At 48.4% G+C, this 57671-nt stretch carries 60 protein-coding genes (1 of these 60 running past the window's edge); 35 read left to right on the forward strand and 25 right to left on the reverse strand.

What is annotated here, in order from left to right:
* Positions 1–179: 179 nt before the first annotated feature.
* The 7 genes from ADN01_RS01775 to ADN01_RS01805 all read left to right on the forward strand — a co-directional run bounded on the left by ADN01_RS01775 (position 180) and on the right by ADN01_RS01805 (position 6567).
* A complete protein-coding gene (locus ADN01_RS01775; RefSeq protein ID WP_062419230.1) occupies positions 180–947 on the forward strand; it encodes a hypothetical protein in 768 nt (255 codons plus the stop codon).
* 99 nt (positions 948–1046) lie between these two features.
* Positions 1047–1730: a response regulator transcription factor gene (locus ADN01_RS01780; protein WP_062419231.1), complete on the forward strand. Its 684-nt coding sequence runs from the start codon at positions 1047–1049 to the stop codon at positions 1728–1730.
* An 8-nt stretch (positions 1731–1738) separates the two neighbouring features.
* Positions 1739–2884 (forward strand): sensor histidine kinase, encoded by a 1146-nt coding sequence (locus ADN01_RS01785; protein WP_062419232.1) that lies wholly within the window; start codon positions 1739–1741, stop codon positions 2882–2884.
* Positions 2885–3020: 136 nt separating this feature from the next.
* Positions 3021–3275, forward strand: coding sequence for an SHOCT domain-containing protein (locus ADN01_RS01790; RefSeq protein ID WP_062419233.1), 255 nt, complete (start codon positions 3021–3023; stop codon positions 3273–3275).
* Between the two features lie 7 nt (positions 3276–3282).
* The gene (locus ADN01_RS01795) at positions 3283–3492 is read left to right on the forward strand and encodes an SHOCT domain-containing protein (RefSeq protein WP_075070874.1); all 210 of its coding nucleotides are present in this window, start codon (positions 3283–3285) and stop codon (positions 3490–3492) included.
* Between the two features lie 95 nt (positions 3493–3587).
* Positions 3588–4157: a CueP family metal-binding protein gene (locus tag ADN01_RS01800; protein WP_062419235.1), complete on the forward strand. Its 570-nt coding sequence runs from the start codon at positions 3588–3590 to the stop codon at positions 4155–4157.
* Between the two features lie 193 nt (positions 4158–4350).
* The gene (locus ADN01_RS01805) at positions 4351–6567 is read left to right on the forward strand and encodes a copper-translocating P-type ATPase (protein ID WP_082142902.1); all 2217 of its coding nucleotides are present in this window, start codon (positions 4351–4353) and stop codon (positions 6565–6567) included.
* Positions 6568–6858: 291 nt separating this feature from the next.
* Here the strand turns inward: ADN01_RS01805 and ADN01_RS01810 are convergent, their stop codons facing one another.
* Positions 6859–7317 carry a hypothetical protein gene (locus ADN01_RS01810; RefSeq protein ID WP_062419236.1) on the reverse strand — a complete coding sequence of 153 codons (459 nt, stop codon included), beginning with the start codon at positions 7315–7317 and terminating at the stop codon, positions 6859–6861.
* A complete protein-coding gene (locus tag ADN01_RS19540; RefSeq protein ID WP_160318356.1) occupies positions 7292–7546 on the reverse strand; it encodes a hypothetical protein in 255 nt (84 codons plus the stop codon). Before ADN01_RS19540 ends, ADN01_RS01810 begins: the two co-directional genes overlap by 26 nt.
* Before the next feature lie 318 nt (positions 7547–7864).
* On the opposite strand from ADN01_RS19540, the gene ADN01_RS01815 reads away from it, so the two are divergent.
* The 6 genes from ADN01_RS01815 to cpaB all read left to right on the forward strand — a co-directional run bounded on the left by ADN01_RS01815 (position 7865) and on the right by cpaB (position 15566).
* On the forward strand, positions 7865–8425 hold the full coding sequence (locus ADN01_RS01815) for a hypothetical protein (protein ID WP_062419237.1): 561 nt from the start codon (positions 7865–7867) through the stop codon (positions 8423–8425).
* Positions 8425–9717 (forward strand): hypothetical protein, encoded by a 1293-nt coding sequence (locus ADN01_RS19005; RefSeq protein ID WP_147239103.1) that lies wholly within the window; start codon positions 8425–8427, stop codon positions 9715–9717. Before ADN01_RS01815 ends, ADN01_RS19005 begins: the two co-directional genes overlap by 1 nt.
* 142 nt (positions 9718–9859) lie before the next feature.
* Positions 9860–10543, forward strand: a complete 684-nt coding sequence (locus ADN01_RS01820) for a hypothetical protein (RefSeq protein WP_062419238.1) — start codon at positions 9860–9862, stop codon at positions 10541–10543.
* 133 nt (positions 10544–10676) lie between these two features.
* A complete protein-coding gene (locus tag ADN01_RS01825) occupies positions 10677–11009 on the forward strand; it encodes a hypothetical protein (RefSeq protein WP_062419239.1) in 333 nt (110 codons plus the stop codon).
* A gap of 38 nt (positions 11010–11047) precedes the next feature.
* Positions 11048–14611, forward strand: a complete 3564-nt coding sequence (locus tag ADN01_RS19010) for a serine-rich protein (protein WP_147239104.1) — start codon at positions 11048–11050, stop codon at positions 14609–14611.
* 58 nt (positions 14612–14669) lie between these two features.
* Entirely contained in the window at positions 14670–15566 is an 897-nt protein-coding gene (cpaB, locus tag ADN01_RS01840) for a Flp pilus assembly protein CpaB (protein WP_062419242.1), read from the forward strand.
* Here the strand turns inward: cpaB and ADN01_RS01845 are convergent, their stop codons facing one another.
* Entirely contained in the window at positions 15567–16673 is a 1107-nt protein-coding gene (locus ADN01_RS01845) for an RNA-guided endonuclease InsQ/TnpB family protein (RefSeq protein WP_075070875.1), read from the reverse strand.
* 109 nt (positions 16674–16782) lie between these two features.
* Between ADN01_RS01845 and ADN01_RS01850 the strand changes: the two genes are divergently transcribed.
* The 4 genes from ADN01_RS01850 to ADN01_RS01865 are packed head-to-tail and all read left to right on the forward strand — an operon-like array spanning position 16783 to position 20914.
* Complete coding sequence (locus tag ADN01_RS01850) at positions 16783–18096, forward strand: AAA family ATPase (RefSeq protein WP_062419244.1); 1314 nt, start codon at positions 16783–16785, stop codon at positions 18094–18096.
* 53 nt (positions 18097–18149) lie between these two features.
* On the forward strand, positions 18150–19433 hold the full coding sequence (locus tag ADN01_RS01855; protein WP_062419245.1) for an ATPase, T2SS/T4P/T4SS family: 1284 nt from the start codon (positions 18150–18152) through the stop codon (positions 19431–19433).
* A gap of 45 nt (positions 19434–19478) precedes the next feature.
* Positions 19479–20090 (forward strand): type IV toxin-antitoxin system AbiEi family antitoxin domain-containing protein, encoded by a 612-nt coding sequence (locus ADN01_RS01860; RefSeq protein ID WP_075070894.1) that lies wholly within the window; start codon positions 19479–19481, stop codon positions 20088–20090.
* Positions 20087–20914, forward strand: a complete 828-nt coding sequence (locus ADN01_RS01865; protein WP_062419247.1) for a nucleotidyl transferase AbiEii/AbiGii toxin family protein — start codon at positions 20087–20089, stop codon at positions 20912–20914. The genes ADN01_RS01860 and ADN01_RS01865 overlap by 4 nt, the downstream gene beginning before the upstream one ends.
* A gap of 63 nt (positions 20915–20977) precedes the next feature.
* On the opposite strand, the gene ADN01_RS19015 is transcribed toward ADN01_RS01865, so the two are convergent.
* Genes ADN01_RS19015 through ADN01_RS19020 form a run of 4 tightly spaced genes read right to left on the reverse strand, consistent with a single transcriptional unit; the run spans position 20978 to position 23878 of the window.
* Positions 20978–22003 carry a competence protein CoiA family protein gene (locus ADN01_RS19015; protein WP_147239105.1) on the reverse strand — a complete coding sequence of 342 codons (1026 nt, stop codon included), beginning with the start codon at positions 22001–22003 and terminating at the stop codon, positions 20978–20980.
* 19 nt (positions 22004–22022) lie between these two features.
* Positions 22023–22664 (reverse strand): hypothetical protein, encoded by a 642-nt coding sequence (locus ADN01_RS01870; RefSeq protein ID WP_075070876.1) that lies wholly within the window; start codon positions 22662–22664, stop codon positions 22023–22025.
* On the reverse strand, positions 22661–23074 hold the full coding sequence (locus ADN01_RS01875; RefSeq protein ID WP_062419248.1) for a DUF6884 domain-containing protein: 414 nt from the start codon (positions 23072–23074) through the stop codon (positions 22661–22663). Before ADN01_RS01875 ends, ADN01_RS01870 begins: the two co-directional genes overlap by 4 nt.
* 30 nt (positions 23075–23104) lie before the next feature.
* Entirely contained in the window at positions 23105–23878 is a 774-nt protein-coding gene (locus ADN01_RS19020) for a hypothetical protein (protein WP_147239106.1), read from the reverse strand.
* Between the two features lie 248 nt (positions 23879–24126).
* Here ADN01_RS19020 and ADN01_RS01880 point away from each other — a divergent pair, with 248 nt between their 5' ends.
* Both ADN01_RS01880 and ADN01_RS19025 read left to right on the forward strand, forming a co-directional pair.
* The gene (locus ADN01_RS01880) at positions 24127–25008 is read left to right on the forward strand and encodes a type II secretion system F family protein (protein ID WP_062419250.1); all 882 of its coding nucleotides are present in this window, start codon (positions 24127–24129) and stop codon (positions 25006–25008) included.
* The gene (locus tag ADN01_RS19025) at positions 25009–25869 is read left to right on the forward strand and encodes a hypothetical protein (protein WP_147239107.1); all 861 of its coding nucleotides are present in this window, start codon (positions 25009–25011) and stop codon (positions 25867–25869) included.
* Positions 25870–25902: 33 nt separating this feature from the next.
* Here ADN01_RS19025 and ADN01_RS20290 read toward each other — a convergent pair whose 3' ends face one another.
* Together ADN01_RS20290 and tnpA are read right to left on the reverse strand one after the other, a co-directional pair.
* Positions 25903–27072, reverse strand: a complete 1170-nt coding sequence (locus ADN01_RS20290; RefSeq protein WP_075070877.1) for an RNA-guided endonuclease InsQ/TnpB family protein — start codon at positions 27070–27072, stop codon at positions 25903–25905.
* A 3-nt stretch (positions 27073–27075) separates the two neighbouring features.
* Positions 27076–27516, reverse strand: coding sequence for an IS200/IS605 family transposase (gene tnpA / locus ADN01_RS20295; protein ID WP_082142903.1), 441 nt, complete (start codon positions 27514–27516; stop codon positions 27076–27078).
* A gap of 291 nt (positions 27517–27807) precedes the next feature.
* Here tnpA and ADN01_RS20300 point away from each other — a divergent pair, with 291 nt between their 5' ends.
* From ADN01_RS20300 to ADN01_RS19050, 16 genes are all read left to right on the forward strand, one after another.
* Positions 27808–28185 carry a methyltransferase family protein gene (locus tag ADN01_RS20300; protein ID WP_369425848.1) on the forward strand — a complete coding sequence of 126 codons (378 nt, stop codon included), beginning with the start codon at positions 27808–27810 and terminating at the stop codon, positions 28183–28185.
* Positions 28186–28190: 5 nt separating this feature from the next.
* Entirely contained in the window at positions 28191–28532 is a 342-nt protein-coding gene (locus ADN01_RS01905) for a hypothetical protein (RefSeq protein ID WP_062419253.1), read from the forward strand.
* On the forward strand, positions 28510–29499 hold the full coding sequence (locus ADN01_RS19030) for a hypothetical protein (RefSeq protein WP_147239109.1): 990 nt from the start codon (positions 28510–28512) through the stop codon (positions 29497–29499). The genes ADN01_RS01905 and ADN01_RS19030 overlap by 23 nt, the downstream gene beginning before the upstream one ends.
* On the forward strand, positions 29499–30209 hold the full coding sequence (locus ADN01_RS01915) for an RcpC/CpaB family pilus assembly protein (RefSeq protein WP_062419255.1): 711 nt from the start codon (positions 29499–29501) through the stop codon (positions 30207–30209). Before ADN01_RS19030 ends, ADN01_RS01915 begins: the two co-directional genes overlap by 1 nt.
* Positions 30185–31540 carry an ATPase, T2SS/T4P/T4SS family gene (locus ADN01_RS01920; protein WP_075070879.1) on the forward strand — a complete coding sequence of 452 codons (1356 nt, stop codon included), beginning with the start codon at positions 30185–30187 and terminating at the stop codon, positions 31538–31540. The genes ADN01_RS01915 and ADN01_RS01920 overlap by 25 nt, the downstream gene beginning before the upstream one ends.
* Entirely contained in the window at positions 31537–32199 is a 663-nt protein-coding gene (locus tag ADN01_RS01925; RefSeq protein ID WP_062419258.1) for a hypothetical protein, read from the forward strand. Before ADN01_RS01920 ends, ADN01_RS01925 begins: the two co-directional genes overlap by 4 nt.
* A 3-nt stretch (positions 32200–32202) precedes the next feature.
* The gene (locus ADN01_RS19855; protein ID WP_201778612.1) at positions 32203–32766 is read left to right on the forward strand and encodes a hypothetical protein; all 564 of its coding nucleotides are present in this window, start codon (positions 32203–32205) and stop codon (positions 32764–32766) included.
* Positions 32763–33647 (forward strand): hypothetical protein, encoded by an 885-nt coding sequence (locus tag ADN01_RS01935; RefSeq protein WP_062419259.1) that lies wholly within the window; start codon positions 32763–32765, stop codon positions 33645–33647. The genes ADN01_RS19855 and ADN01_RS01935 overlap by 4 nt, the downstream gene beginning before the upstream one ends.
* Before the next feature lie 2 nt (positions 33648–33649).
* Complete coding sequence (locus tag ADN01_RS01940) at positions 33650–34486, forward strand: hypothetical protein (protein ID WP_062419260.1); 837 nt, start codon at positions 33650–33652, stop codon at positions 34484–34486.
* Positions 34487–34567: 81 nt separating this feature from the next.
* Positions 34568–34738, forward strand: a complete 171-nt coding sequence (locus ADN01_RS19545; protein WP_160318358.1) for a hypothetical protein — start codon at positions 34568–34570, stop codon at positions 34736–34738.
* Positions 34739–34850: 112 nt separating this feature from the next.
* The gene (locus ADN01_RS19550) at positions 34851–34997 is read left to right on the forward strand and encodes a hypothetical protein (RefSeq protein WP_160318359.1); all 147 of its coding nucleotides are present in this window, start codon (positions 34851–34853) and stop codon (positions 34995–34997) included.
* Entirely contained in the window at positions 34969–35415 is a 447-nt protein-coding gene (locus ADN01_RS01945) for a TadE/TadG family type IV pilus assembly protein (protein WP_082142905.1), read from the forward strand. The genes ADN01_RS19550 and ADN01_RS01945 overlap by 29 nt, the downstream gene beginning before the upstream one ends.
* The gene (locus ADN01_RS19035) at positions 35412–35951 is read left to right on the forward strand and encodes a pilus assembly protein TadG-related protein (protein WP_147239110.1); all 540 of its coding nucleotides are present in this window, start codon (positions 35412–35414) and stop codon (positions 35949–35951) included. The genes ADN01_RS01945 and ADN01_RS19035 overlap by 4 nt, the downstream gene beginning before the upstream one ends.
* The gene (locus tag ADN01_RS19040) at positions 35876–37762 is read left to right on the forward strand and encodes a hypothetical protein (protein ID WP_147239111.1); all 1887 of its coding nucleotides are present in this window, start codon (positions 35876–35878) and stop codon (positions 37760–37762) included. Before ADN01_RS19035 ends, ADN01_RS19040 begins: the two co-directional genes overlap by 76 nt.
* Entirely contained in the window at positions 37735–38703 is a 969-nt protein-coding gene (locus ADN01_RS19045) for a hypothetical protein (protein WP_147239112.1), read from the forward strand. Before ADN01_RS19040 ends, ADN01_RS19045 begins: the two co-directional genes overlap by 28 nt.
* Positions 38704–38715: 12 nt before the next feature.
* Complete coding sequence (locus ADN01_RS19050) at positions 38716–39291, forward strand: hypothetical protein (RefSeq protein WP_147239113.1); 576 nt, start codon at positions 38716–38718, stop codon at positions 39289–39291.
* A 9-nt stretch (positions 39292–39300) separates the two neighbouring features.
* On the opposite strand, the gene ADN01_RS01955 is transcribed toward ADN01_RS19050, so the two are convergent.
* The 16 genes from ADN01_RS01955 to ADN01_RS02030 all read right to left on the reverse strand — a co-directional run.
* Positions 39301–39954: a VanZ family protein gene (locus ADN01_RS01955; protein ID WP_082142906.1), complete on the reverse strand. Its 654-nt coding sequence runs from the start codon at positions 39952–39954 to the stop codon at positions 39301–39303.
* A gap of 619 nt (positions 39955–40573) precedes the next feature.
* Entirely contained in the window at positions 40574–41266 is a 693-nt protein-coding gene (locus tag ADN01_RS19055) for a hypothetical protein (RefSeq protein ID WP_147239114.1), read from the reverse strand.
* Positions 41253–42206 (reverse strand): ABC transporter ATP-binding protein, encoded by a 954-nt coding sequence (locus tag ADN01_RS01965; RefSeq protein ID WP_062419263.1) that lies wholly within the window; start codon positions 42204–42206, stop codon positions 41253–41255. The genes ADN01_RS19055 and ADN01_RS01965 overlap by 14 nt, the downstream gene beginning before the upstream one ends.
* Positions 42207–42596: 390 nt before the next feature.
* A complete protein-coding gene (locus ADN01_RS01970) occupies positions 42597–44951 on the reverse strand; it encodes a WD40 repeat domain-containing protein (protein ID WP_062419264.1) in 2355 nt (784 codons plus the stop codon).
* 51 nt (positions 44952–45002) lie between these two features.
* Positions 45003–45677 (reverse strand): ABC transporter ATP-binding protein, encoded by a 675-nt coding sequence (locus ADN01_RS01975; RefSeq protein ID WP_062419265.1) that lies wholly within the window; start codon positions 45675–45677, stop codon positions 45003–45005.
* Positions 45668–46516 (reverse strand): hypothetical protein, encoded by an 849-nt coding sequence (locus tag ADN01_RS01980; RefSeq protein ID WP_062419266.1) that lies wholly within the window; start codon positions 46514–46516, stop codon positions 45668–45670. Before ADN01_RS01980 ends, ADN01_RS01975 begins: the two co-directional genes overlap by 10 nt.
* The gene (locus tag ADN01_RS01985; RefSeq protein WP_062419267.1) at positions 46509–47069 is read right to left on the reverse strand and encodes an RNA polymerase sigma factor; all 561 of its coding nucleotides are present in this window, start codon (positions 47067–47069) and stop codon (positions 46509–46511) included. Before ADN01_RS01985 ends, ADN01_RS01980 begins: the two co-directional genes overlap by 8 nt.
* A complete protein-coding gene (locus ADN01_RS01990; RefSeq protein WP_062419268.1) occupies positions 47056–47742 on the reverse strand; it encodes a hypothetical protein in 687 nt (228 codons plus the stop codon). The genes ADN01_RS01985 and ADN01_RS01990 overlap by 14 nt, the downstream gene beginning before the upstream one ends.
* Positions 47739–49757, reverse strand: coding sequence for a hypothetical protein (locus ADN01_RS01995; protein ID WP_062419269.1), 2019 nt, complete (start codon positions 49755–49757; stop codon positions 47739–47741). The genes ADN01_RS01990 and ADN01_RS01995 overlap by 4 nt, the downstream gene beginning before the upstream one ends.
* The gene (locus ADN01_RS02000; RefSeq protein WP_062419270.1) at positions 49750–50652 is read right to left on the reverse strand and encodes an ABC transporter ATP-binding protein; all 903 of its coding nucleotides are present in this window, start codon (positions 50650–50652) and stop codon (positions 49750–49752) included. Before ADN01_RS02000 ends, ADN01_RS01995 begins: the two co-directional genes overlap by 8 nt.
* 267 nt (positions 50653–50919) lie before the next feature.
* Entirely contained in the window at positions 50920–52455 is a 1536-nt protein-coding gene (locus ADN01_RS02005; protein WP_062419271.1) for a DUF4179 domain-containing protein, read from the reverse strand.
* A 1-nt stretch (position 52456) separates the two neighbouring features.
* Entirely contained in the window at positions 52457–53020 is a 564-nt protein-coding gene (locus tag ADN01_RS02010; RefSeq protein WP_062419272.1) for an RNA polymerase sigma factor, read from the reverse strand.
* A gap of 519 nt (positions 53021–53539) precedes the next feature.
* Complete coding sequence (locus ADN01_RS02015) at positions 53540–55648, reverse strand: DUF4179 domain-containing protein (RefSeq protein ID WP_062419273.1); 2109 nt, start codon at positions 55646–55648, stop codon at positions 53540–53542.
* The gene (locus ADN01_RS02020) at positions 55641–56180 is read right to left on the reverse strand and encodes an RNA polymerase sigma factor (RefSeq protein ID WP_082142908.1); all 540 of its coding nucleotides are present in this window, start codon (positions 56178–56180) and stop codon (positions 55641–55643) included. The genes ADN01_RS02015 and ADN01_RS02020 overlap by 8 nt, the downstream gene beginning before the upstream one ends.
* A 434-nt stretch (positions 56181–56614) precedes the next feature.
* Positions 56615–56842, reverse strand: coding sequence for a helix-turn-helix domain-containing protein (locus ADN01_RS20305; RefSeq protein ID WP_082142909.1), 228 nt, complete (start codon positions 56840–56842; stop codon positions 56615–56617).
* A 132-nt stretch (positions 56843–56974) separates the two neighbouring features.
* On the reverse strand, positions 56975–57671 hold the 3' portion of the coding sequence (locus tag ADN01_RS02030) for a hypothetical protein (protein WP_147239115.1). 113 nt of this gene lie beyond the right edge of the window; the window shows 697 of its 810 coding nt (coding positions 114–810); its start codon lies off the right edge, out of view — the gene reads right to left on this strand; the stop codon is at positions 56975–56977.

Consider the following 57671-nt stretch of genomic DNA (forward strand, 5'->3'; position numbering starts at 1 on the left):
CCAAGGTATAATCATTTTGGTGAGTCATTTTTAGTCTCCTTCTTCGGTTGTGGTGACCTTAAGGATACTTCTGACTCACCGCTTTTGTTAAGGTTCAGCATTTTACAGAAAATATGTTACACCAACCTCCGATACACTAAAACAGTAAAGTAACGTAGATAGTGAATAGGAGAAAGTATATGAATAAAACTTTGGGCATAACATTAGCGGTAATAGCCGGCGTAGTCATAGCAGCTTTGCTTTTTGGAGCAGGATTCTTCATTGGGCATTCCAATATATTTGCGAACAATCCCGCCACTAGTTGCTTGAACGGGAAAACCACCAATAATACTGGCTACTCGATGATGGGCGGCTACAACATGATGGGTGGATACAACCCGACAGGCACCTTCCCAAATAACAACAACACAAACGTCAAACCCCTGACTGTCGATAAGGCAAAACAGGCTGTCGAAGATTATTTACAAAACCTGAACAATTCCGACCTTGAGCTCAAAGAGATCATGATCTTCAATAACAACGCTTATGCCCGCATTGTCGAGAAAAGTACAGGCATCGGCGCCATGGAGTTGCTGGTTGACCCCACTACCTTGTCGGTCTTCCCCGAATATGGTCCAAACATGATGTGGAATCAGAAATATGGACACATGGGCGGATATGGCATGATGGGCGGCGCAGGTATGATGGGTGGTTATTATTACAACTCATCCGCCTCCTCTTCTCAGATGACGGTCACCTCAGAGCAAGCCTTACAACTTGCACAACAATACCTGGATCAGCAATATCCCGGGTACAAAACCGCGACCGATGCAGATCCCTTCTATGGTTATTACACCATCGATATTATGAAAGACAACCAACCAGCCGGAATGCTGAGCGTCAATGGCTATAGTGGACAGATCTTCCTGCACACCTGGCACGGCACGTTTATTGAAATGTGGGAATGATTTGATCCACACTCCTCCTTATCAGGGATTGGCAGTTCTGCCGATCCCTGTTTGTATGTAAAATAAATAAACAACTAGATCAACTGCGAGGAAATGAAAATGGCAGCTGCAAAGATACTCATAATCGACGACGAAACGTCCATTCACAATGTTCTTAGCGCTTATTTGAAGGCGGAAGGGTATGAATTCCAATCAGCTTTTGATGGGCCAACAGGGTTGGCTGCCGCCCGCTCTTTCAAACCGGACATTATTGTTTTGGACGTTATGTTGCCTGGTATGGATGGAATAGAACTGCTTGCCAACCTGAGGCGTGAATCGAACGTTTATGTGATCATGCTTACTGCGCGGTCAGAGGAAACAGACAAGATCGTGGGACTTTCCGTCGGTGCGGATGACTATCTGACCAAACCTTTCAGTCCGCGTGAATTGGTTGCCCGGATCAAAGCAGCTCTCAGGCGCTTGCAGAACCCTGCTGGGAATACCGGGGAGGCTGCCATTCTCAATTTTGCACATCTTCGCATTGATGTTGCCGCCCGACGCGTCTGGGTGGAGGACAATTTGATCGACCTGACTTCGGTTGAGTTTGATCTACTGCTGGCCCTCGCCCAGCACCAAAGTATGGTGCTCAGCCGCGAACAACTGCTTGAGAAGATTTGGGGATATGACTATTTCGGTGACACACGAGTGGTGGATGTCCACATTGGTCATGTCCGCCAAAAATTGGGGAATGAAGCCATGATCGAAACGATCCGCGGGGTCGGTTACCGCTTCGAGGACAAGTAGGTGGTTTTATGATGAAATTTATACGCACGCATCTTGCCTGGAAGGTGTTCCTCTCATACCTACTGGTTGTATTTATCGGCATAGTGGTGCTGATCACTGCCGCCAGTCTATCCGTTCCAGCGGCATTTGAACGCCACATGGCGGGCATGAACGCGATTATGTCCAACGCGAACCCAATGGGCAACAACCAGCAAATGCAATCTGAGTTATTTTCACAGTACACGACGGCAGTGTATGAAGCAGTCACTTATGCAACACTCGCAGCCCTTATTTCAGCGATTCTGGCCAGCTTTTTCATCAGCCGCCAGGTAGTCACCCCCATGTTGCGCATGATGAGTCTCAGCCACCGCATCGCAGAGGGGGAATACGAAGAAAGGTTGTCTCTCCCTGGTGGTCAGCAAGCAGACCAGACCGATGAACTTGGCCAACTCGCGCTCAGTTTCAACCAGATGGCAGATAAATTGGAGAAGACAGAGACCATGCGCAGGCAACTGATTGGGGACGTTACCCACGAATTACGTACCCCTCTGACAGCGGTCAAAGGATACCTGGAAGGGTTGATGGATGGTGTTTTACCCCCCGACCCGGAGACTTACCAGCAAATCCACTCTGAAATTGACCGGCTGCAGCGGCTTGTTAACGATCTGCAGGAATTGAGCCGGGTGGAGGCTGGCGCCATTCAGTTGCAGCTTGCGCCCGTCTCGCCTGCCAGCCTGATCGAGAGAATTCAAAGCGCTCTTGGCCGTCAATTCGAAGAAAAGAACATTCAGTTGGTGACAGATGTGGAACCCGGTTTGCCCGACGTTCTTGTGGATAAAGATCGAATTATCCAGGTGCTAACAAATCTTGTGGGAAATGCCCTGCAATATACACCTAATGGTGGGAAAGTGACCATGACAACGCGACGGGAGAGGTCTGAGATACTTTTCTCGGTCAAGGATACTGGTATCGGTATTTCCGCAGAACAACTCACCCATGTATTCAATCGTTTTTATCGTACCGATAAGTCGCGCAACCGCGCCAGCGGTGGCAGCGGTATTGGACTAACCATTGCCAAGGCACTCGTACAGGCTCACCAGGGGAAGATCTGGGCTGAGAGCAGCGGCGAAGGAAAAGGCAGTACATTTTCGTTTCTGATCCCCCTTCCCAAATAAAGGGGGATTATTTCCCAGTTTTCTTTAACGAAACTTTACAAACCCTTGATTAAAGCTTCATCCTCAATGGTTAAGATAAGTCTGTAAGTAAAAAACAGACTGCTCTTGATTGAGCTACAGGAAAGGATGAAACAGTATGATGATGGGTTATTGGTTGGGCGGTCTAGGCTGGGTCGGCATGATCATCAATATGATCATTTCGATCGCTATGATCATTGGAGTTGTTTTCCTGGTCGTTTGGATCGTGAAGCGATTAGGCAATAACGAATCCGGACAACAAATCAACAATAGTACGCCGTCCGTTATCGAGATCGTAAAACAACGTTACGCCAAAGGCGAGATCACTCGCGAAGAGTTTCAAAAATTTATGGTTGATCTGGGAACAAGGTAGGTGAAAGATGATGGGCTTTGGAATGATGGGTGGCATGTTGGTCTTTTGGATCATTATCATCGTTCTGGCTGTTTTGCTGGTAAAGGGACTGTTCGGTACCAACGGCACTCACGTAAAGAATAACACTACAACCGCCAAACAGATCCTGGACGAAAGGTATGCCAGGGGTGAGATCACTCAGGAACAATATCAGACAATGGTGAAAGACATTCATTAGCAACATCCATGATGGGAGAGCAGGATCGTCTCATAAGATTTGCTCTCCCATTTCGATCATACATCAACAAATTTTATCAAAAGGAAACCAATTAGATGAAAAAGACTCAAGGCTTGATAATCGCCGTAATTATCGCAGTTGTTGTGATCGCAGTCGGTGCCTTTCTGGTGTTGAAACCAGCAAGTCAAACAAACACCACCTTTCTCGAGAAATATGGATTGAGCGGACTTTCTGTCGAGGAGATCGTGCAAAAGCTCGATAGCTCCACTTCGGATCCTTCAGGGCTCCGGGCCAGTATCACCAGTGATTATCTGATCCTCTCAGATGATAAAGATGAAGTCCGCATTGCACTTCCCAAGGATAAGTTTTATCTCTCCTTTGCGCCTTATATTTTCCAAACACATCCTTGTGGCACACACAGCTTAACCTCATGCCAGGGTGAGCTGGTAGGCAAGGTAATTCATACGGTCATTACCGATAAAGCTGGAAAAGAGGTCGTCAATTCCGACCTGACCACCATGGCAAACGGCTTCATTGGGGTGTGGCTGCCTCGTAATTTCGATGGGAATGTGAACGTCAGCTACGACGGGAAAGTCGCCCAGGCACCAATCTCGACCTATGCTGGAAGCAATACCTGCCTGACCACTGCCCTTCAACTTAACTGATCACCCATTTTGGCAAGGCAAGGTCAAATCACTTGATAGGATAATTTCAGAATCAGTGCAAGCCAGTTAAAATGTTTATGTCCTCGCCGACGCCGTCATCCAGCCAAAATGAATGCGTCGGCGGTTTTTATTGGTGTAGAAATGATATGATGAGTACTACTGCCTTGTTTTTTGTTGCTGTATGAGGTGAAAAATGACTGAAGAACCAAAAAAAGACGATGAAATGACACAAAAAATATATCATTCCTCCATGCATCATGCAAACATGGAACACGAACATCATATGCATGAAATGACCGGGATGGACCATGACCACAGTAAGATGCCTGCCAGTCATGACGCTCATGCCGGTCATGAAATGAATATGCACGAGATGGACATGGGAGGGCATGGAGATCATAACATGCCCATGGAACATGGTGGACATGAAGACCACAGCGCCCACGTGGATCATTCCGGGCATGAGCAGATGTTCCGACGAAAATTTTGGGTTTCGCTGATACTTTCTCTGCCGGTTCTGCTCTTCAGCCAGGGTTTCCAGGCCTTGTTAGGATTTTCAATGCCTGTGTTCCCTGGTTCGCGCTGGATAACGCCCATCTTTGCAGTGATCATCTTTGTTTATGGTGGGTTGCCCTTCATTAAGATGGCAGTCCCTGAATTACGCAACCGCCAGCCGGGCATGATGACCTTGATTTCCCTGGCCATCATCGTCGCATTTGTTTATAGTGTGGCCAGCCTGTTCCTGGCGAACCAAATGGATTTCTTTTGGGAGCTTGCGACACTGATCGTCATAATGCTTCTGGGACATTGGATCGAGATGCGTTCCATCCGCCAGGCATCCGGCGCACTGAACGCCCTGGCCAAGCTGATGCCAGACTCTGCCGAGCGCATTGATGCGAATGGTCAAACAACGAAAGTGGTCGTGTCTGATCTAAAATCCGGAGACCGGTTGCTTGTTCGTCCGGGATCCAGTATTCCGGCAGATGGCGTAGTGGAGGATGGCGAGTCAGCAGTCAACGAATCCATGATCACTGGCGAATCGAAACCGGTTCACAAGCACCCAGGTGAAAAGGTTGTGGGAGGTTCGATCAATGGAGACGGAAGTTTGCGTATACGTGTGACGGCAACCGGTGACCAGACGGCGCTTGCCGGAATCATGCGCCTGGTACAGCAGGCTCAGATGTCAAAAAGCCGCACTCAACTGTTGGCTGACCGAGCTGCCGGGTGGCTGTTCTACATTGCACTGGGCACCGCCGTGATCACTGCCATCGCCTGGACGATTGGGGTCGGCTTCAACGTAACGGTGATCGAACGTGTGGCTACCGTGCTGGTGATCGCCTGCCCGCATGCGCTGGGTCTTGCCATCCCGCTGGTGGTAGCCATCACCACAGCAATGGGTGCCAACAATGGCATCCTGGTGCGCAATAGATTGGCGCTTGAAGCGGCGCGTGAGATCAACACCGTTATCTTTGACAAAACCGGAACACTGACAGAAGGTCGTTTTGGGGTGGTGGGGATCGAAACACTGGATGGGATCAAACCGGAGGATGCTCTGGCGTTGACAGCAGCCGTGGAAGGTGATTCTGAGCATACCATCGCCCAGGGCATCCGCCGCTCTGCGCAGCAGAAGGGTCTTCAACTGCCTGTAGTACAGGATTTTGAAGCGATCAAAGGCCGTGGTATCCACGCCAAAATGAGTGGGCATGATGTCTACGTCGGCGGACCGCGACTACTGGAAATGCTGACCATCACGCTGCCCGAATCCCTATCCATTTTTGACCAGGCCGCAAGCGCCAAAGGGCAGAGTGTGGTCCATCTTGTACAGGATGGCAAGCCGCTGGCGTCCCTGGCATTGGCTGACGTGGTCCGTCCGGAGAGCCATGAAGCCATCCGTCGGCTGCATGAAATGGGCGTGCAAGTGGCCATACTGACCGGTGACAGCCAGGCAGTGGCCAAGGCGGTGGCTGGTGAACTGGGTATCGATACCTATTTTGCTGAGGTGCTGCCGGAAAACAAAGACCAGAAGGTGATCGAACTGCAGAAGCAGGGACGGCGAGTGGCGATGGTGGGCGACGGTGTGAATGATGCTCCAGCTTTGACGCGTGCGGATGTGGGCATTGCCATCGGCAGCGGCACGGATGTGGCCGTGGAGAGCGCCGGGATCATCCTGGTGAAATCCAACCCGTTGGATGTGGTCAAGGTGATCGAACTGAGCCGGGCCAGCTACCGCAAGATGCGCCAGAATCTGATCTGGGCGGCAGGTTACAACGTGGTCGCCATTCCACTGGCAGCCGGAGTGCTAGCCCCCTGGGGTATCTTACTTTCACCCGCTGTTGGCGCCATCTTGATGTCACTGAGCACGGTCATCGTGGCCATCAATGCCCAGTTGCTGCGCACTAAGCATTTATGATTAGCGTAAAGATGGCGTTTTGGGAATTAACCCCATAAATCCGCTGATGTACCTATGCCCTTGATAATTTCCGTAAGGTAGTTATCAAGGGCATAAAATAAATCGCATGTCGGTATTAAACAGCCTAAAATCTTTCTGAAGGTTGGGATTAAGTGATTGGATAAATAAATAAATTCTTCACTAATTTTGGGTATCGACGCTATTTATGATGGTCGCGCACTCTGATACTTGATTCAAAGTACAATGATTAAAAAAGTTACCAGGCTTTTGGACAAGTATCAGTTGTCATCATCATAAACCATCTACTTTCCTAAACTTACATCCGAAGGCTGCCTGTTTCCCCACCATGGTCCAGGATAATCTTTCAACGGTATTCCACCAGATTCCAGGCACTTCATACCACTTAGCATGTGCCACATCCTTTGGAATATCTGGATCTGGTGCGGTACCTCGCGCAAGAGCTCCATCCGGATGAATGCCAACTTCAGTGTAAACAATTGAATAAATTGGGCCTAAAGTGGCTAAAGACAACATCATCCCCCACCCGCACCGGGAAGGTTCTACTGTTTTTGCGGCATCTATCCGGTCAGCAACGAATTCGAAGTAGGTCATCCCTTTCGGAGCTTCAGGAACCTGCATTGGCTGGTTTCCCTTGTAGGCAACGAACAAAATACTGGAGCAAATAGCCAGGATGACTGCAGCTTTGACTACCCATCCCATCAACTTAAGAATCACTACGATGAATTTCATTTTCTCCTTCATTCTTTTTATCTATCTGATACAGATCTTCTGACCGGGCACCTTCACGTAGGACCCGGTTATAACGAATCTCCTCCCGATACATTCGATCTAGCGCAACCTCAATCACATCACTTTCACTCCGTCCCATAACGCTTGCCATCGCTCTTAATTGACTCACGCCTTCTGGACTTATTCGAAAAGATCGTACTGGTTTACTCGCAGAATTTGTTTTCGGCATGCTCGTTTTCCTTATCGGTTAGGTTATTTATAATGTAATACTCTAGTATTGCTTTGTCAAGTTAAAATCCGCGTTTTCACCAATTCCGTCAAATTTGTCCCCCTAGGATAAGTGCTTTCTTCTTGCTATGATTAGAGTCACAACCAAATTTCTGTTCGGTCGCTGATAATCTTCAGCTGGTCCAAATAATCCTTGGAGCGACCATCAGCTTCTTTCCTGTTTACATAACTTGAGCGCATGTAAATGGGCGTTGAGATCTGAATGGTCGCTTTTGTTTTAACTAACTTTCAAACCCGTTAACCGGAAAAGGAGAAAAAATTGAAAGAAATTCCAGTCTCAAAACGCAATCTGATCATTGCCGTCATCCTGGCAGTCTTCATTGCTATTGGTATCCTGGTGATCGAAAACTGGCCCCTTCGTATGGAACAAGATTCAGCAGCATCAACCAACGAAGATAGTCTGGTTTCTACTGCAGCGGTCAATGCCATCGAAAAAGTCTTCCAGGTGAACTATCAGGAAGGAAAAGAAGCCTGGCTTGAGCGCATCTGCGAGCTCAGCACGCCTGCTGGATGTGAGATGTTTACGGCCGGCGCTGACCGTATGTGGGAAAAATACGTGGATGCCAAATCTGTGGTCACAGCTTCCTCTCAGGCAGTAGAAAAAGTCGCAGACAATGGTTCCGAGCAAGTCTGGCAGATGACCATCACATTATCTTCCCCATTACCGGGCAGCAATAAAACCCAGGATACAGCATATGTTGTTCTCGCAAAAACCGAAAGTGGTTGGAAGTTTGATCGTTTCCTGATGGAAGAAGAAATCAATGCCATTCTCGCTCGGGGAAAAACTCCCACCACAACTGTAGAAGAAGGAAAGAAGTAGTGAAAAGATTTTTCCTGATCATTGTCGTCTTGACCTTGCTCATACCATCTGCTGTTTATGCTCAGGGCACTGATCCCTGGTCAGAAGTTTTTCAGCCGGATGGAAATCTGAATCCTGATTTGATTGATCTGGGAGTTACCACCGATCACCCCGATTGGATGTCAATTGAACTGCCCTTTGGTCAGTCCATTGATCTTGATGCAAATTATCACCGCTATCAAACGCCCAGCGGGAATATCGTTGTCTTACCCTCTGCTTCAACATTGTTTTTTATGGCCATGAACCCCCAAGAAAGTGGTTTGACCGGCTCTTATGGATCGCTGGGAAATGGTTACGGCAGTCTCATTTCTTTTCTTGGGCTTGTTGCCGGTGATAATCTGGATTGGAGCAAGGTACAGGCGGAACATCCAGAGTACACCAGCCCGGATCAATTCTGGGGAGCGGTTCTCAATGGTCAGCAAGATGTGTGGACCTATTTCTCCGGGTGGGGATTCATCACAACCCTGCTTCAAATGACGTGGAATGATGGTGCACTCCGCTCTTTGTATCTGTTGTATTTGAATGGATCACAAAATTGTGCCGCCATTCCAGGAGGATGCTCAGGGATCGTTACCCCACCTCCTCCCCCAAGGGAGTGTCCTGATCCAACCGTTTCTATACAACAACCTGTCCTCGTCATTCAGAAAATCGCACCGAACAATCCCCTGGTTGTGGGACAAGATACTGAAAATCGCCGTGGTGCAGATATCCAGGTTAGGGTGACAGTTCCTCCAGTGATCTTCACCTGGTATGAGCCGATTTATGAAGAGAGAGATGTTTGCCGCTCAGCCAATTCCGGAGAAACCCCCAATTGCAATACCGGATCTGGATCAACTGTCAACGATGGCGTCTCAGATACAGAAATGGTGTTCAAGGAATGCCGGACACATGTAGAACATTTACCGGACGCTGTAGCATCACTGCAAGCTACTGCTACGCTTGATGCTGCTAGCCAGGATTGGATTACAGGTAGATTAGGTCAAACCCATTATGAAGCCTTCGTCCACCAATCAAACTTCGCCCTGATTCCCGGAATTGGTTCATGGACAGGCGGATGTGATGGCGGCGGCACCTGTACTGCTACTGGCCAGGCACTCCGTGTTCCATTTGCAGATCCAGGAACCTTCAACTTGCGAATGGACGTAGTCACTACGGGCACTCGCTTCCGCGGAGTTCCAATCACCCAACCGAGGCGAGTAGGGATTGATGGAACGATGCAAGTTTATGTGGCTCTTCCGGCGTTGGTGCCGTAAAGGTCAAAGTGCAGGTTTTATCGATTGCGGTCGGTGTGCTGCTGACAGTCGTCCTGGGATTAATGGCCGTAATCTATTCCCTACTGGTAATTGGGTTGTGGTGTCCACGAAACGATTATGACAAGTAAGGAGGCATTGGTTCATGACAGATTATTTTGTCGTTTTTGGGGATTTTCTCGCTGCTCTGCCTACTTACCTGTTGAACGGTGTTCTCGCAACCGTTTACTGGCTTAGCGAATCTGGAGCTGCTCTGGTAAGTATTCTTTGCGCAGGGTTGATCATCCGTTTCGTGGACCAACGTGTGCAATCCAGAGCAGCTTTCCGACCAGGACGAAGTGGGCGGGAGGCTGCTACTCCGGATTTATACACAGCTCAAATCACAACGGCGATTATTCTGGTGCTGTGGGTAATCAGCCAATGGGGGATGGGAGCACCGGTTCCCTGGCTGGGTGCAGCAATGTGGATCGCTGGCACAATCATCCTTTTACTGGTGCACATGCAGGAACATACCCTTTTGTGGAATATGAAATCGGGAATTGCGATTTATTCCCTGGCCGTCATCGGAAGCCGGCTCTACCTGGCATACACCGCTCAATTATCAGCAGATCAATGGGCTGCACTGATTGGGACATCTGAAAGCGCATCAGCAGTGATTGCGAATACACGCGGAAATGTAACCACGATTATTCTTTGGGCTTTATGGTTGGTGATCCCGTTAGGTTATTTTGCCATGTTGCTGCAGCAAGTTCTGATCAACCCGATGTCACTGGTCAATCCATTGGCCGGCGCAAGCGAGTTGATCAATCGTTATCGAACCAGAAGATAGGGTGATAGATGAAACCAGCACACAAAATCGTGGGCTTGCTTGATTTATTACTCTACCTTTTTAGGTGAGAGTCTTATGAACGTTGGGAATTCTTGATTAACGCCAGATTCTATTTCAACGATTGGAGGTCAATATGTCACAACTGATGGATTTGCTGCGCGGACCTGCTTTAGGCGTGATCGTCATGATCATCCTGATGGCAGGCGTCCTCATCATCACTGCATTTGCGGCGCTGATTGCCCAGATGAGTCTCTTGTTCCGGCTTCGACCTTGGAATACTTCCGAAAAGAGAAGTGAAAAAGGGAATGAAGGTTACCCACAAGAAACATTTGAGCAACGTTCCGCAACTCGTGAAGACCAGCGAGCATCATCTCCCCATCGCCAGCGTTCACCACAGGTGGTGGTTGTCGAACCAAATACGAATGAGGTGGTTGATGCAATCTGGTGGGAAACAGTGAAGCAATAGCAATCCAGGGCTTCTTTTGCGCAAGCAAAAGCAGCCTCATGAATTTACCAGCTGATCTGGTTGGCGAATTGATGAGGCAGAACGCCAAGTACGGAGAAAAGAGAACGATGATTATTGGAAAACTGACCGAAAAAATACCCTGGCTGAGAACAGATGACCCTCTCTCCATTCCCAATGATCTGGAAGTGGAAGGCACAGAGCTACATTTCAACGATCGAAATGAGCTTGACTATCTGGTCTTTCGTGTCACAGAGCGGGAAGGTGCGCGGGAATATCAGGGATACCGGGCGGTCCGGCTGCTGCAATTACGCTACATCTCTCTGGAAGCTCGCCGGGATGCTGGGCTGCTACAGAAGATGCGTACGGTCTTGCGTGGTTTGTATGGTGCTCAAGTGGATCTGGTTTATCTGGCTGCCGGCGTTTTTAAGAACCCCAATGTAGGAATTGTTCAATGCTATGGAGTCGCTGCGTTTTCGCCAAAGAAAGAAGAAGCTATCCAACGTTCTTTACGTGATCTATCTGCCTTACGAGCCGGATTGGTGGGTGCTTACCGTCAAATCCGCCTTGAACCACTTTCAACTGAGGTAGCCCAATGGTTAGCGCGTGCTCTTGAGCAGATGCCTTATGCCATTGTGGCTGTCGGGCATCCAGATCCACGTGAAAACGCTCGCGGTGGTGACTCTTCGATGCGCGATCCATTAGTGTCTGGAAGTCAGGGTGCACAGCAATATTCCATTCAACAGAATGAACTGCTATTTCGTGGGATGAGCAGCCTGGAAGAAGAATTCTTGTTGATGCTGCTCACCAATCATGTTCGTCTTGAAGATATTACCCGCATGTTGGCCGGTATGTTGGAAGATACCTCCGTTTACGCTTCCCGTCAGTTGGGAACCCGGGCTGCTTCGTTTGGAATCAGCCTGCCGGCCATTTTGACTGGGGGACTCGCTGAAAACGCATCCAGGTCTTATGGCACAAACCATTCGAGCGGCGTCACCCAGGGTGAAGCTGCCACAGATGGCGTTGCAAATTCAGAAGGCCAGGCACACACGGACGGTCATGCCAGTACTCGCGGTTGGGCGCACACGGTTGGAATCTCCGAAACCGATACGATTGGTTCATCTTCCACGGTTGGAACTGCAGTCAGTCAAGGGACAGCTCATACGGAAGGAACAGCAGTAACCGATGGAACATCCCACTCCGATTCGTCCGGTGTAGCGAACTCCCATACGGATAGCTCTTCCTATGGCGTGAATGGTGGAGTGGGTGGGAGCATTGCTCCGGCCGGCGTAGGTTTATCGGCTAACGTAGGTGGCAATGCTAACTGGGGTTCAGCAGATGGTGTGGTCGTCAGTAGCGGATCATCTGACTCAAGCATGAATTCGGTCACACACAGCCAGGCAGACACCGTTTCGCAAAGTACTACTCAGAGTCAATCGAATACAACCTCCCAAAGTCACTCAACGACGCAATCGGAAGCTTGGACAACCTCTGGAGCTGAGACGGATTCAGTGGCCGACACGACCAGCACATCCACCACCCAGAGCCATGCAGATACAAAAAGCACAGCTCGATCTGAGACAGATGGGGTTGGCTTGGGGCAAAGTATTGGGCGTGGGATTAGCGCCGGGATGAGTGTCGGAGTTGCTCCTTCCTTCTCGCTTTCAAATGCCTATCAATGGCAGGATGATCCTTATATCCTCCTCACGGATATCATGCGCACTCAACGCAAGTTGTTGGATATAGCCAGTCGGGAAGGTGCTTTTTATACAGATTTGTATGCTTTGGCCACCAGCGAACAGGGCATTCAGGCAATGATGGGACTCATCCCTGAAGCGTTTCATGGCACCGAGGATGTCGTTTCAGGTGTGCAAACCCGCGCGTTAACTGATCCGGAACAGGCTTATATCGGTTTACATGCGCGTGCGTTCACCCCATCGACCCGCATCGAAACAATCCCAGAAGCCATGAGTGGGTACGCTGATTCAACCTTACTCACTATGCTTCAGGTGGCAGCTTATACCGCGCCAGGTATGTTCGAGCAGGGATCAGCGCTTACTACCCAGGAAGAAACCCCAGCATTTGCTTTTTATCCGGATATGCCTGGGAATATCACCCTCGCCCGGCAGTGGTCGAGCGAAACAGGTTTATTAACAGATACTTTTCTGAAGTTATCTCCAGACCGCCATTTTCATACTGCATTTGTCGGAGATACTGGTTTTGGAAAATCGATTGCAGCTGAACGCCTGGCTTATGAGACGACTCGTTTCTGGCATTACCGCACCATTGTGTTGGATTTCGGCCAGGGTTGGCGTAAAGCGTTGAACTGGCCGGGGGTGGGTCCGAAAGGTTCAGAAGATAGTCTTGGACATGTGGATATCCGTCAGCTCTATCCCGGTTCCCCACGCCCTCTCCGATGGAATATCCTGCAAGTACCGAAAAGGATAGAACCCGGCCGCTACCGCAGCATGGTGGCTGAGCTATTTGCGAATGCTGGCAGGATGGGAGCCAGACAGTTGGGTTTCATGCGCCGCGCGCTAACCGAATTGTATTATGAGGCCGGTGTTCTGACCGGCGATCCCAAGCTGCAGAATGGTCCCTTAGGACATCTTCAGGATGAACATGAAGTGGAGTTAATCCGCAATGAACGTCAGAGTCTTGGTGAGGATCTGAATGATCTTCATCCTGGAACTCTATTAGAAAGTCTCTCGCCGTCCGAACTACAGGCTCTAGCGGTCTATCGTAGCCGGAAGTTGGATGTGTCCAAATGGGTTGATCGTCTGCGGACCTACAAAGAGAAGCTTGAACGTGATCAGGTAAGTCGTACCAGTCTGGAGGGTGTTCTCCTTCGATTGGAGCAGTTCTCCGAAGGACATATGGCAAAGCAATACGGATCTTCAGCCAGTGGAACCGGCGTGGAAGATTTGGGATTGATGGGCAACACTGATAATCCCTGGGGAGTCATTGTCATCGAAGGTGGCGCTGAAATGGATGAATACTCCAAAGCAGCATTGCTCTCATTATTGGCCAGCATATTGTATTCGGATGCGGTTACCCGCCGGCGTGAAGCCTTGTCCGGTAAACATTTCCCGCCCATGCAAATCTTCTTTGAAGAAGCGAATAAAGTCCTGACTGGCGTCTCAGGTGGAGCCGCTTCTGATCAGGGATCAGGAGAGTCGGGTAACCCGGTCAGCCATCTTTTTCAAACGATGTGGCGTGATGGAAGAAAATACAACGTTTTTCTGCATCTGATGGCTCAAACCGTAAGCGAGTTACCCTCAGGCATCCTATCCTCCTGTGCGAATGTATTTGTGTTCCAAACCAAAGATCCCAAAGATCGGGATTTGATCTTGCCCCATTTAGGCCGCTCCGAAAAAGGGCTGGTCAATACCGAATACAAACGCTACTTAGCGCGCATTCCGCGTACGTATGCGATAGCCAAGTTGGGTTATAGCGATGATGTATTCTGGTTGGAACCAGTTTTAGTCCGCCCAATGATCATCCGCTGTAATGAACCCTCTGATCTCGAGATTACCCAGGAATTGGGAGCTGTTTCCCTGGAACGGACAGCGTCTGACATCCTGGCCGCTAATCGATCCCAATGACGCTCCGTGTCGGGGCATATTGAATCCAATGATTAGGAAAAAGGAGAAAAAATAATTCATGCAAACAAAAAAACGTTCCCCCATTGCCGCTATTGTACTTGCCGTCGTGATCGGTTTGCTTGTGATCGCCCTTTTGAACGGGGTGATCCGTCCAACTCAGGTCGTGGTCGCCAAAGTCGCTATCGCCCCAGGAACTGTTCTGACTGACCAATTGGTCGAGTTGCGAACCATCCCGATGGGCGCTAAACCTGCGGATGCCACTTCAAAAATTGAAGATGTGACCGGGAAGATCCTGGCTGTTGGACGAACTCCGGGGGATCTGATCGTTACCTCCGTTTTGGGAGAGATAGCCAGTGCAGGCATTCCGGCTGAACTTCCTGAAGGGCATGTTGCTCTGGCGATCCATGTGGATCTGGCCAGCGGCGTGGCTGGTCTACTTCGTCCAGGACAAACCGTTACGGTGATTGGCATGATTTCTCCAGATATTCTCAAGACGAGTACCACCTCAGTGTTCACTGCGCCGATTGCAGAATTTACTTCACCTATTGTTTCACTCACTCCTGATGTAACCGCAACACCTACCCCTACGCCTACCCCCGCTCCGCCAGCTTCTCCTCTCGCTCGCCTGGCAATCACAGGTGTGCGAGTCCTGTTGGTACCTCAATCCTTTCGTTATGAAGAGGTTCCAGCCGGTGCCAGTGAAGAAGAATTGTTTTCCTCTGCTCGAACAAGCATGTCAGCTCAGGAAGGTAGTGTGATCGTTCTGGATGTTCCCACGGGATTGATCGAGGTTACTCCAGGATTCAAGGTTGATCCGGCAACCTTGCTGGCTGCTCTAGACCAATATGGGATTATTCACCTTGCTCTGGAACCAACCTCAGGGTTGGCGTTGGATGTTGCGGACGTGATTACCCTCAATCTGGGTGAGTTGTATACCGAGATCAACGGCCATTAACTAGTGAAAATGGCTTGTCCCTGAACCTAAATGGTTCGAGACCATAGGCTGGTTGATAACAGCCCTGGCAGCGATGTTTACTGCCGCGTTTGTATCTGCAGGCGCAGAGTGACCACAAGATACACAGGAAAAAATAGATTGAGTAACTCGATTACGCTTATCGACACAACCACATTTAGGGCAGGTTCGGCTGGTGTTGCGCGGGTCAACGAAAATTACTGGGACCCCAGCAAGTTCTGCCTTATAGGAGATATACTGCCGAAGTTGGTAAAACGACCAGTTAGCGTTCCGTGCCCTCTGCTTGCGCCCTCTAACCGTTACCCGGTCACGAATACCGCCGAGATCTTCCATGGCAATAGCGCGTCCGGTGTCTTGCGCTTTCTGCACGAGCCGTTTGCTGATCAGGTGACTGGTGTCCTTCTGGAAGCGAGCCTGCTTGCCAGAAATTTTCTTGAGTTTACGCTTTGCTGCCTTCGTCTTTTTCCTTTGAAGGTTACGGCGACGGTGAGAATAAATCCTACGCTTAGTCTCTACGGAGTCCCCACTGTAAACAATTCCGTCACTGTCTGTAGCGATATTGACAATTCCCAGGTCCACACCCATTGCTTCGGTAACCAGTTTGGGGTCTGGAACTTTCACTTCACAGGAGGTGGAAAGATAAAAGCGGCCTTCACGAATGGACAGATCACTCTCGCCCCGTATTCCAACCAACAATTCCCGTTGGCGTTCCCCGCAAACAAATGGGATATGCATCCGCCCAGTAATGGTCCAGATCGAGACCTCAGATCTGTCCATTTTCCAGGACAGAATACGGTTGTCATAGGCGATTGCACCATGCGGTCTAAAAACACGCATTACCTTCTGATCAACCTTATACGCATCAGCCACTTTGGAGATGCAGCGCACAACAACCTGAGCGGCCAGGGGGAAAATTTCACGAATTGCCTGGTATGTCAGGTGGTGAAGCGGAAACTGACGAAAACAGTGGTCGTTCCAGGCTTTTTGGCTGATGATATTGCAGGCATCGTTAGCAATTTCCAGCGTTTTCAGAAGAGCAAAAGCCTGGTCGGGATTTGGGAGAAGTTTGACTTGTGCCGTCAATTTCATATTTGAATTATAAAACAAATGTTCTGTTATTTCAATCTACAAAAACTAAAAAGGAGCTGCGCTTTCAACCCAATGCCTCAAAGGCGGGGATCATCCGCGCTAATGTCAAATGAATGACTTCGCTTACCAAACCAATAAAATCACCATCATGCTGGCAGGAGCCGGTCATGATGTTGTTTACTACCAGATGCAGCAGCCGATCCTGGCAGACCAACGCTTTATGATCTCAGGTCATGCCGCCCAATGGTCCATGTTCGAGACCAATTTGAACAACCTGCGGCCAGATCTGGTAATCGTACAGACCGATATCGCTCCTGATCCGGATACGCTGATTCGTTCTCTTCAGAAAATTTCAGCCTGGCGTGGAATTGCGATTGTTGTATTGCCTTTGGCTCAAAAGGATTTTCAGGGAGCCTTTACCAAGGTGGATACTGTGCGCGGAGTTTTCGTCGCACCGGTCAACTGGACTGAGATCATCCAGGCAGCTTATGGTGCTGCTATGACGGCACGGGCAAGCCTGACTCAAGCTGCACCCATGCAGCAAGGGGTATCCAGCTATTCCAACAGCGGAGCATCTGCGTACATCACCGGCACGAAAAGGATCGCTGTCCTATCGCACGCGGGTGGATCTGGTTGCTCAACCATTGCTGAAAACCTGGCTTATGAATTGTCTGTCCGGCTTAGCGTGAAAACGTTGCTGGTGTCCATGGGGTTGCCACCAGCTGCTGCGCCACATTTAGGGTTACGATATGTCCCCAATTTAACCGAATACTTTGATCGTCCGGGCAAGGCGGCTTTTCAGGCCGCAATCCAACGCAAGGAAAATTTAGAGATCTTGCTTGCGCCAGAATCCTCCCTGGAATACATGCATATTCTGGAAAGCTCAAGTAAAGGAACCGGAGAAGGCAGCATTAATGGGATGTTGATTGACTCGGAAGATGGTCGTTATGCCGCTATTGTCATGGATGTGCCAACCACAGAAGATTTGTGGATGATGCATTCGATCATTTTTGCCAATTATGCCTTGATCGTTGCCCGACCTACTCTGGCTGATTTAACTGCGATTCGCCATACCCTCACCTTATTGTTGACCGGCTTGAAAAGTGAGAAACGCCTGGCCCGAGATTCAATCTACCTGGTTCTAAACCAAACATCTGATCGCAGCAGCTTTACACCCCGGTTATTTCAGGAAGAGCTTTCCAAATCCTTGGGTTGGGCTCCCCCCATCGCAGCCATTGTACCTTTTGACCCAGGTGTTCCTCAGGCACAAGATGATGGTTTGATGCCGGTGACGCGAGGGGATGAGTTTGCCAAAGGGATTCGCGCCATCATCAACACTTTATTTCCCTTGGTGGAAAACAATCTGGCTCGAGCGGATGGGAAAAAGGGTATTTTGCGACTACCTAAAATACGATTTACGTAGGAATATATTTATTCTCTTGAGTTGGAAAAGGTTCTTAATATTGGAGGTTTTCTATGCCAGGAATATTAGGTTTGTACGACACTGCTACGAATGGGAATAACCTGGACGAATCTATCCGGTCTGAGGTTTTCAACGAGGTAATCGATCAGGTCAACCATGATTTCCCGACTTCTGTTCTTCAGAGTCCGAATGAGAACGACCGGCAGCGCATCCGGGAGCGGGTCGAAGCCCAGATCGCTGCTGCGTTAAGAAAACGCAACTGCCGTCCAGGCGCTCTTCAGGAAGCTACCATCGCTGAGGAACTCACTCGGCGGATATTGGGATTGGGATTCTTAGATTTACTCTTACCGCCGGCTCGCACAGACATCTCTGAAATCACCATTTACTCCAGTGGCCTTCTGCAAATCATGCGTAAAGGATCAGTTCGTTGGGAGACCATTGAGCTGCGGCCTGAAGCGGGTGAAATCTGGCGTGTATTGGACCGCTTGATTGGTCCGCAAAACAAAACTTTGAATGAGACCAACCCAAGCATCAATGCAAAATTGCCGGCAACGCCACATAATCCAGGTGGTGGACGGATCAAGGCGCTTCATCCAGTCATTGCGCCACCAGGTCGTAATCCTTCTATCAATATCCGTCTTTATGAACAAAAGCCGGTCAAACCAGAGTGGTTATTGGAGCGCGGAATGATGAGCTCCGAAATGATGGAGGTTCTTCGTCAGGCCATGGAGAAAGGATCCCGTATCCTGATTTCCGGGGGAACACGAACCGGAAAGACCACTCTGCTTAGTGCCTTATGCAATTTTTTGCCTACGATCTGGCGCATCGTGAAGATCGAAGACCCAGAGGAAATCTGGGTAGATCGCCCGACCGTCCAGACGGTGGAAGCCCGCCCGCAGGCGATTGGCACGGATGTCCGACCATATACCCTGGCAGACGGAGTCGATGATGCCATGCGAATGTCACCTGATTACCTGGTCATTGGAGAGGTACGTGATGGCGTGGCAGCCATGAGTTTGTTTCGGGCTTTGATGACAGGGCACAGCGGAGCCTGTACTTTCCATGCGGACAGTCCGCGTGAAGCAGCTCGCCGTCTAGCAACAGTCATGGGTGCGGATGCTGGAGTTAAGCCACATGAGGCGAATCAAATGATCTCTGATGCAGTTGATTTGTTAGTGCAGATCGGAATCCGTCACGAGATTCGCCGAGTGATCGCCATATCCAATGTGTTCAAGGATTTGAAGAACGGTGATGTATATTTTGAACCAATCTATCGATATAAAGAGGAATCCTCAGCGGTAGAACCTTACTGGGAAAAATTAGGGGAATTGAAATAATCAAGACTATTTTACAACCATGCTGATTTGACGTATAATATAAGCATGGTTGTAAAAAACAAAGCAAATCCAATTGATAAAATCCTGGAAATTTTGAAGAACCAGAATGGCATCCTATTAACTTCTGATCTTGCGAAACTCGGAATTCCGAGAACCTATCTTTCTATTCTAATAAAGAAAGGCGAGATCCAACGGATTTCAAGAGGTGTTTATTCGGCTGCCAATTATATGGTCGATGAGATGGCCAGTATGCAAGCAAGGTACAAAGGAGCGATCTTTTCGCATGAAACAGCCCTTTACCTTTTAGGGCTGACAGATCGGACTCCGCTCTTTTATTCTATGACAGTGCCGGCGGTATATAACGCAACACCATTAAAAGCGAGTGGAGCAAAAGTATATTTTGTAAACCGCAATTTATTCCTATTAGGAGTAATCACGCTTAAATCGTCTCACGGGAATGATATCAAGACTTTTAACCTCGAAAGAACTATCTGTGATGTATTAAGAAACAGAAACCAAGTAGATGTTCAACTTGTGAATGAAGCCTTGAAAAAATATGTACTCCATAAAGACAGGAATATCGACCAGCTTTATAACTTTGCCAAGCAATTTAGAATCCAAAAGATCGTCAGGGAATATATTGAGGTTCTTTTATGAGTAAAGCGATGCAGCTAAAAGCCAAAATTAAAAACTTGGCTTTGAAAAACCATGTACCTGCTCAAGCAGTATTACAAAATTTTATGCTGGAACGTTTACTGGAAAGAATTTCGCTCTCAAAATATAAAGACATGGTCATTCTTAAAGGGGGAATGCTGATCGCTTCAATGGTTGGGATCAGCAGTAGAACAACCATGGACATGGACGCTACTTTGAGAGGATATCCTCTTACTGAAAAAGCAATCCAAGAAGCTCTTTCGGAAATATGTGCCATTCCACTTGGGGATGAGGTCAGCCTGAAATTGGATCACATCGCACCTATCCGAGAGGATGACGAATATGGTGGTTTTCGAGTGGCAATTATTGCCAAGTACGAATCGATTAATACTCCTTTGAAAATTGATATCACCACTGGAGACATCATCACCCCTGAAGCGATCAGATATGCCTTTCAATCGAATTTCGAAGATAAAAAGATTGAGGTTTGGGCTTATAACATCGAAACAATCCTGGCAGAAAAGGTAGAAACTATTTTGCGAAGGAGTGTACTCAATACTCGGCCAAGAGATTTTTATGATGTTTACATTATCATGAAGACCCAACGTCGTGCCATTAATAAGAATATTTTTAGGATTGCTTTGAACGCGACTGCCCAAAAAAGGACGTCTCTTGCAGCGTTGAGGGATCAAGACAAAATTCTACAAACAATTCAGACCGATACAATTATGAGGCAACGATGGGAACGATACTGTAAAGAGAATTACTATGCAAACGGTATCGAGTTTGATGATGCGATTGGAGTTTTAAAGGAATTAGTAAATTAATTTAGGCCTTCCAAGGGGATCGGCTTATTCATAACGATTAATTATTCGGGAAAAACCTTAAATCTATAACCAATGGATATCAAGGTTTTGTGAGGGGAACGCTTTTGGATCAGCCCGGTAATACTCACATGATACTGCCCTGGTGGAAACGTATTTCTGTTTTAAAAACTTACAATAAATTGGACCTTCGTCATCATCACGAAAAATATTTTCTCCGTGATACCGGCAAAGAAAACAATTTCGTATCTTCTTCTTGGCATGATATGCATTTTCCAGTTCATCAATATAGATTTGAGGGCCTCCATGCGGTAGGACTTTTGAGAATTCGATATCGCCTTTCTCTAGACGCAATTTATATTTCTTGGGGGTGTCATTTAACACATAAGCCCCACCATCGGTTTTTAATAGAAAAAAGAAGAGTTTATTATTGCATGAAGGAAAACTACATCGTGTTTTTACGATTTTTTTGAAATTCAGAAATTCAGCCTTGAAGTAAGTTTGAGTGATCAGCTTTTGCTGAATTGGCTCGAGATCTTCTTCATCTTCAAGCGAAAGCTCGATTATTCGAGCGCCCGAATTTCTTTTTTCTTCTGATGATACATGGGTAACTACGAACTCAATGAAAAGTTTTTCTCCGTTTCCATTGGATAAGAGAATATCGGGAATAAACGAGCCATCCGGAGTCTCTATCGAAATATTCGGAAATAGTTTTACTAGGTCGAATTTTATTAACTTTGGATCAAGCTCGCAAGTAATTTCAAACTCATCCTTACAGCTGGTGCATACCCAATTTTCATACAGTTCGATATTAAATGGGGAGCCTTTTTCCAAGCAGTCCGTATAGACATGAAAAAACAGTCTCTTTGCAAGTTGATGCAAGTAAGTTTCCGGGTTGCAGTTCGCTTCCACTACATGGCGGAAATGCTTTTTTCTTACTTCACCTAATACAGGCCTGAGAGAATTTCCGCAAGATATGCATCGATAAATTTCCCTACGGATTTCATCAGTCTTCGATAGGGCGTTAATATTCTGAATCTCATCTTTAGAATTCAGGGCGTATTGATATTTGACAGTAAATTCTTTGGCCACGCAATTTCCCCCAGAAAAACTATTCGTTTGGAAATATCATCCGTTTTAGGTTTTCAAACTCTAATTGAGTGAGCGGTTGTTTATATAGTTCGTTGACAATCCACAAACCACTTTCTCTGATTTTTTCTTTGGGCGAGAACAAACCCAGCCAGTACGGAGAAGGCCGACATGACGGGCACAGAGAAACGGTTGAAATAATCCGAGATTCCAATATCAGACGATCCTCTTTTTGAGGGACAGGAAAGACAACAAACCAAAAATGAGATTGAATGTAATCGGATACCTGGCGTTCCACCTGCTTCTGTTTCTCATGGTCAATTTGAAATCTGAAATTATCTTTTGCCGCGCGCGTGGTTAGATCCAATTCCCATTTTTCCAGGAATGGATCATTTCCTTTGTTTAGGAGTGCACGTCCTATATTCTTTCGAAAAATACTTCGGTCTTTATTTTCCAAGATGAAATGCTGTTTAAGCCGAGAACGTAATTGATCTTTCCCGGTATGAGTACCAATTCGCACAATCCGATTTGTCCCATGTGCTATTTCACCATCTTCAAACAAAATATAAATCCCATTCAATGGAATCAGAGCATTATCAAAAGGAAAATGATGGTGGGGAAGACGCTCCAAAATTCGGTGTAATTCGGGACAAACTTCCATCATGATATCCTTCGCTTTAGTTCCTGAAGTTGTCTGCCGAAAGACAGCCCTTCCAATGGGATTTCATAATGTGTTAACTCCGGGAGAAGATATTTGCGGTAATTCATCCCGGCAAGAATAACAAATAAATCTGATTTCAAATCCGCCTTCTTTTGTAATACATCCAGTACCCGTCTTGACCAGCCCTTTTTCTCTGCTTCAGTCATTGTATTCAAGGTCATTTCATACGGGGCAATTATTTGATCAAGATCCAATAATCCATACTTTGCTGAGAGGATGTAGATAGCGTCTGGTTCTAATTGGTAAGCGTATTGCAGATTGGATTGGAATAGAGTACTCGTGTATAAGTCCTTTGCTTTGGCTGGATATTTGAGTTTGCTTTTGACGCATGAAACAAGCACGATTTTTTTCATGGTTACCTCAAAAAGAGAATTCCTTTTTTCCTACCACACCGATGCATCTTCAGGCCACTCATCAATATCGTAGCTAGAAAAGATTGCGGCATCCAAAATACATGGCAGAATACCGGTTTGAATACACCAATCCCGAAGGATATCGGATACAAAACAATAGTATTCCTCTTCTCCTAAAGCCATCGAAGAAAGGGGGAGGGAAAAACCAATCGTACGAAGCCACTTAAGAACGCGGGAATCTAGAACAAATTCATATCGGGTCAATCCAAGAGATTGCCAAAAATTACGAGATTGTTTTGGCCCAAAACCGGAGAAAGTTTTCTGGATGTAAAGAGCTGCTTTCCGTTCGAGCATATAATGATCTGGGGAGGGGTCTGATTTTCGCTGTTCCTCAAGATGATTACCAAATTCATACATGGTCGACCAATTACCAGAAAATAAAACATCATAATTGTGTTTCATCTGCTTGGCTATCTTAGGCCCAAATCGAATCCCACCAAATCCCTCGATTTTCTGTTGAATAAATTTTTCAATATCATTAACCTTGGAACATTCCTCCAACGAAAGCGGAAAAGGCTCAGCGAGTAAAAACCTACTAATCGGGCTTTTTGGTCCAGATCGTTGTTGTGTTGTAAAAAGGCACATTGCCATTGTGAGCCAAATATCTTCTCGAGAGCGTAAGGGAATTTTGCCATTCACATTTCTCAATTTGCGTTGAACAACAAAAGTTCGCTTTTCATTGGCCTTCACGAATGAAATCAATGCTTGGTTATCATACTCTTGGAAAGATATATCGAGTCTCATACCGCCACCTTTTCTATTATTGATTTTAGTTGAGAATGTTATTTTCAATCAAGCTATGACCGAGTTTTGATATTTTGGAAGTTGTCCCCCTAGGATAAGTCCTTTTCGCTTGCTATACTCAATCTAAACTGACAACTTAATTATTTTTTCTTTCAATCGTTAGCCGGACTCTACCTGCTGGATGCGCACGTCAAAGGCGCATGAGCACGAGTGTCTGGCTTTTGTTTTAAAACTTACCTGGAGGATCTATGACGATATTAATTCCAGTGGTTGGGCTCTTATCCACTACTTTGGTGCTCTTACTGTGGTATCCAAAGCAAATCAAAACGGGTAGATTATCCGCTTTATATACGGTTGATTCAGCCCGAACTCTATCCAGCCTCGATCAAAAATCGCTGGAGTATAAACTATTAGCCTCCGGTCTAAATATCAAACCCGTTACCTTCCGCTTACTACGTATCGCTGCTGGTGTTTGCGGCATGGTCATTGCCTGGTTGTTCCTTCCCGGTCTACCGGCAATTGTAATTGGTGGAATCCTAATTTACATACCTGGCGCATGGTTGGATGATCGAGTGAAAAGTCGTGGTCGGAATATTGACCAGCTGCTCCCAATTGCGATTGGTCGAACCGCTGCTGGCCTACTCGCTGGTGGATCCGTGCCCGATGTTTTACAACAAGTCGGTGAGTCCTTGGAGATAGAAAAAACCAATCCACTCACCCCAGAGTTTATTCTCACTGCTTCAGAAATGCGAATCAAAGACAGGGTGGATGCATTGCGAAGTCTGGCATCGCGCAGCCCTTCCGTGTCCCTGGCCAATCTAGCTCAACTGTTGGAAGGATATACCGAAGCAGGCGGACGAGCCTACACCGCAGTCCTCATGGATATCTCAAGCCGGGTTCAGCAAATCCTGATTGCTCGGAATCGTGCCCAGGCGAAAGCCGGCGATTCGCTGGTTTCTGCAAAAGTCCTGCCAGCTGTCTTGATCTTCATTCTGATTTATCTCAGCCAGGACCCAATGGTGCGCTCTTCGTTAACCGCCCTCCCTGTTCAAATCGTAATTGGTGGCACGATGGCAGCCATGGTGGGTGGGTACTTCATTATCCGTTCCATGATTATGGAGGCAGTGTAGATGACTGCACTCATTTATCTCACCGGAATCGCTGTTTTTGCATTGGTTATCTACCTGACACTTGAACTTGCACCTGCAGCACCCACAGGCCGGTTATCTGAGATTCTTACCCCAGCAGATGGCGTTATCCTGACCGGATGGCGTAAATCCCTATCTCCCCTAGACAAGCCTGTATCTAGATGGACGCCAGCCGGTTTTTTACGGAAAACACGGGCAGATCTGTATTGGGCTCACATCGGAGATCGCTGGAACGATTGGAACGAAGTGCAATTTACCTCTCTGCGGGTGGCTTTAGCTGTAGCAGGGTTTGGATTGGGGATGGTAGCCACTGCGGAACCAGTATTTGCTTTGGTAGGTGGATTGGTTGGATTTCAATATCCTGCTATGTCTATGGGCGGGGTTGCCCGTCGTTATCGCCGTCATTTTATTGCTCAACTTCCAGAATTTGTTCAGCTAGTTTCAGCCCAGATGTCTGCAAATGTTTCGATGGAAGAAGCCTTGCGTCGGACAGCTCAAGCGCAAAGCTTGGTAGGTAAATGGATGCGGTGGGTTCTTCAGATGGCGCAAGGTCGTGATCTGATTGAGCAAATGCAACGCGAAGCCCAGGAATCGCATCTCCCCGAATTGATCGGCATGTCTGTTCAATTGGAATTCATCCGACGCGGTACTGCCCAACAGGAATTGATGGGACAGCTGGCAACCAGTATTGCAGCTGATTATATTGGCTCCGCTGAGCAGCGAGCAGAAAAAGTGGGGTCCGAACTGGTAATCCCAATGGTGGTTTTTTATTTCCTGCCATTCCTGGTGACGTTGCTGGCTGTAATCGGATGGCCAATTGTCCAGAATCTAGGTGCGATGTAGTGACGTTCTCCGTCGCCTTTAGGCAACGGCTTCTCAGCCAACGCTTTCCCCAACGGGATACGTTATCGGCTGACCGCTCCGTCCGAGCGGAGGTAGTAAAGCCATAGATAGGATATTCCGAGCCGCATTTATGTCTCGATCGAGAACCAAACCGCAATTAGGACATACATGAACACGAACCGACAAACCTTTTGGAACAATACTCCCGCACTCGCTGCAAGCTTGAGTTGTGTTGGAAGCGTTCACGGCAATCACTTGAATCCCGGCACTTTCAGCCTTGTATTCAAGCATATGCCGGAACAGACCAAACCCTGCGTCGTGCGAAGACAGGGAAAGATGCCTATTTCGGTTCATGAATCTCGGAGAGAGGTCTTCAATCGCTATCAGGTCGTTTCCGGCAACGAGCCGATTACTGATCTTGTGCAAAAAATCTGCCCGCTGATTGGCAACACGCTCATGCAAGCGAGCAATCTGGTGGTAGGCCTCTTTTTGCCTATGGCTTCCCTTGGCCTGTCGAGAGGCGTGACGTTGCAACCTCCGCAGTTTCGCGAGACTCTCTCGCAGCCAACGAGGGTTATCAATCAACTCGCCAGTAGAGAGGGCGGCAAGGTTTTTCAAACCAAAGTCAATGCCGATTTGTTGGCCTGTTTGTACCTGACGTATACCAGGGTCTGGCAGTTTCAGCATCAAACAAACATACCACCGCTCACCAACCCGCTTGACAACAACATGCTTGATTACGGCATTGGTCGGGATAGCTCGGTGGTAGCACATACGCATCTCGCCCACGTTCTGAACGTAAAAGGACTTGCGCCCATACTCATCTTGCCGCAGTTTACAACCATCTCCATAGGTGTATTCGATGCTATGAAAGCGTTTGCTGCTTTTGAAGCGGGGAAAACCTGGCTTATCTCCTGCTTTCAAACGGCGGAAGAAACCGGTAAACGACTTGTCCAATCGGCGCAAGAGGTGCTGCAAACTGGAAGCATTCACCTGACCGAGTGTGTTGGGATTTTCTCGACGTGTGTTTCGAAAATTCATCCATTGTGCTCCATAGCCAATGCCCTTGCCCGTTTCTTGATAAACGGCAATGCGCTGCTCCAATGCGGCATTGTAAACAAGACGAGACTGCCAAAGCAAAAAGTCCAGCTTTTCAATCTGCTCAGTGTTTGGGCGAAGGAGGTACTTGTAGGTACGAATCATTGTCTAACTCGACTTCTGCATTTCGATATATCGCTTTACGGTTCCCTCGTACACGTGGCTTATCGAGCCAATGAAGTTGCTCTTACTGCACATAATCGGAAGGTTGAAACGCAGTGGGGAATACTTCAAGCGCGGCGACAGAGAGGTAGTTTCTCTGAACCGGTTTCTCAGGCGCTGAGGCGCATCAGTTGGGTGGCTCTTTATGAACAGGTGTATGTGGTCAGACATGATTTCAAGCGCCTCAATTGTCACATCTACCTCTTGCGCCTTTTGGTGCAGCAACGAGCGCAATTGATCTGTGATTCCGCCAACAACCACCTTCCGTCGGTAATTGGGACACCAAACCAAATGAAAGTTCAGGGAGAAAACACTTCCCGAATTGCGTCGATTTGGCACGTCACCCATAGAACAATTGTACAACAATATTCGAGATCGGTTAACCATGTAATACAAAAGAAGAAAGCGGCTTCCATTTCCTCATTCAAGCGACAGTCCTTGTCTCGTATCTTTATGGCCACCAATCCCCTCCATTTCATTCGGAATCATTCCGATCGCATACGTGACCTGGTTGGTTTTGGCTTTTTCCTTTTTGCCACGCTTATTTCCGGGTTGGCAGCCTGGCAGCATCCTTCTATCCTGGCCTGGCTGTTTGCGATTCATAACGGGTTATTAGCTTTCTTCTACACCCGGCGAACACCGGCGAAACAATATGATCGCACCGGATTATGGCTCGGAATGATCGCCTCATTCTTGCCCACATTCACAATTTCCAGCCATAGTGAGTGGTATTTGCTCATACCTGCCCTGGCTAGCTACTCGCTGATCTTGTGGTCTCTCATCACTTTAGGATCACGTTTTGGGGTTGCTCCTGCGGATCGTGGCCTGACCAGTCGTGGTCCCTATCGGTTTTTACGTCACCCGATGTATCTAGGAGAACTGGTGTTCAGGGCAATGATGGTCTTCAGTTCTCCAGATTGGTTCACTGCCATTCTTTTATCTGTTGCTCTGACGTTCATTCAATGTTGGCGAATCCTTCGAGAAGAAAAAATGATTGACGGATATGCCTGCTACATGCGGATTGTACCTTGGCGATTGATACCTGGACTCTGGTGAGAAATATGACGCGGAACTTATCAAACATGTGCTTTGCGTTAGCTTTGAGTATCGCCCTACTCATGAAATTATTTGCAGTTCAAGACGAATTAGTCTGGTTGGCGGTGTTCAGTGTATTTGTTTCTGCCATTCTGACCAATTTGATGTGGATTCGATCCATTGGAATTGCCGGGATTAGTGGTTTATCCATCGTGTATATCAAGTTGGGTAGCGGTTCACTACCAGGAACCATTTTGACGGTCATAACCACCTTGCTTTTGGCTATTGCGGTTTTCTTGGCAATCTATGCAGATTTGTCCTACCCATCGAAAAACATCCAAGGAGATGAAAAACAACATGAAATTTAGTTTTGGAAATTCCTTTAATTTGAAACGGAATTCGGCTCTTGTTATTTTACTCGGGGCTCATCAACCTGATCAAAAAGTATTGGAAGCACTCTCCCAGACTGACAATCTCTCAGTACGGGAAGCATTCTCTTCTCGTGGTGTTTTACAGAACCTGTCTGGAGTACACCTGGTTATTCTCGGTGACCTGCTCCCAATATCAGATGTATCTGAAGAGATACTTCACAGTGCGCTGGATAAGAGTGGGATTCCGGTGGTTACTCAAGACAGTTTTGTAATAGACCCGGCTGAATGGCTAGGGCGAGCCCGGTTGACCAGTGCCAAACAAGTCTCGTTTCTACCAGCCCGTCAGATTAATTTGGTGAATTGGTCTGGAGGAGTGGGAAAAACAACCCTTGCGATGGCTGTTTGTAAACGCTTCGTCAGGAATACGGGACTGCCAGCGGCATTGCTTGAACTTAGTATGGGCGGAAGCGCACTTCACGCTCGAATTTCACCCGACCTTCCCGAATTCTTTACCATTGCCACTCATAAAGCAGAGCCTGCTCTTTGGAATGGGGTCAGTTTATACCCGATGGACGGCCGAACAATCGATGTCCTATGGAGCGAAGACCCGCAAGGGGTTCGAAATCTACTGGTCGATATCCAACGGAAACACACACTTTTTGTCGTGGACTGTTTTCCCGGTCATCCCCTTTTCTCGGAATTGTCGAAACCTAAGCCTGGTTTGATCAACCTGGTCGTTTCCTCTCCTCGCGATGATGCCATATTACAAGCCAGACGATTGATGAGCGAAGTTTCAGAACCACACCATTTAGTCTTGAACATGGCCAAATCGGTCTCTGATCGTGCAGAAAGCGGCGTGTCGATTGTGTTGCCTTACAACGAAACATGGGCTCAGTCACTCGATCCACGATTGGCTGATCCCATTTTAGAACAAGCATATACCGGCTGGAAACGGAGGAATTAATGAATCGAACTGTTCAATTTATTATCGGTGTAATTGCCGTTGTGGTTGCCCTGGGAGCAGGTTTCTATGGACGTAATCTATATTTGAAGGAAGTTTCCACTTATCAGGTACCAGTACCCATCAATACAATCCCTGCTTATGCAATTCTAGATGCAGACATGTTCCAAATGCGCGAGATGCCTCGCACGATGGCGTCTTTACCCTATTACCAATCCACCCAGGATCTGGAAGGAAAGATCAGCACGGTTTCATTGCCGGCAGAACTGCCGGTTGCTCAGGCAAATGCGGTGCGAGTCACGCAGTTTCGACTGGCCGATGTAAAATATGAAGTTCTCTCAATCCCGGTTGAACCTGTTTCTGCAGTAGGTGGACAAATTCGAATCGGAGAACACGTCAATTTGTATCAAGTGCTTCCCGAGGAAATTGACCCTGAGAATACAGCGATTTCAGCCAACGATCAATCTACCTTCAAGGTCGAGCTCATCGCCAGGAGTGTTTTGGTAGTAGATGTCCGCAATGCACAAGGTGTCGCTGCAGAATCCAATCAGAAGAGTGAGGATAACTCAACGTTTGGTGGCAGCCCTCAGAACGAACAAGTCCAAATCCTTACCCTGGCGGTAGAGCCGAAATATGTGGACGTTATTCTCACTGCGGTTGCAGCAAGTAAAAAACAAGGTGGATTGTTATGGTCGACCCTGGCACTTCCTTGATTCATCCAACCGCTCCACCAACCATTCAGCCCTTAAACCAATCTGATCTGCTCCTGATTGAACGGGTCCGTGAGGAATTGGTACAGCGTGGAATCAACCCACCCAGCTGGCGAGAAGCAGACTCGGAAAAACGTCGTCGTTTCTATGATGAGGTGCGCTCTATCTTGATTGATCAGGGTGAGAATCGCAGCGTCGTCAATCGCAATGCACAAATTATCACAGATGCATTGTCCGGGGTGGGATTGCTTGACCAGTTGCTGCGCGACCCATACGTGGAGGAAATCTTCGTGCGCAATGGGAAGGTAGCCGTGGAATATGATGGGAGTTTTTATCATCTGGGGAAACTGGCTGATGACAGCTATTTCGAAAACCTCGCTGTGCATGTTGCTGATCAAGGCGGCGCTACTTTGCGCGGAGATCGCCCGGCTGTGTTAATTGATCTGCCAGGTGGAGAACGGTTTACCGCCATCGTTCCGCGCCTGTCAACTGAGGGGACTGCAATCAATATCCGTACTTTCGGCCGGCGTGTTCGCACATTGGAAGAAATGGAGCAGACTGGTACGTTTGCCAAATGTGATCCGACATCAATCGGATTGATGCAGACATTTACCAGCCCTGCCGAAAAAGATACCAAGTCCGAACTGACCCGTCGGATCCAATCTCTGAAAGACACACCAGATCGATTTCTAGCCTGGATGGTAGCCAACATGGCCGGCAGCCTGATGATTGCTGGGGAAATGGGTTCTGGCAAGACGACTTTACTCAACGCCCTCTCGGGTTTTTTGCCTGTATCTGCGCCGATTGCTGCGCTGGAAACCTTCCGGGAATTGGAAATCCAGCACCCATTTTTATTACGTACAGTAGCGCCAGCTGAATTATCGCCTGGCACGCCTGGCGTGACCCTGGATTGGGTCCTAAACGTCATTTATACCCGTATGAACCCGGCAGCCATCCTGGTGGGTGAGGTAGTAGGAAATGAGGCACTGCAATTCTTAAAAGCCACTTGCTTGGGGCGCAAAGCATTGACAACCATTCACGGTGGGACGATAGAAGAATCCCTGATGCGCCTTGAACAACTTGCCCTGGCTGCAGCGCCTGAATTGGGATTGTCTGCTGTTCGCTCGATGGTTGCGATGGGATTGGATGTTGTTGCTTTGATGGGAAGAGTCACCCGATCAGGAAGAGTTCAACGCACTTTACAGGCCATCGCCACGATTAATGGAATTAATGCGAAAGGTGATTATTGTTTGAACTACCTTTACCGGGCAGAAGGTGATGAGAACCTCCCTGTCTTTGAACAAGCCTATCACCAGTTGGAGGGAATAAAATGAACCGCTTCGTAAAGTGGATCCTTGTCGTTGTATTTCTACTTGCTGTCGTAGGATGCCTGGTTTTTATTTTCGGGAACCTGAATGCCCTAATGAAGGTGGACCCTGCACCATCAAGTGTAGATTATTCCGAAGATGTGAATCATAAGAACGAGGAAATCGAGAGCAAATTGCGGAATGCCCCCTGGCAAGGATTGCGTTTTATCCGACAAGAACAAACGTGGCGTTTTTATGGGGTAGCCGGTGAAACCAAACAGATCGATTTTATCCAACCGATGAGCTTGGTGAAAGTCTACTATCTCGAAGCAGACGGTGACCTTAACTTCACCTGGGCGGCTACTGAAATTCAATTTTCTGGAAAACCGGCATATTCATTGATTTCCCATCCTATCCAAGAAGGCCAGTTGATTGGAGTTCAACTGAAAGGGGATTATGTCACTCAAAATGGCGTTTATTGGGAGGATTGTGAGTCTGATTATTGCCACCTGGCGCAAATGATAGACACCATGATTGTGCTGGATGATGTGGGAACTGGACTTACAAACGGGTTTATTCGTTATGGTTGGGAACCGCCAACTTATCCGATGTATGGTTTTTTATGCTGGCAAATCATCTCCACAAATGATGAACCGGATCAGTCGTCATTAATTGGTCAGGAGTGACTTATGGAACCTTGTGATTATCACAAAGATTTTCATCCAGTCATCAATCCTGAAACCGGACAGCAGGAATTCCAGGATTGTCATCACCCCTTGGCCAGAAAAGATGGAAAGGTGATCTTGAGCCGGCATCTGATGTCAGTCAGCTTAGGACGGTGGCTTCGTTCATTTGAGATTGTTATTTATAAGGATGGGAATCCGCAAAACTTGACGATTGAGAATCTGGTTCTGACAACCCTCGGCAAACTTTCACATGACCCGGATCATAAGGCGGTAATTTTGATTTGCCCATATTGCGGAGAACCATTCAAAGTCACCCTTTCTCATAAAAATCGGCGGATCTACCATAACGATACCTGCCGAAGGTTGGCTGATCGGAAATTTATCATTGATCCAGAAGAATTACGGCAGTTGGTATGGGAAATTCCAACTACTCAGATTGCTGCCTTATACGGAGTTTCTGATAAAGCCGTTGAAAAGCGCTGCAGGGCGTTAGGTATTCCAAAGCCTCCGCGCGGGTACTGGACCAGACTGGATCGTATAAAAGGTTCTCCGGAGGATGAGGCATGAGTCCGTTTCGATTCTTAATTGATGCAGGAGCTGTGTTCCTGGCGGGCGGTATCTTTCTGGTTTTATACAATACGCTGTTATCTGGCGTAGAAATCATAGCGAAAACCTGGCGCAGGATATTTGTTTCCTGGGCAGGTCGCCGGCTGCGAGCGATGGGCGTTATTCAAGAAAAGCCTTACCAGGCACACAATGAGTTGGATTGGAAGCGATTAATTTTATTGATTGCCACGCCAGGATTAGCGATTGCAGTCCACGATTTTATGCTCTCACCGCTTGTGCTTGTGATCGGTTTGATCATCCTGATTTGGATTAACTTTCAGCAAAAACAGGTCGAACGCGCACAAATCAACGAGGATGCGGAAGCGGTTGCCTTGCAAATTCGATCATTGATGAGTGTAGATCATTCTCTTTTGAATGCTTTGATGAAGGTCAAATTGCCTGTGGGCGCGATGAACCACGCCATCGAGCAGGTCGCAAGCCGCTTACGAATGCATCAACCCCCTGGCCAGGCTGCACAGGCATTAAAAGGATTACCCGGAAATGTCACATCAAGGCTGTCGGCTTTGATTGCGAATAACGCTCAGCTGACAGAAGAAATTCAGGACGAGTTGCTTGTCTCACTGGAACAGGAGGCTCACCGACAAAAACTGCTACGCTCTAAGACTCGTCAGACCCTTTCGCTTGTTCGTGGAACAATCCGACTGCTACAAGGTGTAGTTGCCGCTTCCGTGTCCTTCGTAGTTTTATCACCAGCCTGGCGTGATTTTTTTCTGCAAGATGCACCTCATCGGGTGTTACTGGCAGTAATGATTTGTGGAGTTGTGCTAGCCAGCCTGTATTTTGAGTACGAAGTCTACCAATTGAGTTTTGGGGAGGTCTAAGAATGGAAACCTTTTCCCTTGTGGTGGGCTTTAGTCTGGCAATCGGAGTGGGCATGATTGCCAATACCGTAATATCCATTTTATTTGAAACAGGAAGGAGGCTTAGCCGTCCGATACAGCGTGGACGATTACACGCTCTCGGACTCGGGACCAAATATCAAAGCGACGAGAAAAGAACAGAAGAAGCAATTTTGGGGTTCGGCGACATTCCATGGGGAGCACTTTATGCGGGTACAGCCCTGATTGGACTGATCCTATTGGCAGTCTTAGGACCGCAGCTTCCCAGTATCCGGTTGGGTTTCCTGGCATTGCCAGGTCTGGTGTGGTTAGCCAAACGCTATTTGATCCAGCAGCGAAAACGGTTCATGGTCGGACAAATTCGACAGTTTCTGATCGATGTGCGTCTGCATATGAGCTTACAAGGTTCGCTCTTGCTTGGATTGGAGAGCTTGGCAAAGACGACCGTCGAAACTTCAGTTGTATACCAACGTCTACAAAAACGGCTGCAGGGCAGTTCTGCTCGCAGTGGGTTGGATTTACTTAACCAGTTGGCTGACGATTTGAAATCTCCCCAGTTGCTTCGCGTTGTACAACGTGTCCAGGCTGCTCAACAATCCGGAGGAGTCTCCGATGTTGATCAAGCGATTGCCAGTGTCATCGAAGAATTGAACGAAGAGATCGGTTACCAATCCGAAGAACAGATGCAGCGTTTGCCCCTGCGCATCACCTTATTGGCTATGCCGTTTCTCCTTGGGCCAATTGTTATCTTGTTGTTTTACCCGCTTGTTGACCGCATCCTGAAAACCCTCTCCGGGGTGTCGATTGGCGGCGGTTTCTAACCCCCTATCGCTCCGCGATGGGGGCATACCAGCCCATTTTTCAAAACCCCCGCCCAAAGTGCGAGGGAAAGGAGCCTGTTTATGTTATTCGATAAGAAAGCATCCGAAATTCCACAGTTTGTTGTTGTTCTGGCGATCGCCGTTGTCTTGGGAGCAGTGGCCATCTGGGCCATCCTGAGCAATATCGGTACCCAAGGCGGCAGTATTGCAGACTGGATTAACAGCATCGCTGTGCCGGCTGCACACCCATAATTTTTTAGCAAACCTGGTGGCTGGTCTTCTATCCTGAAGACCAGCTATCAACCATTAACACTCCGCTTCCTCTGTAAAAGTGCAGAGGAGCGTTCCAGGGAGAGGAGGAATTATGTTGCATGATCGAAATGGACAGAGCGTTGTTGAGTACATCGTTGTCCTGGCGATCTTTATCGCTCTGGTTGGCGGCGCGCTCTGGGAAGTCTTTTCCACTTTAAAGGTCAAGTTCAATGATGTCAACGCCGAAATTGGGTCTTAAATCAGATTCAAAAGGGCAGGCAGCGGTTGAGGCCTTGTTAGTTCTGATGGTGCTTGCACTGGTAATTTTTGGAGGAATTGAACTCAGCCGTGGAGTGGCCATTCGACAGGCATTGGACAGCAGTGCCGGCGCAGCTGTTCGCGCTTTGTCCCTGGATCCTTCCCAATGGAGCTATGCAAGGAACTTGATTCAAGAAGGGACGAACCAAAATGTGATGGGTACGGGTGAGGCTACGACCATTCAAGTTTTTGATGCTGCCGGTACTCCACGGAGTTCAGCCTGGCTTTCAGGCAGCCCATTTGGGACCACTTTTATCCTGGAGGCTTCAGCACCATTTCAGGCAGATATTCCCTTCCTCTCTGAACCCATCATGACAATACGGGTTCAGCACTGGGGAATCGTGGAGCGGTATCCGTGATCCCATTACCTTTAAAAGCTTTTACGGGAAATGGGATGATTATTGAAAGAAAAGCACAATCCGCAGTGTGGGGATTATTATCCATCCTCGTGCTTGTAGTGATTGCAGGTGGGCTCGTGGATATTTACAGGTTATATGCGGCGCGTAATTGGGCTTATTCTGTGGCGCAAGAGGCTGCGCTTGCTGGTGCATCCCGAGGAAGGGACTGGGATGCAGTTCTCAATACTGGCTTTATCCAACTGGATCAAGCCGTGGCCAGTAATGAAGCCCAAAACGTAGTTTATTCTGCTATGCAAGCGCGTGGAATTATTGGTTACACCTCGTCAATTCGGGTTCTGCCTGATCCTTTTGGGGGAACGATATCCGGATTTCCACCCCGTCCAATCCGCTTGGGAGATGGATTGAGCGATTGGTCAAGTAATGAACCTGCTGTTGGAGTCTATTTGGAGGTTCCAATCCAATGGACGATTCTAAACATTTTCGGAATCGAATTGAAAACCGTTCGGGTATTTGCATCCGCTGGGGTTGTCCAATGAAAAAATTTATCTTAAATCTGATAAAGCGTAAGAAAACATTTCTGGGAATTATCCTTGCCATTGTGATTGGTTTGGTGATCACGATCTCTGCACTGGCGGATTATGGCCATCCTATCGTTTCTTATAATCGAAATCCCGTTTCGATCACGTTCCCCAGAGCTGGAAGAATTGTTTTATGGAATGTTATCACCTCAAGCTCACCGGGGTATTTTTCGCGCTATTACTTCATCCGTAATGGCTGCAGGGTAGGGCAGAACTGCACATATATGGATGTGATTAACAATCAAACAGTGCTGACACCGATCACGGTTGCAGCGGGTGAGACGATCCAGATCAGAGGTTGTGATTGTTATGGAGGTAACTGCGGTTCAGGGGGGTGTGCTAACCCGCATGTGGGTTGGAAAACGCCTCATCACGATTACTTTTGTCCAAATTACTTCTATTCGCAAAACTACAACCCAAGCGCTGGTGGTAGAGACTTTACCAGTTTAATGACAGCATTCCTCGCTTCCGGGGATACCATAATTGGCACTCCACAATGTTGGGGAGATTGGGATGAAGATAATAGTAATGGCGGTTATGACCACGACTTTGAAGATTTCGTCTTAATCTGGGCTTATAGAGATACCTTTACTGGCTACCATGACGGAGCCTCTGGAACGGTTCCTCAATCCCAATGTCGGGCTTACGGCTGGGTGATGCAAGATGCCGCTCCAGGGTTGGATATCAGTTACCGCATCCTGGTAGATGGCAATTTGGTAGCGAATGGAGTCGCTAACCAGTACAGGGCGGATCTGACCGGAACATGCACGGGCGGCACTTGTGGGTTCACTCAAGATTTGTGGGGATTGATATCACCCAATGTTCAACACACCATACGCGTTCAGGGTCAAAATCCCTATAATTCCTCCTGGTTTGATTTGTCAGGAACAAATAAAACGATTCGATGCTCACTCCCGCCCAGTGTGGATTTGAAAGCGAATAACCAGGATGGAACGATCCGCCTGACTTCTCCCGCTCAATATCTGTTGAGTTGGACATCCAGTAATGCAGATACCTGTACTGCCTCAGGAAGCTGGACTGGAACGAAGGGTCAGTCTGGCTCGACGAATTACACTGGCATCACCACCGGAAGTTACACCTATACGTTGACATGTTCCAATCCCATTGGCTCCGCATCAGATAGTGTCACTGTCATTGTCTACAATCCACCCGCAGTGGATTTGAAGGTTAATAACACCGATGGTCCTCTGACATTAATTTCTCCCGCAAGCTTTACCCTGAGTTGGATCAGTCGCGATGCGACAAATTGTTCAGCAGCCAGCTCAAATGGCAGCTGGGATGGGAATGTGGTCATATCTGGAAATCAGCCTATGAGTGGAGTCCCGACTGGAACGCACACCTATACAATCACCTGTTCTAATCAGTATGAAACTGCTAGCGATTCAGTCACGGTTATTGTGATTGCACCACTTCGCGGGACAATAGCGGTCACATATGCGCGTTTATTGTTATTTGCTCCTAGCCTGGATCAACCCGCACAGACCCTAACTGGAGAGGTAACAGGTGGTGTTCCACCTTATTCTATTTTGGTGCAAGTTCGGGCACCATCGGGAGCTCAATTTTCTTTGAACCGCAATGGCTCAACCTGGTCTGTGACTCCTGAAAATTCAGGAGATCTCAATTTTGGCACCACAGAAGAGGGTATCTGGACCGCATGGGCTGATTTGTCGGATGATTTTGGCCAGACATATCGAACACCCAGCGTAGTTTGGGAGGTGGCATGGCATCCCGTGCATGGTCGCCCGTAATCCGAATTCTACTAGTCGCCCTTACCGTGATGACAACTGCCAGTTGGGAAATAACATCTGTGAAGGCTGATAGCGGTGGAACCTGCCAGGTGGCATATGGCTTAACCCCAACATCTATTCCAGATTGGTTAATGCCAGTAAGCGAGAACACGAACCTAGCCACTGCCAACCGTTATGATGTTTTGGCTGCCGAGTTATTGTCATCCGGATTAGTCGATGGTATTACCTGCCCAGCACAAGGGTTGAATCCTGATGGCTCCGCAAATGGTTGTGGAATCGAACTTACTAAAGACCAAGTTCTCACATGGCAGAATCAATTTGACTCGGTGATTCTGTCTTCTTCTCAGGCTGCAGAGTTACCCCCAAAGGTAGTTAAAGCTGTCATTGCCGTTGAATCGCAATTCTGGCCAGCGGCAAATTGGACTTTAGGGGAGATTGGATTGGGTCAGATGACCACATATGGTGCAGACCTTGTTTTGATGTGGCGGCCGGCTTATTTCCAAACCATCTGCCGGCAAACATACGGTGAAATAGGGTGTACTACCCAATATCAATTCCTGGATTCTTCAACGCAATACCTATTACGCGGAATGGTTTTACGAGATATCGAGGCCACATGCCCGAATTGTCCAGGGGGTGTTGATCTTGAAAAAGGAAACCAAGCGATACGAGTTCTGACTGAAACCCTCAATGCAAGTTGTTTGCAATTGACCAGGATATTCAATCTGGCAACCGGCAAACAACCAGCTGCGTTTTTAAGTTATGACGATTACTGGCGTCTGGTTCTAGCAAATTACCATGCCGGCGCTGGGTGTGTTTATCAAGCTCTTCGAAAAACCGGAAATCCGAACAATTGGAATAGCATTGCAGCCAATTTTTCAAGCGGTTGTGCAAGTGGCGCTGAATATATTCGACGGATAGAAGGGCAGATCAAGCCGTAGAAAAGAGGTGTTATGGATTGGATTATTTTTGGCCTTGTTGTAACCTGGTTGGGAATCGTATCTTGGTTCGATATTCGAAAAAGTGAAATACCTCACAGCGCATGGGTGGTTATTCCTCTCATTGGCGCAGGTCTTTATCGAATCTTGCAGGGAGACTGGACATTAGTCCTACTTGCTGCTGTAGTTGCTGCTGTTAGTGAACGGTATAGGATATCTAAAGCATTTGGCTGGGAAGAATTAAGCCGAATAATCACCTGGCTCCCATTGCTATTTTTGGGAGCATTCCTCTCGATTCAATCTTCACCACTTTCAGCTTTGGCAATCATTGGCTTCTGGGCAGCCTGGGAATTGAAGTGGTGGGGTGGCGCGGATGCAGTTAGTGCAATTACCGTTTCTTTGATATGGCCCAGTGAAATCTTTATCTTTGCATTTCTAGCAGCTCATCTTATTGTGGTTTTCCGCTTAGGTTTGGTGTCAGCGATTCGGGAAAAGAAAATTAGTTTTCACCGACTGCCAGGAATACCCATTTTGTTGGCATCTGTTATCTTCTTGAAAATTAGCTGTGTCTTCCTAAACCAAATCTTGTGAGAGGTTGAGCTAAACTTTGGAATTCAGCGCAAAATTATCAATGCCTTCTTCCCCTATTTTTTGATGGACTACTTCACATAAATACAATGACAACGTGTCTTTGTTATTCGTGTCCTGTCCTATTATCAACAAGTATAGCCCTGCAAACAACTTGAATAAGCCATAACCCAATATAACTCCAAATGCGTTAAACATTGCATCATTAATATCAACTACACGGTAAGGGTATCTCAATGCAAGAGACAGTAGAAGTTGCGCTATCTCAAGTCCTAATCCAAGGAAAATGGAAACACTAACTATTTTTTTGACATTCATCCTTGTTAAAAAATTTATACCAAATCCAAAGGGTAAAGTCAGGAGAATGTTGTAAACTAAGAATCTTAATCCACCCGCGGTCAACCCAAATTGACCAAAATAGAACGGCACAAAATTTACAGAAGACAATATCTGTAAATTCCTCATTGCATCCGAGAATGATCCACTTATTTCTATGGGAAAAAATACTTTATCAATTCCGTACATCAAGTACACACCAAACAGAGATAAGAAAAAAATGTAAGGCAAATTATGCTTTCGTCTCCATTGGGTAAATAGAATTACAATAAACACTAATGATACTAAAGGGAATAATGGAATACCTAGATTGTCAGTGTAGATATACATTTTTGATCCTCTAAATAAGGATTCTCGTGGGCCGATTGTGCTCTCGGCCCACGAGAAATGAGATACTTTTTACGGTGTACTTAGTGTACCCGACCCTTCTACTTCACGATTATCCGTTTCTGTTCTCCAAATTTTCATAAAGTAGCTTCCCGATGTAACGTTAGCGCATCTGTAACTAAAAGAGACTGTGTCCCCCCAACCTGCAGGAGCAGCGACTTTTCCAACTGCGCACATTTTTTGATGTATAAGGGTATCTTTCCAGGCTTCGAAAGTCCATCCTTGGTTTCCATTAGGTGATCCATATATTGCAGTTGTTTCAAGGGTTCCAGCGACGGTTAAATGCCCGGCATTCATCTGGTGAAAGACCCCATTGTCGTGACCATTCACTACTCGGCCATCGTAATAGGCGAGAAAATACGAGTCGCTACTGTTTGCCATTACGGGAGTGACCATGACTAACGCTGCCAGTAACGCCATGGCGATAGTTATGGTTCGGTTTTTGAAAAACTGATTCCTCAATACATTCATCTAAGCGAATTGTTCTTTATGAATTTTGTTATTAAACCTTATCAAATTTGCTAAGGAAGACCACGTAATAGAAAAAATCGCTATAAGCGTATCAAAGTGCCAACACGATTCTTTCCTTTCTCAAGAACTTTAAGCCGATATACGATAACAAAAAAACACATAATAAACCCATAATATAACCGCCCAAAACGGCGGGACTTATGCCAGAAGAAGAATGAGCACCTGCACGAAATATGAGAAGATAAACGCTAAAGTTTACGATCAGGCTACCCATAGAATGATTCAAATACATTAACAACAATGTGTTTATACAGATTGTTCCAAATAACAGAACTGGAGATATGAAAAAGAGAATCCACCCGGGACTTGAAGGAAGAATAAGAGTTGCCAATCCCAATGGCCAATTTGCCTGAAGAAAAACAATGATTACACAGAATAAAGAAGGAATGTAACTGAGAATAAAAATTGCCAGAGATTTCCCCAATAAGATTGAAGTTAAAGATAAAGGTGTTGCTAAAATTGTCTCCATACATCTTTGCCGCATATAATCCTGGACTTGTAAAGTTGACAAAACCCAACTGAATACTATTTCCGTTGACAGGAAAAAGAAAGCCAGGTATGTATCAATTCTGATTTGCGGGTCAGGGATCAGGTTTGTGTACGCCATGGATAAATATGTGCCGACATAAAATGATACGAGATAAGTAAAGAGAAATAAAAACTTATAATTAGTAATCACCAGCAATTCTCTTTTTGCTACGGCGACAATATCATTGAACCTCATGATGTTCCTCCTCCTTTACAATTGAAATATACAGGTCCTCTAGGCTGTTTTTAATTTGGGTAATCTCTTTAATTGGGATAGAATTTTGCGTAAGTGCATTAAAAAGGAGGAGCCGTGAAGAATCGTCGTTCAACTCGATGAAGGCAACCTCTTTTTCTATCTTAAAATTAGAGACATAGGATAAAGAACTTAATAGATTCTCTAATTCTGGAAAAGATTCATTTTCTTCCAACTTAACTTCAAGAGTTGTTTGATTGTTTTGCCTTAACAAATCAGCAATTACCCCCTGGAGCATAATATTCCCATGTTTCATGATCACTATCCTGGAGCAGATCCGTTCCACTTCATCCAGGTCATGCGAATTGATATAAATTGTAATTCCCGCCTCTCTTGACAATCTGAGGATCAGATTTCTGATATAGACAGTTCCCTCTGGGTCAAGATTAGATGTCGGTTCGTCGAGGAATAAAATCCTCGGCTCGTGTATCAAGGCTCTGGCGAGCGATAGTCGTTGTTTCATCCCTTTGGAAAAAGTACCTACTGGTTTCTTTATGTATGAAGACAAGTCCACTTTATCGAGCATTTCAAGAATCCGGTCTCTGCGCTTTTCTTTCGCTAATCCATAAACCTGAGCGAAGAAATCGATATTTTGGTAAGCAGTAAGTCTTTCATTTAGGCCATGATCTTCTAGAACGAAACCAATCCCATTTTTATCCTCTCTGGTCATGCTTAATGGATTCTGCCCCAACACCTTAACTTCACCGGTATCGTGCACGATCAAGCCTAACAAGATGCGTAATAAAGTGATTTTCCCAGATCCATTCGGCCCCAAGATCCCAAATACTGATCCATTTGGAACCTGGAAATTGATATCTGATAAGACGGTGTGTCCTCCCAACGACTTCGTTACATGTTTTACTTCAATGATGGTATTTTCCATAAGGTTCTCCGAAAAAGAACGATCAATCGTAGAGATGTGGTAATCCAATAAGCAATTTCCGAAGAGAACATTAACAAACTAATCAAGTTTCGTCAAGCTGTTTACGACCTCGGCATAACCCGCCGGCGCGATGTAGTGTTTGAACTGCAGCATGCGATGATTACAGTCACTACAACGAATAGCCCTCTTTTCTGTGATTTGGTCATAATAAATTCCTCCTGCCTGGTACAACTACCTGTCCAATTTATTTCTATTTATGTAGTTTGGCAAATCAATTGCTTTTTTGAGTAGTTTACGGGAATTGACCCATTTGGCTCATCATGGAGGGTCAAATGCTGGTCAGCTAAATATTATATAGGACGTACGATTCCAGAGTAGCCATGGCAGGAGTTACTCTGTGCCTGAAGTAAATGCAGATAGATCCCAGATTTGTAGGGTGCCGTCACGGGCAACAGAAGCCAGACGGTTACCGGCAGGAGACCAGGCCAGTTGATCGCTTATATCGGTATGACCGCCCAATTTTGCCAGAGGTTGACTGGTGGTCATATCCCACAAGAATATATCGCTGCCGGTCGAGCCGACAGCCAAGAAGCGACCATCCGGCGACCAGGCAACGGTCCATAGCCGGTAATCGTTCATTCCTGTGGTCAGCAACTGCTCCTGTTTCCCAGTCACCACGTCCCAGATCAGGATCATGCCTTCATCTGCCCCACTGTCCGGATGCATCAGCGCTCCCACCGCAGCCAGTTTTTTGCCGTCCGGAGACCAGGCCAGCCCGAGCCACAACGGTTTGAGATCCCCGGTCTCTGCCTGTAAAATGAATAGCACCTTTCCGGTCTGGGCGTCCCAGATGACGGGGGGCTGCATATTCAATGAATCCGCCGAGGCGAGACGTTTGCCATCGGGCGACCAGGCGACCTGGTCTGGTGTATGCCGCTGAGTTGGGTCCTGCAATTGAGATAGGAGTTTTCCTGTGCCGGCATCCCATACATGGGTGGGATCAGCCAGGTGACTGCCATCCCAAGACCAGGCGGATGAGAATGGGTACTGGTTGTTATCACTTTCGAGGGGGCGTTTTGAACATACGCTTCCCACCAGATGAGTTTGATCGCCGCTGGTAAATAAATAGGTTCCAGGGCCGATAGGCGGCCAGGAGTTTACCCATTTCTGAGGGGTACCGACCATTTCCTGGCGCAAGGATTCACCGCTAACCGGGTTCCACCACGTGATGGCTGCGCCGTTCGTGGAGGCTAACCCGTCCAGCGTCCAGGTCAAAAAGGTTCCCACAGATGCATGACCGCCCAGGCTGCGCAGCACACTGCCAGTGCTTACTGTGAAAGCATTGATCTGGCCATCCGGAGTTTGCAGTCCGAAAAGGGTCTTCCCGTCAGGCGACCACCCCAAGCCGGGGGCAGTGTAATAACCCTCGATCTTCTGCTCCACCTGGCCGGTGAGGGCATTCCAGATCAGGATAAGGCCGGTGTCCATCCCGTATGCTACAGCCAAATGCTGCCCATCCGGCGCCCAGGCCAGGGTAGTAATGGACCCGTTGACCTGCTGGTCAAGCAGATGAATCTGGCGATCTTGCTTCGCATCCACGATGGCGACGATCGGTAAGCCCATACTGTCATACTGCGCCAGAAGATTGCCCACAGGAGCGGTGAAGATGGCACTGATCCAGGTATCTTTGGTACCCTCGGCTGAAAAATCCTCCACCTGTGCGTACGTATCCCCCTCCCAGGCCAATATTTTCGTTCCCATCGAAACCCCGTATATGCGTCCATCTGCTGCCCAGGCGACTTTCATCCCGCTGTAGCCTTCGGAGCACTTGCCGCCACTGAGTTCTTTCAGTGAGGTACCCTTATTTGCGTCCCAAATGGTTACCTGTACGCAACCACTGCCGCTGACCAGCCGCTGGCCATCCGGCGACCAGGCAAACGAGCCGCCCGCGCCTTCCAGCCTGGTCAAAAGCTTACCGTTACCCACATCCAGAATGACAATGGCACTGCCTGATACAACACCCAGGCGTTCACTTTGGGGATCGAAAATTACCAGCCCAGCCTTTTCCGGCAAGGGAGCGAACCAGGACTCAGCAAATGTGTTGGCATTATACAGAAAAACCCCGAAATGTGTACTGACGGCCATCCGTTGTCCATCAGGAGAGACCGCCAGAGAAGTCGAGCTGCCTTTACCAATGCGTAAAGTGGGGTTTAACACCGGGAGGGAAACTTCCTCTGGTTGATCTATACTCACCTGGACAAGCTGGATCACCTGGCCTTCCGTCTGCCAGCGGGCAGGATCCACCTCGATGATGTAGGTAAAATTCTCTCCCGGCATCGGAGTTTCGCCCACCCAATCGACTACCGGCTGCTGGTAGCTCTGCCCGTTCACTTCAACGTCGTAGGCAGCATAACGGTAGACCCCTTGCGATATCTCCCGATATTCCGTGGTGGTCCCGCCCGGAACATCCCCGAACTCGATTCGTTCGTCAGGGAATCTCACGACCAGATTATGCAGGGTAAAGGTGCTTTGGTTGGTAATCCGCAATCGTTGGAGTTGCGATTGGGCATCTGGTGTTTTTGCTGGGATCGTTGCTTCGGACTCAGAGGGAGGAATTGTTGCGGCATCTGGGGATGTAATCTGACCAGGCGTTACATCTGGTGAAACCATTGGTACAGCGGTACAACCGTTCAACACCGTAAATAGGATTAACGGGATGAACACCCTAGACAACAGTTTGGACATTTTTACCTCCTGTATTGGCTAATCGCTGATGCCCCGCGACAGTGGTGGCTGTTAGAAATGGTATCCCGGAATGTGGTGATGAAGATCTTCTGTTTTTCCAGAGAAAATTACCCGGCCTTGTTGTAAAACAATAGCTTGTTCTGTGAAACGTTCAACATCAGGCGGATCGTGGGTGCTGAACACGATCAGACGACCTGATGACGATTTGCGAGCCAACGCAAAGACACGTTCGCGTTCTTCTACGTCCAATCCGCGCGTCAATTCGTCTAGCAACAACAGAGACGGCTTTCCGAGGAAGGCCTGCGCGATCCCGGTCAGGCGGATTTGCCCCCCGGATAGTCTTCCAAAGGGTCGGTCGGCCACGGATTTCAATCCTAAGGCGGAAAGCAAATAGTCTACCTGGCCAGACTCAGAGATATTCTTCAGCGTCCCAAGATATTCCAGGAGCTGCCTGGGCGTCAAATTGTGGGGGAAATCCAACTCTTGCGGCAGGTAACCGCACTGGCTCCTCAGGAGCTTGAGATTACGCCGATATGGGATTCCGTCGAACCAAAGCTGGCCGTGATCCGGCCTGGTCAGTGAGGCTAGGCAGCGCAGAAGCGTGGTTTTCCCTGAGCCGTTCGGACCGAGCAAAGCAATTGTGCCGGGCTGGAAGTCCAGGTTTACGTTCCGCAGCGCCACCTGTGTGCCGTAAGATTTCGATAACTCCCGAATCCTCAGCTCCACGATTTCTCCCCACCAGGTGCAGTCCGCCCGGCAAGGCCTAGTAGCCCCAGACCAACCAGGCAGGCCAGGCTCGCGCCAATTAGTAGCGGGTCAGATCGGCTAATGATGAGTAGCAGCCAAAAGGCCGGAGTCATTCCCTCAGTTGCCCGGGCCACGGCCTCGCTCCAGCCAAGGAGGATTAAGCATCCCCACAAGCCCAGCGGAAGGATGGCCCCTACCAATGAGTTCCAACGGATCGTCGCGTAGAAGGCCAGCCCAGTCAAAGCTAGCATCGGGCCTAGCCAGATCAACGTCAGCCGCCATAGAACTACCTGCGGACCTTCTAACCAGATCAGCAAGAGCAGCAGCAGCGAGATCAGCAGGTTGAAAGCCAGTACCAGCGCCAGACGAGTATAGAGCAACTCAGCGGCACCGGTGGCTGTGAGGCGCTCTAATTCCCCTAAAGTGCGTGTCTCAGGACGGAACACATAGGCGACGCCAACAGCGGCCAGCAGAGGTGCAACCACTATGAATACTAGCGGAAGTAGGTCTCGACCATCGATGACAGACAAGGACAGCCCAAGAAGCAGCACCAGCAGACCGGCCAGCCAGAAGGATTTCTCGAACAGAACGGATTGGCTGTGGGCTAGGCGCAGCCAGTTCGTCCATTGTCGGCGTTTTATAGCAGGAGAGCCAGGTAAATACTGTTCCAGTACGGTCAGCAGGTGATCTCTCCCTGCTGTTTCAGGCTCAGTCCCTAGATCGGTTTCTAGAAAATGCGCCAGAGCATTTAGATCTCCCAATGCTTGGCGTTGGGTTTCGTCCAAACCATCAGTCAATCGGTCAACAGGGTTATTCATCTTGTCCCACCTCTTCCTGCTCCAGGATCATCCTGGCGCGCCGCAGCCCGTGGAACAATCTACTTTTGACTGTGCCGAGGGGCGCGCCGGTTATCGTGGAAATTTCTTCCAGAGAAAACTCCTGGTAAAAACGAAGTAAGATCACCTCGCGTTGACGCGCTGGTAAACACTGTAACAAGGCGTTGACCTGCACGCAGTCAGAGGATTGCAGCGCCAGGCTTTCGGTTTCAACAGGTGCGGCCATCCAATCGTCCCCTTGATCTTCGTCCGGCAGATAAAATGTCTCCCGGCGGAAGGCAGCGGAACGGAAATAATCACGAGCCAGGTTACGAGCGATCTGGTAAATCCATGGCCGGAAGTGCTCCGGTGGAACACCACGGCAAGTCAGTATGCGGATAAACGTGTCCTGTACCATATCTTCTGCGGACTGAGTTTGGCCGGTCATTCGGGAGAGGAATTTCAAGAGCGGTCCATGATAGCGCTCGACCAATCCGGCAAGCGCTGTACGGTCTCCCCCCCGCACCCGGATATACAATTGCTCATCGCTCTCCAAGTAAACTCCTCCGAATTGAACCGCCATTCAGATAAGCATACCATGCAGCATTGATCACGATGAACGCAAACCCCAACCCGGTGAGGAGCGACCGGTTGAGGGGATAACTTACCTCCCTCCAGTTCCAAACGGTCGCAAAAAGGAATAGCGCGCCACTGATTTTTCCCCGTGTTTGCAGCTCGAGGAACCAATAGACCAACACCGTACCGGCTGCTGCCCAATAAGAGCGTGACAATCCCCCGACGAGCAGCGACAGGCCGGTCATAAACAGGGATGGCGCAAGTGCTGGCAAGACAGCTACGAAAACATTAGAGGTACCCCACAAAAAGAGAAAGGCGAATGCACCCAGCGTCAGCGCCAGGAAAAGAAATGCCAGCGCTGCGCCGCTCCGTAGAAGTGGTAAACGCAGCCGGGATTCTGGATACGATCGTCGCAGCTCAGCGAAGCCTTCCTCAGTTTCGATAGTCATCAAATGGGCAGCAGATTGCCCGGCTGCCAAGGGGAGGATGATCTCGAAGGCGTTGACTATCATCGGGAGGGGCATCTCCGTATCGAAGCGGCCCCACAACAGCCGGGAAAGAACAGCAAAAGCCGGTAGCCCAAGACACGGCAGCAGCCCGGCCAAACCTGCCACCAAACGCGTTTCGTAATACAAAGGCGACTTCGTTCTCATCGCATACCGCCTGCCGAGCGGATCCACTGGGGCAGAGCCTCATACGGCAGACCCCGGAGTTCGTCCGGCTTCTGGTACATCTGATTCAGTACATTTTTTACAGCCTCCTGGCCGCTTTGGCGATAGATTTCCAGAAGCGCCAGCCGATCTTCATCTACGCCTCCTTGCATTTGTGCGTCAGATTGGATCAGAGCCTGCATGCGTTCTGGATTGCCATCCTCTCGAACATAGATGTCCAGGAAACCGACAACGGCCTGAAAGGCGCGCTCCAGACTGGTAATCGGTCCACCATATTCGGGATCCAATTTGCCGTCGCTTAAGCTCCATAGGTCGGTGAGCAACGTTTTGATGACAAACTGCCGAGACGAAGAGAGGGTTGCACTCATATTTGCCGGCGAGTAACGCGGCGTGACTACCAAGGGGTATCCGGCTGCGGGCGGTGTCCTTCCGGGCAAACCGCCTTCTTCACCCAGCACCATCAAGATCAGTCCTTGAACCTTTGCGTCAGGAAAGAACGGAGTAATTTTCCGCAGGGGATCTTCAAAAACGCTGGCCAACCCGCGCGCTTGCTCCAGATCTGCCCGGGATGTTATCAAGGTGATATCGCCCACCTGCTCAACGACCAGGCGGGGGGAGCCAATCAGGAAGACCCAGCTGGCAGAATTTGCTTCGAAGGTATTCTCTCCCACAGCAGGCAGGTTGGCAGCAAAGGGAAGGCTGCCGCTGTTGATTACCGTCAAACGGATGTGCGCCGGATCATGTTGGGTGTATTTCATGTTCGGGCCCGAAAGAATCGGAACCGGATACCAGTTCGCTGTGGGGGTCAGGCGCACACCGCGTGGGTCGATAAAATCGCTGGCTTCCACTACCCCATCAGAAATACTCTCGACGCGCAGCATGCCCTGATAATTAATGGAAAAAGAAAGGGTTTCGCCAGGACCAACCGGCTGGGACAGGTGAACAATTACCAATTCGTTCCTGCGTTCAACCGGTAAACTGGCATCCGTGACAGTCAGAACAGGATTGAGGCGGAAGGGTAATGTATCGAGTGGATCCGAGCTTTGATTAACCGCCGTTAATTCCGCGGTGAAGTGTGCCGGTTGGGCATCTTTCAGATCGAGGATCAGTTGGTAATCGGTGACAGTGAAAGAGTTGGTCTCAATTGATAGGGTCTCGAATGTATTCGAGATCTGGGCGGCTTGAACGCCGGAACCATACCGCATACCGCTCCATCCTGCCAAAGTAAGCGCAATAATCAGCAGGACGCTGCCCACCAAAGAAGATCGGTAAAAACGGCGAGACGATAGGCTTATCATCAAAATTGCCAGGAACAACAGCAGCAGCCCGATGTAAAACAGGTTAAACCAGAAAGGTTGATCACCGTACAATAACCGCCCCCATAATTCTGAATAAAAGCTCACTCCCTGGCGCATGAAGTTGAGCAGGCTGGCGAAAGGGAAACGGTCTGCCAGGATGGTTGGGCCAAGCAGAAAGCCAAGCCACCCGGCTGCCAGGAGCGGGTAAGCCCAGCGGCCGGGTCTGGACCAGGACATCAGCGCCCAGGCAAATGCACTGGCAACCGCGAAGGTCAGCCCAGCCTCCCCTAAATAAGTAGGCAGTTCTGCCAGCAGCGACGTGAGCGGACCCTGGGTTGCGGCGAATGCGATTGGCTCTACCAGGAAGACCACCAACGCAAGCAGACCTGCCAACCAACGACCGAAAATCACCTCAAACCCGGTGGGAAATGAATCCTCAAGTTCGTGGAATTTCATCCGATTCGAGCGTGAGGAGCTGATCGCTGCCAGAAAAAGGCTCACTAGTGATATCAGCCCGATGGCAGTTCGTCCCAAAGTCGTTTCAAGCAGCCCCTGCGCGGAGCGATTGTCATGGCCAAGGAACATCAAGACAAGTGCAGCCCATAAAACATGCAGCGAGAGATACATCCAATTCCCAGCCAGCAGACGAAATTCTGTCCGGAAGGCAGTCCATAAACGGTTGAGAGTCAAGCTACCCATAGTGGACCTCTTTCTGGACCAGGGTCGACTTGATGACAGCCATATAACCGTCTTCCAGGCCAGGTTCGATGGGTTGTGCGCCATTGAACGGGGAGTGGATTGCCAATAGCCGGGCCTGCATGTGTCTGTTCAGCATTCGGGAGGATAAAACAGGATATTTTACTTCCAATTTTGGCCACGCATCTAATGGAACATCCACCTGCCATACGGCTCCTTTGGCCTGGTCTATCAATGCTTCGGGCGTGCCGTTGAAGACCAGTTTGCCCTGATACAACACCGCCAGCCCGGTGCAGCTGGCTTCGATGTCGGCGACGATGTGGGTCGATAGCAATACGGTGCGATCCTGCGCCAGGCGGGAGAGCAGATTGCGGAATCGAATGCGTTCCTCCGGGTCTAGCCCGGCGGTCGGCTCGTCGACCACGATGAGTTCGGGATTTCCCAACAAGGCCTGGGCGATCCCTAACCGCTGGCGCATCCCGCCAGAAAAGGTCCCGACTTTTCGCCGCGCTTCTTCGAGCAGGTTGACTTCCGTGAGCGTTTTCATGACCTGTTCCTTCCGCAGGCTGGCGGGGACGTTTTTCATCGCGCCGATGTAGTCCAGCATCTCGAATGCAGTAAGGCTGCGATAGAAGCCAAAATCCTGGGGGAGGTAACCTAAGCGCTGCCGCACTGCTCCCGGATTTTGCACCACGTCGAACTCCCCAATCCTTACTTGGCCACTGGTAGGCGCGAGTAGGGTGGTCAGGATGCGCAGCAAGGTCGTCTTCCCGGCGCCGTTTGGTCCTAGGAGACCGAACATACCTCCAGGGATGTGCAGTGAAATGCTGTCGAGCGCCCGAAACTTGCGATAGTTCTTCGTCAGTTGATGAATAGAAATTTTCACGCTTTTCTCCATGATCCTTTACTGTACATTAACAAGACGAAATACCGCAAGGGAAGGTTTAAACGACCTTCATGAAAAATAAACCTACAATATGAAATGTTCTCTCTATGATGTCACTTATCTTGGGCACGATGGGATGCATAATTTTGACGAAGTGGTTCCAGTTCCTCATTGCGGGAAAAATTGCCACGCGCATGCGCGTTTGGGATAGAGCGATGGAAAAAAGCGTTGGATCATATCCAACGCTTTTTCATAATTACCTGGTTTCTCGTAAAGCAGTTACTTTCCAGGCGACCAGGAGCCGATGAAACTGATCAGGTCGCCAAGGACTGCCGGCTGAGAAACGCGCACGGTTAGCATGCCGGTCGGAATTTGCGAGTACATTTCTGCCTGGTAGAAGTGGAAAGGGTCACCCGGGTTGAAACTGCTGCCACCGCCCATGTTGGTTTTGTACCCAACCAGGCCGGCCTGGCATTGGACGACTTTCCCTTCGGCGCCATCGAAGAGGAAGGAGTAACCGCCATACGGGTTCTTCTCGACGGCACTCAATGTGAATTTGACTGAACCGAGCTGGATTTCCTGGTTGATCTCAACTGGATTGTCTGAGGTTTGTACCTTGCTTCCATCAAATTCAATCTCAGCATAAGCCTCTTTTTCGGGGAAGGAACGTTCATAAACGTTTTGCTTGGCATAAACAGGGAAAGCAACACCCGATTTCGGTACGGCAAACGTGTACATCGAGCCCAGGTATTTCAGTTGGTCTTGACCTGAAAGCTGGCTGCGCAGGCTCTCTTCATATTTCCAAAGTTCAAGTTGGGTTTCATGGTCTGGCTCTTGCAGTTCCGCGCCGTTCGCATCGTAAAGGACAGGATTGAAGGGTACGGCATAGAGTTCGCCATTGATCTGAATATCGTTATCGCGTTTACCGGGGTAAGCCCAGGTCACCCAGTAGGCATCTGGTTGTTCGACCATGGCAAGGACGACCATCTCCTCTTGGCGGTCTCCATCGACCATCATCGCCGGCATGGCAGGTGTTCTGGATTCGACCTGAGGTTGCGCGGCAGGTTCCACCTTGGTCGACGCAGGGTTTTCGACCTGAGCCTGAGACGGCATGAGCGTGGCCGGGTAAACCGCGAGGTTCTCAGGTGCTGGCTTGAAGGTAAGAGCGAACTGCCAGTCTTCAGGTCCCTTGCCCCGAGCTGTTCCTTCCAGACAGGGAAAGACCAGAGTAGCCTGGTTGAAGTTCGTCGGGACCGTGTCGCTGAAGCGAATATTATTGGCGTATGACCCGTCCGGCGTGAGGCCGCTGCTGCTTCCCGATGCTTCAACTCTGCTGCCATCCGGCAGGGTCAGATAAGCAGGTGTGAAGCACTCTGGATCGCCAAATTTGGCATGTTTAATTTCAACGGGCAGGTCGGACATAGTGTAGGTGATGATTGTTTGGTCAGCGCTCAGGAAAGCAGATTGGATGTCAAGGGTAACTCCATCTCTCGTATCACTCACCGGTTCAGCCAGTTGCCTGAAGGGTGAACTGGTGTCCACAAGCCCGACATTTGGCACAAATCCGAAAACAGCTTGTATCTGCGCCAGAACCTTCGAAGGGCCGATGGCAAGAACCATGACTCCGATTAAAAGAAAGGCGGCCATAGCGTATGCCCAGCCGCGGGCAAAGTGAAAGGCGGGCCTGGCGCTCACTTCAGGATGGGGCTGCTTAGCCTGTAGTTTGGCTTCGAGTTGCTTGAAGTAGGCCGGGTTGGCCTCCGGCAGTCGGTAGGTTTGCTTGATTTCTTTCTCAAAAGAATTGAGGTTGTTCATGTTAATTCTCCACCTGGGCTTGCAGGCGCTCCAGGAGCCGGTAATATTTCTTTTTGATGCGGGTCTCAGGCTCGCTCAGGATTGAGGCAATCTCGGCGAAGGGAAGGTCTGCTACAATGCGCAGGCGCAGGTACTCCTGCTCGAGCGGGCTGAGCCGGGATATCAGGCTTTCCAGGTCGCACAGACGGTCCTGGTCTGTTTGGGACAGTGTCACTTCCACAGCTTTTGCTGATTCCAGTTCTTCGTCAAAGTCCGCCATAGGGCGGCGCTGAGATTGGCGGAAATAGTCGAAGGCCTTATTGCGGGCGATGGTAAAAACCCAGGGCGTGAATTTCCGCGGGTCGCGCAGCCCGGACAGGTTTTCAAGCGCGGTCACAAACGTCAGTGAGGTCAGGTCTTCCGCATCTGCTACGTTGCGCACGCGACTGTAGAGATAATAGAAGACATTGGTTGCATTCCTACGATAAAGCTCAGTAAAGTCCGCTGTTATCGTCTGGTGGGTTCCTTCGGCTTCGTTCATCATCAAGGCAAGGGATTCCTTTTTAAGGGCTTTGGTTTCATTCATTGATGTTCCTTTTCAGGATCGATCCATTTGATTGTATTGTAGCTACATTAAGTAAGTCGCTGGAAGGGAGAGCAATGTGACAATTCATGCCGCGAGTGTAAAGATAGGTTTTAGATGACCTTACCTCCAGCGCCTTGAAACCTGAAAAGATAACAAAATTGGATATCTCGACCCTCAGCTGGGTTACTAGTTGTTGGCCAGAACGGAAGTTGAGGAGGTGACTCTGGTTTAATCGCCCATTTTGATGTAACAACAGGAGGTCCAATCTACATATGACAGAAAGACACACCAAATGATTGGTGCTTGAGAGGATTCCGCTTTAGATCAGGAAAGGTTGAATTGTTTACCTTGAGTACCTGGCGCAGCCTTCGTTCAGCCTGTTAGTAGATTAATACGGACAACCTTATCACCTTCAAAAAGACCATCAACCGCCTTGGGCTTTTATAAAATTGGCTGTGAGCGAAGAACAAGGGGTCTTTCAGCTCTTGAAGGTGAAACTTGCTTGAGGACAACAAGGTTTCAAGGTACTATCACTTTGGCCACGACATCTAAGATTTCCTGTGGTGGGAAAGAAACTTTTTCTATTAGCAAATAGCGTTCGGTGGATTCTACTCTGTTCGTTCCATCCTCCAACCGCCAGAATGCCTGGAATTGGATTTGTTGGCCTGTAGCCAGGTCGATCCATACCTTATTGCCAGATCCGACAAATGCTTGCGCTTCGCCTGCAAGCAGGGTGGGCTGTGAAAAGGATTCTACTGATGTGATGACAATGCAGGCTTGGCCATCGTCACAGGCTATTTCCTCGCGTGTAAAGGAGCCACCATATTGTACTGCACGCTCCAGGTCACGTGTAAGTATGTCTGCAGAAAAACGGTAAGGCTGACCATTATTGAAACCCGCATCACCGGTCGTGAAGTTGACCGAATAATCGCCGATCGTTGCTGTCAACTGGATTGTATTTCCATTTGCATCCTTATCCATCCAAACGCTGCGGATAACGTAGCCGTTGGCATCCGTCTCGATCCATTGTTCGCTGATTAAATAAGGCAGGGGATACGTTTGACCAGAACGAGGAATCGATGTTCTCTCCGTCACCACATGAATCCATGCCGGGCCTTCCTGGAAAGGTGCATCGAACTGCTGGGCCAGCATCTGGACTTCGAGCAAAACCGGATTCGTTGAAGCAAAGGTTGGGGTGGCATAGGGTGGTTGGGTTGGGGCAGATGTTACAGTAGGTTGCACTGCTGCCCCCTGGGGCGCAGGTGAGGGCTGCCATTGGATCTCCCAAGAACCGTGAGCCGTATAGTATGCACGCGTCACCTGCACTTCAAACGGTTGTGATGGGATTTTCTCAAATCTCATTCCAGCCGAAATTCCCCCGTTTGCCAGTGGGATACCACCACCAGCGCCGCGCACCAAGGGATCTGGAGTGTACAACATGACACCCGTCAGGTTTTCAGCTGGCTCAAATTCAAACAGCAGCTCCGTGGTTGATACGAGACTCGCCCTGGCAGCCCGCAGCGTGAAACCACCAATTTGGATCACATCGTCCAGTGTCCAGATTTGTCCGACCGCCGGATCTGGCCCGGGGTCGAACAGAAAACCATTGGCGTCATCCATCGAGAAGTCAATTGACACAGGCAATTCCTTCGCGGTGGGAAAAACATTCAATGAAACCGTTAACTGCTCATTACCGGAGAAGGGTGAGGTTTGGAATATCTTGGCATTTCCATCCATCGTATCGGGAGTGATATCGATGGCCGGATATATTGCGCCATTTTGATCTGTCAGGACAACATTCCAATCGTTGTTGAGTGACATGCCGGGTTGATCGAAGTGTAGAGAAACTTGAAATACAGTTTTGTTGCTGGCCGGGGCGATATGGTCCAGAACCAGGGTAACCCCATCATGGGTTTCGCTTCTCAATTGCTCTGACTGTTCCGGCTCAGATGGAAGGATTTCACCTGGTTTTGCCAGGCGCAATTGCATAGGCACGCTAAAATTCTGGCCACCCAGGTTTTCAACAAACAAAACCAGATCACTTGTAGCAGTAGGCAATGGTGGAAAGACGTAAGTCAAGTGTGCACCATTTGAATCAACTGCCATGCCGCTGCTCATTTGGAAGGATATTTTTTCACCGTTTGGCAAGAAAACAAAAGCCTGAGAAAAATCCTGTTCTTCAGGTAACCCCGTTACGGTCAGATTTACCCACAACTTACTCTCGTCACTTACCGCCTGATCTACGCTCAGTGTTACACCCCCGCTAATAGCATCAACCGGTTCTGACAGTAGATAGACCGACCGGATATCTGAAGTAAAACCAAAGCCGGGGATAAATCCGGTTAACCTGCCAAGCGCATACACCACTCCAGTTAGCAAGGATAAGGCAATAAGTACCACGATCAACGCAAAGATGGGGCGAGCTCGTAAAGTTTGCATGATTTCTCTCCTATCACTCCACAAAAAATGGAATCGGGGTTTGGTTTTGTGTTGAAGCAATTCACCCTGGCGCTGGCGCAATTCTTGTTCCAGGCGGGCTGCAAAAGAGGACGATGGTTCGAGAGTGGCATAATACTCGGTAATTGCAGCGTCCAGTTCCGGCGGAAGTGCCCAATCTAAGTCAGACATTTTTCGCCTCCCAATTCTCACGCAGCCAGTGGATCGTGCGGTGGACCATCATTTTGACCGCAGCTTCGCTCTTACCATCTAGTGCAGCTATTTCCGCGAAACTTAGTCCACCGGCAAAGCGCAGGCGCATCAGCTCTTGTTTATCTTCATCCAACTCTGAAAGTAATTCTTTAAGACGAGTTTTGTTATCAGAAAATTGAATCTGATCGAATGGATCCGGGTCAAGGAGAGCAGCTTCTTCAAGTGAGACAGCGGGGCGCTGACGATACAAATCGATCAGCCTGCGCCTTGCAATGGTAAATAACCAGGCCGCGAAATTTCCACCTTCACGGTATCGCTGATGGATAAGTCCTTCCAGAGCTTCAGTGAACACTCTGGAGGTGATATCCTCAGCATCTTGAGAATTCCCCAGGCGTATGAGCAAATAGCGATAGACCGGTGTTAAATAACGCCGGTAAAGAGCGGCAAAAGCATCTGGATCGTGCCGGGCATTTTCTACAAGAGCATCATCATCGGGCAATGTTTGCATCATCGTATTAGTATATCGGGGAAATAGTCCGAAAGTAACAAAGGCTCATTTCTTGAATTATATTGTGGAGGACCAGCAAGCGTATGCTGGCCATGTCATAGAATAATAAGGTACTCGTGCGTTGAGTAGATGCCGGATGTCCGCAACATTCATCTTCTGTAGCGATTATCGGTTTTTGGGCTGCCTGGGAATTGAAGTGGTGGGGTGGCGCGGATGCAGTGAGTGCAATTACAGTTTGTCTAATCTGGCCAGGGATGTCATTTATTGTATCGTTTTTGGTTATTCACTTTATCGTTGTGATTGCTACAGGATTGGTTTCAATGATACGGGAACAGAAAATCAAGCTTCATCGATTACCGGGATTGCCGATATTGTTAGCCTCTGTATTAATCTTGAAAGTAGGGATAACCTTTTTAGGTTAATCCGCAATGCCTGGATTATGCTTTTGTGTTCAATACAAAACTTTCGATGTCTTCCTCTCTTACGCGGACTACTTTACCAATTCTCACAACTGGAATTTCACCAGTTTGCATCAACCGATAAGCACCGGATTTACTTATTCTTAGGTATTTCGCAACTTCCTCGGCTTTCAGTAGCCGTTTTTGAGGATATGTGGGAGGTGTAGCTTTATCTAAGGGAGTTTTTTCAGTGGCTTGGTTTGGAATAACCCGAAGTAGATTCTTAACCCCTCACCGTTCACGCAATTCGCCCATCTTGATTCACAATAATGCGAGGTTGTCCAAAACAATGTAAACAACCTCGCTTGGGTGAAGATTTCTCTTTTTCAGTGAGGAACGTTATGGCTCGACAGTTGTCATTTGTGCTGGTTGAGCTTCGACATTCTGCAGTGAGGAGGCAATTTTCAGCACTTGCTTTAGAGTGAGATTGGAGAGAATTTCCAGCCGGATCTCTCCGATCTGCCAGGTCAACCGAACGCCGTCAGTATATTGGATCGGATTGAGGTAAACTTGCCCATTAGGCTCAGGCTGAACTCCGCCATCCTTGGCCAAAGGGATTCTTGCATCCACTTCTCCTGACAATCCGGTGAATAAAACTGCGGGTAGATCATTTACTTTAATTTCCCTGCCTAGGGGTAGAGTTTCGCCCAATAACGTCTTTCGCTCATTTAGAATTACAAATTGGTCGTCTTTGTTGATGGTGAGTTTTAATGTATCAAGATTTGTAACCTCATCTGTGTAAGAATCGGGGACCATTACCCAATCCCCATATGGCAGATAGTTCGGGTATAGTGGGGTAAATCCCAAAGAGCCGTCACTGAACAAGCCCACTTGCACCTTGCTATGAGGGGTCAAAAAAGAGAATACAGTTATTTGGTCATTAATCCAATCAACTACTTGAGCTCGAACGGTGGGAATAAACGCTGTAGTTGCAACAGCTACAAGTACCAGCAATAAAGTTGCGTAAAGAAAAGCTTTTCTCATAGAGAACCCTCCTTTCAAGTTTCTTGTTGTGACTTCATTTTGGTGTTCATTC

Origin of the sequence: Levilinea saccharolytica (assembly GCF_001306035.1) — a bacterium.
Classification (GTDB): domain Bacteria; phylum Chloroflexota; class Anaerolineae; order Anaerolineales; family Anaerolineaceae; genus Levilinea; species Levilinea saccharolytica.

What these genes read in the sequence shown, in the direction of transcription:
- ADN01_RS01825 (WP_062419239.1), top strand. Translation starts at nt 10,677, where the DNA reads ATGTCACAACTGATGGATTTGCTGCGCGGACCTGCTTTAGGCGTGATC.
- ADN01_RS19540 (WP_160318356.1), bottom strand. Translation starts at nt 7,546, where the DNA reads ATGCCGAAAACAAATTCTGCGAGTAAACCAGTACGATCTTTTCGAATA.
- ADN01_RS01800 (WP_062419235.1), top strand. Translation starts at nt 3,588, where the DNA reads ATGAAAAAGACTCAAGGCTTGATAATCGCCGTAATTATCGCAGTTGTT.
- ADN01_RS01955 (WP_082142906.1), bottom strand. Translation starts at nt 39,954, where the DNA reads ATGTATATCTACACTGACAATCTAGGTATTCCATTATTCCCTTTAGTA.
- ADN01_RS19020 (WP_147239106.1), bottom strand. Translation starts at nt 23,878, where the DNA reads ATGAGACTCGATATATCTTTCCAAGAGTATGATAACCAAGCATTGATT.
- ADN01_RS01980 (WP_062419266.1), bottom strand. Translation starts at nt 46,516, where the DNA reads ATGAATAACCCTGTTGACCGATTGACTGATGGTTTGGACGAAACCCAA.
- ADN01_RS01990 (WP_062419268.1), bottom strand. Translation starts at nt 47,742, where the DNA reads ATGAGAACGAAGTCGCCTTTGTATTACGAAACGCGTTTGGTGGCAGGT.
- ADN01_RS19545 (WP_160318358.1), top strand. Translation starts at nt 34,568, where the DNA reads ATGTTATTCGATAAGAAAGCATCCGAAATTCCACAGTTTGTTGTTGTT.
- ADN01_RS02020 (WP_082142908.1), bottom strand. Translation starts at nt 56,180, where the DNA reads ATGATGCAAACATTGCCCGATGATGATGCTCTTGTAGAAAATGCCCGG.
- ADN01_RS01780 (WP_062419231.1), top strand. Translation starts at nt 1,047, where the DNA reads ATGGCAGCTGCAAAGATACTCATAATCGACGACGAAACGTCCATTCAC.
- ADN01_RS01945 (WP_082142905.1), top strand. Translation starts at nt 34,969, where the DNA reads ATGATGTCAACGCCGAAATTGGGTCTTAAATCAGATTCAAAAGGGCAG.
- ADN01_RS19550 (WP_160318359.1), top strand. Translation starts at nt 34,851, where the DNA reads ATGTTGCATGATCGAAATGGACAGAGCGTTGTTGAGTACATCGTTGTC.
- ADN01_RS19855 (WP_201778612.1), top strand. Translation starts at nt 32,203, where the DNA reads ATGGAACCTTGTGATTATCACAAAGATTTTCATCCAGTCATCAATCCT.
- ADN01_RS19025 (WP_147239107.1), top strand. Translation starts at nt 25,009, where the DNA reads ATGACTGCACTCATTTATCTCACCGGAATCGCTGTTTTTGCATTGGTT.
- ADN01_RS02005 (WP_062419271.1), bottom strand. Translation starts at nt 52,455, where the DNA reads ATGAACAACCTCAATTCTTTTGAGAAAGAAATCAAGCAAACCTACCGA.
- ADN01_RS01855 (WP_062419245.1), top strand. Translation starts at nt 18,150, where the DNA reads ATGCCAGGAATATTAGGTTTGTACGACACTGCTACGAATGGGAATAAC.
- ADN01_RS01860 (WP_075070894.1), top strand. Translation starts at nt 19,479, where the DNA reads ATGGTTGTAAAAAACAAAGCAAATCCAATTGATAAAATCCTGGAAATT.
- ADN01_RS19045 (WP_147239112.1), top strand. Translation starts at nt 37,735, where the DNA reads ATGGCATCCCGTGCATGGTCGCCCGTAATCCGAATTCTACTAGTCGCC.
- ADN01_RS01935 (WP_062419259.1), top strand. Translation starts at nt 32,763, where the DNA reads ATGAGTCCGTTTCGATTCTTAATTGATGCAGGAGCTGTGTTCCTGGCG.
- ADN01_RS01995 (WP_062419269.1), bottom strand. Translation starts at nt 49,757, where the DNA reads ATGGGTAGCTTGACTCTCAACCGTTTATGGACTGCCTTCCGGACAGAA.
- ADN01_RS01925 (WP_062419258.1), top strand. Translation starts at nt 31,537, where the DNA reads ATGAACCGCTTCGTAAAGTGGATCCTTGTCGTTGTATTTCTACTTGCT.
- ADN01_RS19010 (WP_147239104.1), top strand. Translation starts at nt 11,048, where the DNA reads ATGAATTTACCAGCTGATCTGGTTGGCGAATTGATGAGGCAGAACGCC.
- ADN01_RS01845 (WP_075070875.1), bottom strand. Translation starts at nt 16,673, where the DNA reads ATGAAATTGACGGCACAAGTCAAACTTCTCCCAAATCCCGACCAGGCT.
- ADN01_RS20290 (WP_075070877.1), bottom strand. Translation starts at nt 27,072, where the DNA reads ATGATTCGTACCTACAAGTACCTCCTTCGCCCAAACACTGAGCAGATT.
- ADN01_RS20300 (WP_369425848.1), top strand. Translation starts at nt 27,808, where the DNA reads ATGATCGCCTCATTCTTGCCCACATTCACAATTTCCAGCCATAGTGAG.
- ADN01_RS01970 (WP_062419264.1), bottom strand. Translation starts at nt 44,951, where the DNA reads ATGTCCAAACTGTTGTCTAGGGTGTTCATCCCGTTAATCCTATTTACG.
- ADN01_RS01795 (WP_075070874.1), top strand. Translation starts at nt 3,283, where the DNA reads ATGATGGGCTTTGGAATGATGGGTGGCATGTTGGTCTTTTGGATCATT.
- ADN01_RS01790 (WP_062419233.1), top strand. Translation starts at nt 3,021, where the DNA reads ATGATGATGGGTTATTGGTTGGGCGGTCTAGGCTGGGTCGGCATGATC.
- ADN01_RS01920 (WP_075070879.1), top strand. Translation starts at nt 30,185, where the DNA reads ATGGTCGACCCTGGCACTTCCTTGATTCATCCAACCGCTCCACCAACC.
- ADN01_RS19040 (WP_147239111.1), top strand. Translation starts at nt 35,876, where the DNA reads ATGGACGATTCTAAACATTTTCGGAATCGAATTGAAAACCGTTCGGGT.
- ADN01_RS01775 (WP_062419230.1), top strand. Translation starts at nt 180, where the DNA reads ATGAATAAAACTTTGGGCATAACATTAGCGGTAATAGCCGGCGTAGTC.
- ADN01_RS19030 (WP_147239109.1), top strand. Translation starts at nt 28,510, where the DNA reads ATGAAAAACAACATGAAATTTAGTTTTGGAAATTCCTTTAATTTGAAA.
- ADN01_RS01850 (WP_062419244.1), top strand. Translation starts at nt 16,783, where the DNA reads ATGAATGACTTCGCTTACCAAACCAATAAAATCACCATCATGCTGGCA.
- ADN01_RS02010 (WP_062419272.1), bottom strand. Translation starts at nt 53,020, where the DNA reads ATGAATGAAACCAAAGCCCTTAAAAAGGAATCCCTTGCCTTGATGATG.
- ADN01_RS02000 (WP_062419270.1), bottom strand. Translation starts at nt 50,652, where the DNA reads ATGGAGAAAAGCGTGAAAATTTCTATTCATCAACTGACGAAGAACTAT.
- ADN01_RS01785 (WP_062419232.1), top strand. Translation starts at nt 1,739, where the DNA reads ATGATGAAATTTATACGCACGCATCTTGCCTGGAAGGTGTTCCTCTCA.
- ADN01_RS01870 (WP_075070876.1), bottom strand. Translation starts at nt 22,664, where the DNA reads ATGATGGAAGTTTGTCCCGAATTACACCGAATTTTGGAGCGTCTTCCC.
- ADN01_RS01865 (WP_062419247.1), top strand. Translation starts at nt 20,087, where the DNA reads ATGAGTAAAGCGATGCAGCTAAAAGCCAAAATTAAAAACTTGGCTTTG.
- ADN01_RS01915 (WP_062419255.1), top strand. Translation starts at nt 29,499, where the DNA reads ATGAATCGAACTGTTCAATTTATTATCGGTGTAATTGCCGTTGTGGTT.
- ADN01_RS01805 (WP_082142902.1), top strand. Translation starts at nt 4,351, where the DNA reads ATGACTGAAGAACCAAAAAAAGACGATGAAATGACACAAAAAATATAT.
- ADN01_RS02015 (WP_062419273.1), bottom strand. Translation starts at nt 55,648, where the DNA reads ATGTCTGACTTAGATTGGGCACTTCCGCCGGAACTGGACGCTGCAATT.
- ADN01_RS01940 (WP_062419260.1), top strand. Translation starts at nt 33,650, where the DNA reads ATGGAAACCTTTTCCCTTGTGGTGGGCTTTAGTCTGGCAATCGGAGTG.
- cpaB (WP_062419242.1), top strand. Translation starts at nt 14,670, where the DNA reads ATGCAAACAAAAAAACGTTCCCCCATTGCCGCTATTGTACTTGCCGTC.
- ADN01_RS19055 (WP_147239114.1), bottom strand. Translation starts at nt 41,266, where the DNA reads ATGAGGTTCAATGATATTGTCGCCGTAGCAAAAAGAGAATTGCTGGTG.
- ADN01_RS01880 (WP_062419250.1), top strand. Translation starts at nt 24,127, where the DNA reads ATGACGATATTAATTCCAGTGGTTGGGCTCTTATCCACTACTTTGGTG.
- ADN01_RS01875 (WP_062419248.1), bottom strand. Translation starts at nt 23,074, where the DNA reads ATGAAAAAAATCGTGCTTGTTTCATGCGTCAAAAGCAAACTCAAATAT.
- ADN01_RS01965 (WP_062419263.1), bottom strand. Translation starts at nt 42,206, where the DNA reads ATGGAAAATACCATCATTGAAGTAAAACATGTAACGAAGTCGTTGGGA.
- ADN01_RS19050 (WP_147239113.1), top strand. Translation starts at nt 38,716, where the DNA reads ATGGATTGGATTATTTTTGGCCTTGTTGTAACCTGGTTGGGAATCGTA.
- tnpA (WP_082142903.1), bottom strand. Translation starts at nt 27,516, where the DNA reads ATGGTTAACCGATCTCGAATATTGTTGTACAATTGTTCTATGGGTGAC.
- ADN01_RS01820 (WP_062419238.1), top strand. Translation starts at nt 9,860, where the DNA reads ATGACAGATTATTTTGTCGTTTTTGGGGATTTTCTCGCTGCTCTGCCT.
- ADN01_RS01810 (WP_062419236.1), bottom strand. Translation starts at nt 7,317, where the DNA reads ATGAAATTCATCGTAGTGATTCTTAAGTTGATGGGATGGGTAGTCAAA.
- ADN01_RS01905 (WP_062419253.1), top strand. Translation starts at nt 28,191, where the DNA reads ATGACGCGGAACTTATCAAACATGTGCTTTGCGTTAGCTTTGAGTATC.